Source organism: Chengkuizengella sediminis, from assembly GCF_010078385.1.
In the GTDB taxonomy this organism is placed as follows: Bacteria; Bacillota; Bacilli; order Paenibacillales; family KCTC-33759; genus Chengkuizengella; species Chengkuizengella sediminis.
In genome coordinates, this window is sequence record NZ_SIJC01000003.1 from 346,029 (window position 1) to 403,699 (window position 57,671).

Here is a 57,671-nt window from a genome sequence, read left to right on the forward strand (position 1 = left end):
CCCCTCTTTTTTTATTTATTTCAAATGATTGATAATCTCCATTCCATGAGAACATACCCATTAAAGCTGCTATGATAATCGCTATCGAAAGAGCATATATGATATGCAATATGTTTTTCTCAAAAAAAAGTATAAAAAGTAACAATATAAGTATAGTCCCCAGTCGTATACCAATAATTTCGTAGTAAATAGACTTTGTGATAGATTTAACCGCTCTGAAGGCTTTCGCGTATATTCTTGCAATGACCATAAAAGGTAACACAATAGATATAATTTTAATAGGAGTAATTAACAATTGTTCTTTAAATACCTTAATAGCAATTGGCTCTGCTAAAAAATAAAATCCAACACTAAATATACATGAGAGTGGCAATAGTAGTTTAATAATTTTAATAAATATTTTATTTGCTTCCTTCAAAGCATTCTGACTTCTATATTCACTAATAAATCTGACAACGGAGGTATCCGTACCAATTAAAACTAAAGTCAGTGCAATAGAAAGTAATGTGAAGGACAAGGTATAGATACCAAGTGCATCCGCTCCATATATTTTAGCAATCATAAAATTTAGTACATATAACAATACAAAAGATAAAAAACGAAGTAAAAATGTAATTCCAGAACCTTTAAGGAGTTCTCTATAATCCTTATCCTTCATATAACCATTCAATTTTGCTTGTAACATAACACGAAAAGTTTTCATTATTCTCCTTTATCATATCTATTTATATTTATAATGGTTCAAATAGACCACTACTATTACATACTATGTTTATATCAATCTTCTATTCCCATTGAATCCCCTTTTCGTAATCTATACTCAAACATCTACGATAAATATTTATTATTTCTATTTAAACAATATTTACTTATAAAATTTATAAAATAAGAATTTCTCCAATCCATCACAAGATCAGCTGCATAAGATATATAAAATCAAGAAAAAAGGTGATTTAAGATGAATGTGATTAACATATTAGATTATGGCGCTGATCCTTCTGGAAATAACGATTCTACAAATGCAATACAATCCGCTTTTGATGCTGCAGTCAACGGTGATGTGAAATCGGTTTACATGCCAAAAGGGAATTATTCTATTTATCAAACATTGTTAGTTGAGGATTCAATCAATCTTGTTGGAGATGGAAAAGAATATTCTAAATTGATTTGGAAGGAAACTACAAATACAGGGAATGAAGATTTAATTTATTTATCAAATGGGTCACGTACTGATAATTTTACTTGGTCTGATTTCCGTGTTCAATTCGCTCCAAGAGATGGTATTCATATGGTGGATGTACATCAATGGGTCCTTCAAAATATTATTACAGATACATGTGGAAGACATGGATTCTATCATGAAAATTCATGGAAAGGTTTATTTATTGCATGTATGTCTAATCAAAATGGAGAAAATGGATTCCATGCCGGTACGAATTCACAGACGACAAATGTGCTCAATTGCTGGGCTCTTGCCAATAGTAATACAGGTATCGTAGCCGCTAGAGAATCTTTTGTAAACGGCTGTACACTTGAAACGAATGAGTATTGTGGCGTATATGTAGGTAATGCAGGCGTAAATCTTGCAGGCAATTATTTTGAAGGAGAAGGAAACAATAGTAACCCATCAGAAGGGCATATCTATCACATTTTAATTGAAAATACAAATGGAGTTCACATTGGTGGTCAAGATTCTCTTAAAAATATTGACATTGGTTTAATGATTAAAAATTCAAGAAACGTACAACTCAGCGGATTAACTGGTAGGCAAGCAGGAGGGACATTGGGATCTTATGGTTGGGATAAATATGGCAATGTCGCTCTTTGGGTTACTGAGGACTGTGAAGATATTGTCATCGGAGCAATAGAATCTGTACCTATGGTCATTGAAGATTTATCCAAGGTATATTTTCTAAGAGATCGTAAACCTGACCAGGATATCCTAGATGGATATGGATTTTTTAATGAAGAAGGTAGCTATTCAGGCATTGCTGAAAATTGGATCCCTGATATTGACAAAGGAGTAGGGCTAGCCGAACTTATTGTATCAGATACTGAATCGATTGGTGAATTTGTTCAGAAAATTACAATGACATCAACCTACCAAGGGATCAATAACACTACAACTTTCAAAGCGAACACTACCTATACAATTGGTATTTTTGTAAAAAATGAAATTAAAGTTTATCTACAGGATCCAGATGGTACAAGAATAGCAGATCAAGATATTTACCCAAGTCCCTATATGCGATTTTTAGCCTTTCAATTTACAACTGGAAGCAACCCGACAGGTCCATTACGTATCCGTTCTAGAGAGGGTTCAGGTTCATTTTATATCGGGGGTGTAAAAGTTGTTGAGGGTGAATACGATATGAGTACTTTTCCTATGCCAAGTGAACATGATTTAGGAGAAACTGCATTTGTCCTCAAATCACCAAATGGATCAAGATATAGATTGAATGTTGATAATGCTGGGCAACTCATTACTAGTCCATTATAATTTCACTGCTTTAATGAACCTCCCCAATGTCTAACTTATAATATTTTGATGATATGTAATAAAGGTTACATTTCTATCATAATATATAAAATTATAGGGAAACATCTGAGGGGACGTTCATTTTTTTTGTGATAAGACTATTAAAATTAAAAAGAATCTATTCTATGATCTTACAAAGAATTGATTATGGTATAGATTCAGTTTAAAAATATGATGGAAGGAGTGGCAAGTATTATACATGAAGTAAAAAGTAAACCCATTCACTATAGAAAAAGTATAAAACTAAAAAATAGTAGTAAGAATTTAAGTGTTAATAATAAATTATTTCATTTATTCCATCAAGAGAATATAAAATATTGTCACTTTAAAAGTAATGAACATTTAGATGAAGGATTAATAGGAAAGACCGATTTAGACATTCTTGTGGATAGAAGTCAATATGTTAAAATACAAGAACTTTTAAAACTTGCTGGATTTAAACTATTCTATCCTACCGTTTTAATGAAATATCCTGCAGTAGATGACTACATTGCATTAGACAAAATTACAGGTGAATTATCTCACATACATTTACACTATAGATTAACATTAGGTGAAAAATACTTAAAAGGTTACAGTTTGAGATGGGAAAAAATCATTTTAAATACACGTATTCTTAATCTAAACCAAAATATATACATCATTGATCCAAACTTTGAAATGATACTTTTATTAGTAAGACATGCCTTAAAGTTAAGACTTAGGGATATTCGCTTTGCATTAAGTCGAAATGACTTACAAAAGGAATTTAATCAGGAATATATTTGGTTAAAACAAAGAATAATCCCATCAGAATGTTTGAATATCTATCAATCAATATTGGGTCAGGTAGGGGTCGAAACCTTTAAAGAACTTATCCATTCTAAACCTAACTTATTTAATCTATTTAAATTCAAGAAAAGCATACATCACGCATTACGTGGTTATAGATCATATGGCAATTTCTCAAGTCTATATTTAAGAACAGTCAGAGAGTGCAACTGGGTTTTAAGTGGAATAAATAAAAGATTCTTTCGATTTGCCTTCCCTTATAGAAGAACACTACCAGCAGGTGGATTGGTTATCTCGTTTATAGGTTGTGATGGATCTGGTAAATCAACTATGATAAAAGAATTAATTCCTTTATTTTCTTGGAAGATTGATACATATAAAGAGTATTTAGGTAGTGGAGGTGGTTCAAGCTCAATTTTAAGATATCCGCTAAAACTCATGAAAAAATGGTTTATTAACAAACTTTTTAATAAACAAACATCTCTGAAAGAAGATATGAGTAATGCAAAAAAACATCATACTCGTTTTAAGACCTTTGCTAAATTCGTATGGGCTTTAACACTTGCTTACGAAAAAAGAAATAAGTTAATTAAAATTTGGAAACTTAGAAATCTAGGCTTAATGGTTATCACAGATCGATATCCGCAACTCCAAGTTAAGGGTTCTAATGACGGACCGTTGTTACACGAATGGAAAAACCATAAAAACTGGATTATAAAATATTTTGCAAATTGGGAGAGCAGACCTTATGAATGGGCAAATAAAAACCCACCTGATATTGTAGTTCGATTAAATGTAACAGCAGAGAATGCATATCAAAGGAAAAAAGATATGAAATTTGAAGAATTTAAAAAAAGAGTAGGGGATATTAGCTCTCTAAAGTTTAATGAGAAGTCAACTGTTGTAGAAATAAATGCAGATCAACCGTTAAACCAAGTTCTTTCAGAGGTGAAATATAAGATATGGAGTCATATTTAAAAAACTTTGAAAACGATAATATTATGGTAGAGTTTCTAGGTGTTCCAGGCACTGGTAAAACAACCATCTCACATATGGTTTCAAAATCTCTATCCAAAAATGGTGTTCATGTTCATGAACCTACTTATGCCATGAATTCAATGGGAAAAACAAGGAGGCAATATACGAAGATATTATCCATAATCAAGGTTTTTCTTATTGCACCAAGAACATGTATATATGCTATTAAATTGATTATTCCATCCCAACAAAAAAGCCTCAAAGACTTCATTAAAACCGTTATTAACCTCTTATTTATTATATTTATCATAAAATCTTGTTCAAATAAAAAAGGTGTCCATATTTTAGACCAAGGTTTTTTCCAAGCGATATGGTCTATAGAATATAGTGCAAATCATCATATAGAAGGAATAAAGATAAATAAGCTTAGGAAAATGGTCTACTCTAAACCATTATTAGTCATTGATATTCATGCAGTTCACACAGAGGTACTTCAAAGGTTAAATTTAAGAGAAACAAACTACAGTAGAGTAGAAAAAGAATTTTTGAATAGTTTAACAGAACAGCATATCCAACTATCATATGAAATAATAAATCGATTGAAAGATGAGATTCAAGAAGGATGGAATAAAGAGAAGGATTTAGAGTTAATATCATTAAACAATGATACTGAAGAGTTACTATATGCAAACACTGATATTATTACAGAATATATTTTGAGCTTATTGAATAAGTCTACACTTTCTAATACCAATAAGATCCATTAATCATTAAAATAAATAGAGACTTGTCTTAGATGCTCGTAGATTATGAACATCTAAGACAAGTCTCTTTTACGCACTAATAAAATATTGAACTTAGTTGCTGATATATTATTTGTTAATTAGCTGCTGCCACAGGTTTTCTGACATTTAGAATATCCGTTAATAACTCAATTCTTAATAAATTACAATTAAATCTACAATACTCACCCTCATCAAATACCCATTCACCATCAACATATACATACCTTCCTGGAATACCATCTATATACATTTGACTGGGGGAAATGGTTCCAAAACATACTTGCATTTCATTGATTAAGTAATTACCCTCTTTATCTTCAAAAATATCAAAAGACATGATGGAAATATTTAGCTTGTCAGTCCATTCTTTAACCAAATTCAGCAAATCTTTTGGAGGGTCTGCCCAATCTCCAAGGGAACCAGAACCACTGCGGAGTCCATTTTTCCCTTTTGCTTTCCTTAAACCAAAATAAGATTTACCTATCCTTATCATTCTCCACTCCGTTTTCATATCTATCAGTTCTTGTATGTGAATATATCCCTGACTTCTTTCTGAATATGGATAATACGCTCTTCTTGTTTTTGAATACATCCATAAGGGTCTAACAAAGCTTTTTAAATATTCAGGAAAATCATGAAAAGAGTGATAACCTCTAAAAATATTACCCGTAAAAAAGGACTTATAAATTTGATAATTTAATTTCAATCTAGAATTTATTTTTTTCACACCAAGCCCCCCACTCCCTCCATCACTTTTGACCATTTTAGGAAAGCTTGTAGTCTCTTTTGCAAATTGTAGTGCTTCCTTTATATTTAAAAATGTATGGGATGGTACATGTGGAAGTTGATGTATCTTATAAAAATCCAACATCATTATTTTAGATTCATAGTATAAAATACTATCAAGATCTGGAACACATTTACCTTCAATTTTATCTTTAATAAGAAGTATTCTACTTAGGAATAAATTCATCCATAATCTTGTTTTCGTCGGAGGTCTTATAATGTACCCATCACAATTTGCCTGCTCAAATTGTTCAATCCAATCATGTGAGAATATATCAATTAATTCATATTGTACAGTCACCTCTTGACAAGCTTCAATAATAGGTCTCTCATATCCCTCAGGAGTTATAAATATTCCAATTTTCATATAAACTACCTCACTTCTACCATTTACTTATATAGGTAAACCATTCGTACTTTATATTGGTACTTTGTTTTTTTATTTTCTCTATATTGTATTTGCGATATCAGATAATATTGTGTGAACGCTTGGTCTCCCTATAGAATAATATTCAATCCCTGCTTGTTTAACTTCATCTAACTCAAAACAATTTCTACCATCGAAAAGAATCGGTGTTTTCATTAAAGAGTGCAACTGATTTAACGGAATTTGTTTAAACTCATCCCACTCTGTAACAATAAGCGCAGCATCAGCATTACTTAGTGCCTCTTCTTTTGTTAAGCTAACATTTACTTCTGATGGAAAGAGTTTTTTTGCACTTTTAGCGACTGGATCATATGCAGATACCAAAGCCCCTTCTCGAACCAATTCTTTGATTATAATAATAGAGGCTGCTTCTCTCATATCATCCGTATTTGGCTTAAATGTTAAACCTAAAACTGCAATCTTTTTATTTCGTAAGTTCCCAAATCTCTCTTTCGTTTTTTCTATCATTAATATTTGATGTTGGTCATTAACTTCTATAACAGACTTTAACAATTTAAAGTCATGATTATATTGTTCAGCTATTTGAACTAAAGCTTTTGTATCTTTTGGAAAACAAGAGCCACCGTATCCAATACCTGCATTTAAAAACTCACGTCCAATTCTATGATCTAATCCCATACCATCAGCTACATTTTCAACATTAGCTCCAACCTTATCACATAACATAGATATTTCATTAATAAAACTAATCTTCGTAGACAAAAAAGCATTGGATGCATATTTAATCAATTCTGCACTCTGAATATCTGTTTTATAAATTGGGATTTGAATTGGATTAAAAATACGTTCAAGAACATCAGCTGTTAGTTTATTCTCCGTACCAATTATGATACGATCCCCATTAAATGTATCTTCAATCGCAGAACCTTCTCTCAAAAATTCTGGATTGGAAGCTATATCAAAACGAATATTATGGTTCACTTTATTTTTAATGATTTTTTTTATTAAATTGTTGGTTCCTACAGGAACGGTACTTTTTGTTACAACAATCGTGTGTTTTTTTATATTTTTGGCAATATCCTCTGCAACCTGCTTGATGTATGTCAAATCTGCTGATCCATCATTATTTTGCGGGGTACCTACTGCAATAAAAATGACTTCACCAAAACCATACCCAAGTTTTTTATCTGAGGTAAAAGAAAGTCGATTTTCATGCATGTTTTTTTGGAGCAGTTCTTCTAATCCTGGCTCAAATATGGGTGAAACCCCTCTATTTAACTGTTTTATTTTATGTTCATTTACATCTATACATAAAACGTTATGTCCTATATTTGCTAGACAAACACCAGTAACTAATCCTACATACCCTGTTCCTACTATGGAAATCCTCATTAATAAAATCACACTCCGTAAATAAAATTAATCATAATATAGTACAAAGATTTTAAAGTACTCTTTCTTTAATTGTCCTTGACATTGAGTTTGAACTTGCCATATTAAGAATCTTTCCACGTAATTCTTCTTTGTTTATTGAATCAAATATATGTATAAAATAATTAATTTGATCAATATTATGTACGTTAGACTTCCCAACATAAATCTTGTTCGATACTTTTTTCTCCTGTACTTCAGATTTATCCAGTAATTCTTCGAATAATTTTTCTCCAGGACGTATGCCTGTGTATTTTATCTTGATCTCTTCTTCACTATAACCTGATAGTTTAATTAAATTCTTAGCTAAATCTTTTATTTTTATGGGATTACCCATATCTAGTATAAATACTTCACCACCTTTAGCTAGTGTCCCCGCTTGAACAACTAGTCTAGAGGCTTCTGGAATGGTCATGAAATAACGTTCCATTTCTGGATGAGTTACTGTAACAGGTCCTCCTGCTTGAATTTGCTTTTCAAAAACAGGAATGACACTACCTCTGCTCCCTAGTACATTACCAAATCGAACCGCTACAAACCGAGTTTTACTTATCTTATCCATATACTGCACGATCATTTCTGCTATTCTTTTGGTTGCTCCCATGACACTTGTTGGATTTACCGCTTTATCTGTAGAAATCATGACAAAAGTATCTACATTGGCTTCATCTGCTACTTCTACCACATTTTTAGTTCCAATAATGTTATTTTTGACGGCTTCCTCTGGATTACGTTCCATCAATGGAACATGTTTATGAGCTGCAGCATGATAAACAATATTTGGTTTGTGTTTCTGCATAATATATTTTATTTTTTCTTTATCTTGTATATCTGCGATCTCAGTAATATATTCAATGTTAGCGTGCTTATTTGTCAATTCTTGCTCAATTAAGTAAATACTATTTTCACCATGTCCTAGTAATATTACTTTCGTAGGTTCATAATTAGAAATTTGTCTACATAACTCAGACCCAATTGATCCTCCAGCCCCAGTAACTAGAATCGTTTGATTTTGGATAGATTGGAGTAAATTATGATCATCAAACTTAACTGGTGCTCTACCTAATAAATCTTCTATTTTTATATCTCGGAACTGATTTACTGCAACTTTACCCATCATTAAATCTTCTATTTTTGGAAGAATTTGTGTTTTGGCGTCTGTTTTACTACATTCTCGAAAAATATCATTTAATTTCTTTTTACTAATCGAAGGAATTGCAATTACAATATTTTCAATATTCATTTTGTTGACTGTTTGTTCGATTTTTTCTATACCCCCTACAACCGGAATACCCATTACATGTAGAAGGTGTTTTTGCATATCATCATCAATAAATGCCACTGGATTAAGTTTAGAATCATTCTTACCCACAAGTTGTCTTACAATCATCGTGCCGGTTGAACCCGCACCAATAATTAATGTCCGGTTCCCTTTCTTATTCACCCTTTCCTTTAAATCCATTCTATATAAACGCCAAACAAATCTAGTTCCCGCAATTAACATCATATGCAACATCCAAGTAACAAATAATATACGAAAATAGATATCTTGATAAAAAATAAATTGTATTAAACCTACAAACCCAATCGAAAAAGTAACAGAATTAATAATTGCCATTAATTCACTTATACTTGCATATGCCCAAACACGCTTATAGAGTTTGTGTATCCACGAAAATAGATGGTGAAATATTAGTAATGAGACCGACATCAATAATAGAAATGGGGAGTAAGAAGATTGAATATTTAAAATAAAGTGACTAGTATATATTGCCGTTAGAACAATTAGTGAATCAAAAACAATAAAGAACAGTGCTTTTTTTCTATAGGTCACAAATTGGCTCCTTTCAAAACAGTTTATAGTTGGGTTTCTATTAAGTTATATAAAAATATTTCTCTATGTTAATATAGTTTTTACATTCATTTAACGTTCGTTTTACAAATTATATATATTCAATTATTAAATGTTTATGTCTAAAACACTTCGAATTTTCTGTAATAAAAAGCTTTTAAACATATGATTTGAAAATCTTTCTTATTGTTTATGTTTTATGGTTTTTTCCAAAAAAAAGAAGCGAATAGATGTTATATAAACTTACAAATATTCTAACTCCATTTAATGTTTAATATGTAAAATTAACCTAGTTTTTTAGGTTGTGTTACGATTTCTTTTTAATCTGATTGATTAAAGCAAGCATCACTGGTCGCATACTAGGAAACATATATACTATTCCAAAATAGAAAATTACACATATGATAATAGAGATAAAACTCCAAACTAAACCACTAAACAATTGTTGTAGGAAAAAGCCTAAGAATCCCATAGTAATTGCTGCAACAATAGTTGGAAACACATTTCTAATAACTTTAATTATTGGAATTCCAATCGCAAACTTCATGATTAAAAAATGGACTAAAACTCCTTGTAATCGGATCCATGATCGTGCATATACAAGTGCCCAAAATCCATATTTTGAGCTTATTATACAGACAGGTATCAACACCATCAAATGAAGTACTTGACCTAAAAAAGATAACTTTGGCCTACCCTTCGCTCGATACACTTCACTACACAAATATCCAAATACAATAATTATGGCACTTGTCAGAGCCCAATTGCCAATTACTCCACTCGCTTCACTCCACTGATTCCCTAAGAGAATTTGGGTTGCTAGATCACTATATAAATAGACGCCGACACCTAAAGGAATAATGACTATAGAAACGGCTCTTTGTGTTTTGAAAAACATACGATTAAACTCTTCTTTATTATTCTGCAATCGAGACAATGCTGAAAATAAAACAGGAACAGTAGCAGATGTAATGATTGCCATAAGTGTGTTAACCATACTCAAGGAAATTTTATATACCCCTAAATAATATGAATTTAGTACACTGCCAATCAGCAAGACATCCACCCATACCGTAACCCATATAGAAATTGCCTCAATTAACGACCATATACTAAACGACAGCATTTCTTTTAAAATTCGCACTTTATAAAATAATTTGGGTTTCCACTTTGATTTAATCGTCAAAATAATAGCGTTAAGAAGTTCACCACAAAGATTTCCTATTATAAGTGCCCAGTAGCTAAAGCCCATAAAAGCCAAAGGTATCGTTACAAAAAATGGCATACAGACTGAAACTATTCGGACCAAAAACAATGTTTTAAAATCAAAATCACGTTTATACAAAGACATCTGTATACTTGAAAATGATGTAAGTGGTAATTGTGCACAAGCTATGACTATAACTATCCCTAAACCCGGATTTCCTACTAAAGCTGCTATTCTTTCATAAAACAAAGCAATAATGCCCCACAGAAATACGGATATTCCTAAATTTGTCCAAAAAGCAACGTTAGTATTCTGATACTTTTCCTCCTCATTATTAAATTCATGTTGTACTAAATATTTTTGAAATCCAGCATCAGTAAACATATCTGCAAAGCTGATTATCATCGTTATGGTTGCCACTATACCAAAAGCTTCTGGTACTAGTAATCTAGCTAAAATCATATTCGTGATGGGGATCACTAATTTTGCTGCTATTTCGGTTATTAATGCCCACTTTGTTGCTTTAACCATTTTTCCGTGTAGTTCTTTATGATTCAATATTTTTTACCAAATGGAATATTTTGATCAATAAACTCGTTCCTGAAATAAGTCAGCTCATGCATGTGAATATCCCCCCCTTTATTTTCTATGCATCTATCTCCTCACCATCACTTAGATCACAAGCAATTAATGCAATGAAAATCCACATTAAGGTATTTCTAATTCCATTGTGTGTTAATCCATAGACCATAATTCCTACAAATAAATAAAACTCTCTCCATCTATTGTATTTAAATGCATTTATGATAATAAAAGTAAATATCAAAAATCCAACTAGTCCATAACTTAAAAATATATTCCCCAAGGTAGAATGGAATTCTTTATAACTATTAAATCTCCAAAATCCACCTTCGCCAGCTCCAAAGATTAAATACTGGGGATGAATAAATATCCTATCATAACCTCTTGTACTTACTTCTTCTATTGAATTAATGTCTTTTCCAACCACTCTTTTATTTAATCCATAATAAATTTTAGAATCAGTAATCAAACTACTGTCATAGTAGATAAAAAAAGTAAGAATAAAGGAAATCAACAAAAATCCTCCTAAGATTACTCTCATTAATCTTCTTTTTAAAAGAAGGAATATACTTCTATTTTTTAATATATACAATCCAATGATAATAACCGAAGCTCCAATTGCTCCTCTTGATAAAGATATTAAGGAAAGAAAAAAACAAGTAGTTAAAGCTGTTATGAATAAATGTGCTTTATCTTCTAATTTTCGTTTAGAATATATTAGTAAACACAATGAAACTACACTAAAGTAACCCAGTTGGTTAGGATTATTAAAAAAACCTGTATCTCTACCTGTTGTTACTCCATTTAAAAGCATAATTAACAATGTTTGGAGTAAAATTGAAATTAAAACTCCCCAGTATACAGCTTTAAATAATTTATTTCCATGTCGAGAAAATAAAATAATTACTAAAAAGCAAGCTAAAAAATTAAAAATATAATAAAGTGTCATTTTATAAACTACTTCTCCTAAGATCACAGTCCATAAAATATTTATAATTGCGATATATGAAATAAATAAAAGGTTTAATATAATAAAACTACTATTCTTTTTTTTAATTTTGACTTTCAATTTATTGATAAAAATCATAAAAAATAGTAATAATAACATAATTAAATCTGCCATTTGGAGACTACCGCTTGGAAGAATATAAAAAGGTTTTACAATAAAATATAGTATAAATAATCCTAGAGTAAGTTTATAAAAAAGTGGATTGTTATGTTTATGAATAGGTTCCATTTTAAATTATCCACCTCCCAAAGCACGAATTAGTTATCCATTAGTTTGTCTACATATTTTTTATTAACATCCATAGAATATGTTTTGAACTCATTTAGAAAATCATTTCTTCTCATATCCAACTTTTCATGGTAGTAATCCCTTGACTTATTAAAATTACGAATTGCTTGATTTTTCATTTCTTCTTTGTCAGATAATAAACTGTTAATTTTAGTGGATAACTCGTTGCAATTCCCTTTCTTAAAAATGTGTTTTTCCTCTACTAACTCAGGTATACCACCTGCATTTGAAGCAATAATTGGACATGCTCTGCTCATTGATTCAATCACTGCCCTTGGTAACCCTTCTTGTTTACTAGGTTGTATGTATATATCAATGTTATCAATCCATTGAACTATTTTATTTTGTGGAACTGCGCCTAGAAATACGATTTTATCTATAACTCCAAATTTCTCAGCTATTGATTTTAAATAAGAATCATCACCATTGCCTGCAAGTTGATACTCAAAATCGTACCCTTCCTTTGCTAACTTTGATATCGCCTCTATAACATATTCCTGACCTTTAAATTTCACATCTATTGCCGCTGCTGTTCCAAGAATAATTTTATTTGATGTTTTTAACTTATGTATTTTATCTATTCTATTTATAAGTACCTGCTCATCTATAAATTCAATTTTCACATTAGAACAGCTTATATTTGTACCGTTTGTAGGGTATCTTTTTTGAAGAAATTTATTTGTAACATAAAGAACATAGGGTGCACTTTTAACTATTTTTTTTAATTTCAAACATGAAAGAGGGGCTAAAATTTTCCCTGCCAGATTACCATAATTCCATAAAGCATCCCAAGGGCATCCTACAACTTCTATTGCATATGGCTTATTTTTTTTAATAGCATATTCTATTGCAATTGAGCCAATTGAACTTGATCTAGCTATTACACAATCTGCATCTGCAACTTCTTTTTCAATTATTTTTCTGGCTTCAAGAATTTTATAAAATTTATTAATAGATTTAAAATTTGGAACTTTTATAAACTTCACATGTTCAGTCGTGGATAAAGACATTTTTTGTATTTGTTGATGAACAGACTCCTGTCTTGAAATAAATTTCACTTCATCAAAAACGTCTGTATATCTCAACAATACATGCTTTGGAAAACTCCCATTGCTATAATACTCATTATTATATTTATAGAATATGTGATCGTGAGCAAATAATAACTTCATAAATCGGACCTCTCTTATATACCAAATTTACCCTTTATATTTATATCCATTGCAGTCATAACCACTTTTATCAATACATCTTTAACTATGATTTATTCAGTATTTAATAGTGTTTGGTAATTTTGATGTATTCTTTGAGCTACAATGGTTTCAGTAAATTCTTGTTCGATTCTTGTTCGTGCATTGATCCCATATTCAATTAACTTATACTGATATTGTTCATCCATCCATTGACTCATCTTTTTACCCAGAGAAAGAGCATCAAGTAAATCCACTAATTCCCCAGTAACATGATCAATAACTAATTCCCTTGTCCCTAATACATTCGTAGCTAAGACTGGTTTTGAAAAAGCCATAGACTCCATTAATATTCTAGGTATTCCTTCTTTTTCAGACGTTAATAAAACCGCATCTGCGAGCTGGATGTAATCATGAATATTTTCTTTATATCCTAAAAAAATAAATTTATGACTTACCTTTAGTTCATCCGTTAGGTTTAATATCTCATCTTTAAGGATTCCATCCCCTGCAATCAGCACTTTAAAATCAAACTGTTGATCCATTTTGCTAACTGCATGGATTAATAATTTATGATTTTTTACAGATTCCAATCTAGCTGCCATCAAATATATAAATGTGTCTTCACATAATCCTAAGCTGTTCTTTAAATTTGTTATTTGTGTTGAATTTAGTTTCGGTATGAGATCTAACCTTTTTAAGTGAACACCGTTACCCTCATAACCGGTGAGCACTCTTTTGGGAACAAATTTTTTTATTTTTTCTAAATCTTCTTTATTTTGAGAGAAATAAGCACCACTAAACCAACTGGCGACTTTTTCCAACCACTTATAAGTACTATATAGTGGAAAAGACTGCCCTTCATAAAATGGGAGTCCATGACTTGTATGGGCTACGATTTTTTTTCTTGCCATATATGCAGCAATTCTACCTATGAAACCTGCTTTTGCCGTGTGGGTATGAATGATGTCATAATCACTATTTTTTAACACTTTATATACCTTGATTAGACTTATCATATCCTGAATAGGCCGAATACTACGAGATATATGAACTGGGATATGTTTAAACCCAGCTAACTTAATTGCTTTTGCTAGACCTGTGTCTGAAGACATAAAATCCACTTTATATCCACAGTTTTCTAATTCCTTCATTTTATCTACTAACATACTTTTGATCGTGATATCAACCGTTGTGATATGAAGCACTTTGCATGTCTTTTTCATAGGCACATGACAAGCTCCTTCTATTAAAATATGAAACTTCCACTCGAGTGAATAATCCTGTTTGTTTTCTTTTCATATGTATGAAGCTTGTTATTTTATTATTCCGATTTATTTGATTTAGAAAATGTTTATTTATATCTAATATTTCTGTCATAAATCTATGGAAACTGCATATTTTGGAAGAGGCAGATTACTAGAGAATGTAATATGATCCTGCTCATATAGTAAATTTCTTGTCAGTTCAAAGAGAGGAATAATATAAAATGAAAATTCCATTTTCAATTCCGTATGTTGGCGAAGAAGAAAAACTAGAAGTATTGGATGCCATTAATTCTAATTGGTTAAGTAAAGGTCCAAAAACTATACAATTTGAGAAAATGTTTTCTAAATATGTAGATAGTCCATTTAGCATTGGACTCAATTCTTGTACGGCTGGATTACACTTAGCTTGTTTAGCTCTAGGTATTGGTGAGGGAGATGAGGTCATTGTCACACCTTACACTTTTGTTTCTACTGTAAATACAATTATTCATTGTGGTGCCATTCCTGTATTTGTTGATATCGATTTTCAAACGATGAATATAGATGTCCCGCTCATAGAAAAAGCAATCACAAATAAAACAAAAGCGGTTATTCCAGTCCATTTTGCTGGATATCCTTGTGAAATGGATTTGTTATTGGATATTGCAGATCGACATGGTTTAAAAATTATAGAGGATGCTGCACATGCCGTATACACACAGTACAAAGGGAAAATGATTGGTAGTTTAGGGGATATTACCTGTTTTAGTTTCTATGCCACTAAAAATTTAGCTACGGGTGAAGGTGGAATGTTAACTACTCAAAATGAAGAAATTGCCGATCGAATTCGAGTAATGAGCTTACATGGAATGAGTCGTAATGCTTGGAATCGTTATGGGGATCAAGGTTCCTGGTTTTATGAAGTACATGAGGCTGGATTCAAATATAATATGACGGATATTCAAGCTGCTTTTGGAATAGCTCAGTTAAAAAAATTAGAACATATGCAAACATTAAGGAAGAAATGTGCTGATTTATACAACAAAGCCTTTACTGAATGTGAAGAACTGATTTTACCACATGACTCCCTCGAACATCGTCATGCTTGGCACTTATACGTCATTCGACTTAGAGAAGAGATGTTAACCATAGATCGAAATGAATTTATCCAAAAATTAACGGAAGTTGGGATAGGTACAAGTGTTCACTTTATTCCTGTACCACAACATCCTTATTATCAAAAACTTGGATATGATCTTAGCGATTATCCTCAAACTCAAAAAGCTTTTGAATCTACCATTTCCCTTCCCTTCTATCCTGGGTTATCAGAATCTCAAATTCATTATGTGACTGATCATGTCATCGATATTATTTCGAAATATAAAATATGAAGGTGATTCTATGGCCAAAAAGTTATTTGATTATAGTTTTTCAATCCTTGGACTCCTTTTATTAAGCCCAATGTTAATTATCGTTTCTATTTATATCAAATTAGATTCTAAAGGACCTGTGTTTTTTAAACAAACTCGAATAGGAAAAAATGAAAACCCTTTTCAAATTTATAAATTCCGAACGATGATCCAAGAGGCTGAGCGTGTTGGAAAACAAATTACAGTAGAGAACGATCCTCGTATTACACGTCTTGGCCTGTTCTTACGCAAATACAAAATAGATGAATTTCCGCAGCTTATTAATGTACTAAAAGGAGAAATGAGTTTGGTTGGGCCCAGACCTGAAGTACCAGAATACGTTCAACATTATACACAAGCTCAAATAAAAGTATTTACTGTTCTCCCTGGTATTACGGATGAAGCTTCCATAAAATATAAACATGAAAATCACCTCTTAAGTGAAGGAATAAATAGTGAAGAGATTTATATTCAACACATTATGCAAGATAAGCTTAAAATCAATCTAAAATATATAGATCATGTTTCGTTATGGCTAGATTTAAAGATTATATTGAGGACGTTATTGGTAGTGTTTATAAGAAAAGAAAAAGGATATAATGAGACATACATCAACCAGTCTGAAGATTCTAATGAATCAAAATTCTTAAAAGAATGATGAAAAACAGTGGTAATTAACTACCACTGTTTTCGATTTGAGACTTTAGATCATTTAGTATTTTATTACTTGTTTCATCTTTTACATTCTGATAGGTTTGCCTCCATTGATCAATTATCTCTGGATTAAAACTTTCTGTTGCAAATTCTTGTTCTGCTTGTGTCATTAAATCTTCAAACTGTGTATCACATTCACCTTCAGCTTGCACAAACTTTTGTAGGAATGCATTTTGCAAATATTGAACAGTAACCTGCTCCCCATTTGCAGTTTTTTTGTCGATATCCGCTCTGATTTCGTCAGCTAAATCATTAACTTTTGCTTCACAGGTGTTTTGTAGAGGTTCTATTTGAGTTAGATATTTTTGTTCTACTTCTTGGGTTACTGGTGTTAAATTTTCATGTTGATTTTCTTCGGTTTGGTCTTCAGTGGTTTGTGAATCTGTTACCACAGGTTCATTTTTTTGAGTTGCAACATTATCTTCAATTTGAGATGATTCTGAGGTTTCATCTTTCAAGCCTGGAATTGGAAAATTAGGATCTAGTATGTTTAGAGTTCTACCATAGTACCTAGCTATTTGTCGTAAAGCATCAATTTCTTCTTGTGATAACTTAGCTAAAAGTGTGTCTCTTATGTGTTTCAACTCTTCTGGTGTTAGATCTTCTCTAACCTGACCCGTTAAGTATTGCATTTCTTTAATACTTAATCCAGAGTTTAATAAAATGGAGGTAACATCTAATGCATCTTCCATTTCAATAGGTTTGTCTGCAAATTCTTCAGCCTTTTCCAAATGACCTTCAACACTTGAAGGTAATGAATCAGGGTTTATTTCTTCAGAACTAGAAGTATTTTCTTGTTCTCTAACATCTAATCTTTCTTGTATTTCTGTCATATCTTTGGATTTAAGATCAATATAAATCCAAGTGATTGTAGTTAATAGAACCATTAAAAGAAAAGAAAAAGTAATAATAATCCGACGTTTCCATGGTTTTAGGTTTTTCCAACGTTTTTTCATGAATGATCACACCTATAGTTATGGGATTTGATAATATTATTCTTGATGTATAGAAAGTTTTGTTAACCGCTCTAATACTATTTTACCATTTTAACATAGTGCTTTTTCTTTATTCTACTGCTTTATATTTATTCTCAATTAAATTAATATCTATGTTAGCAAATTTATCCCACTCAAAAATTACTTAATTCACTTTATAATACTCCACATACCAATCTGCAAATTTCTGTAATCCATCTTCTATCGAAGTCGCTGGTTTAAATCCCACAGCTTCATGTAACAAATCAGTCGATGCATAAGTTGCAGGTACATCACCTGACTTGATTGGTTCGAATACCTTATCAAACTCTACCAACCTTCCAGTAGCTTTACTTAAAGCTCTTTCCAACGTTTTAATAAAATACATCAATCTCTCAGGGTTGTTATTTCCAATGTTAAATACTTTATGGAGAGGTGCCTCAGTAGGTGGATTATTAAGAAGTCGTTCAATCCCTTCTACTATATCATCTATGAATGTAAAGTCACGGTAGAGATCATTCTCGAAATCACCGTTATTAAATATCTTAATTGGCTCTCCAGCAAAATATTTATCTGTAAATCCAAAGTAAGCCATGTCCGGTCGTCCCATAGGACCATAAACGGTAAAGAACCGAAGCCCTGTTGCAGGAATGTCATATAAGTGGCTATAAGTGTGAGCCATCAATTCATTGGATTTTTTAGTAGATGCATAAAGAGAAACTGGATTGTCTACAGAATCTGATTCTTCAAATGGCACCTTTTTATTGGCTCCATAGACAGAACTGGATGATGCGTAAACTAGATGTTCTACTGGATTGTGTCTGCAAGCTTCCAGAATGTTGTAAAAACCTATGATATTACTTTGAATGTATACATCAGGATTCTCTATTGAATATCTAACTCCTGCTTGAGCAGCCAGATTAATCACAACGTTTGGTTTGTACTGTTCAAAGAGATTTGTGATCATGGACTTATCAGAAATATCACCTTTAATAAAAATAAACTTCTCATAGGCTTTAAGTTGCTCCAAACGAGTATGTTTAAGATTTACATCGTAGTAATCATTTAAATTATCTACACCAATCACTTGACATCCCTGTTCTAACAGTTTTCTAGATAAGTAATATCCGATGAAACCTGCTGCTCCAGTGATTAGATATATTTTACTAGGATCAAGGGTTTTGTAATTCAAGATTCTTCAACTCCTTTATTCCTTCTCTACTTGCAGATTGCCTTCCAATGGAATGATACTCCACTCCTACTTCTTTCATCTGTTCAACTTCATAAATATTCCTACCATCATATACTAGAGGTGTTCTCATCAACTTCTTATATGTTTCAGGCGTTACGGATTTCACTTCTCCCCATTCAGTAAAGATAAAGCAAACATTTGCACCTTCTAAAGCATCCTCTATATTCGCAACATATGTGATAGTACCTGTTCCATTTACACCTTCTGGGTGCACTTTGGCAAAGTTAGTTGTTCCAACAGGATCATAAGCATAAATATCTGCACCTTGCTCTAACAATAAAGGAACATTTTCAAGAGATGCCGCTTCTCTTAAATCATCTGTCCCAGGTTTAAATGTCAATCCTAACGCAGCTACCTTAAGACCGTTAAACGTAATGAGTCTTTTGCTCGCTTTTTTATATAACATTGTCTTTTGATCTTTGTTCACATCAATAGCAGCCTTCACGGTTCTTAATTCATAACCATTCTGCCTTGCCAAATTTTCCAAAGATTTTGTGTCCTTAGGGAAACATGAACCACCATAACCAATTCCTGCATTTAAAAATTTACTACCTATTCGTTCATCATAACTCATTCCTTTTGCAACATCCTGAATATCCGCACCAACAAGTTCACAAAGATTTGCAATATCATTCATATAGGAGATTTTAAGAGCAAGGAAGTCATTAGATGCGTACTTAATCATCTCTGCGGACCTTCTATTTACTGAAACTATAGGTAAATGAAATGGTTCATAAATCTTCATTAACCTTTCTTCAGCCCATTTACTTTCTGTTCCAATAATGATTCTTTCTGCATGTAGCGTATCATGTACAGCAGAACCTTGTGCTAAAAATTCAGGATTTGATGCAACTTCTACTTTTACATCATTAACTAAAAAGTCCTGAATAAACTGCTCCACTTTATCATTCGTTCCAACGGGTACGGTAGATTTTACAACAACCAAACAGTCCTTTTCTATCGTTTCCGCTATTTGCCTTGCGACGGTTGCAATGTATGAAAGATTTGCAGAACCATCCGATTGTTCTGGAGTACCTACTCCTATAAATATCGCATCTGAATCCTTATAAGCTGATTTGTAATCTGTAGTATAATCAATTCTTCCCTCAGCATAATTACTTTGCATTAATTCTTGTAAGCCTGTTTCGTAAATTGGAGAGACTCCTGATTTCATTAAATCTACTTTTTCTTCATCAATGTCTACACAGGTTACTTGATGACCAATTTCAGCAAAACACACACCTGCTACTAAACCTACATAGCCTGTTCCTGCTACTGCTATTTTGTACATATCCACGTCTTCCTTTACTATGAAATTCTAAATCAAATCAGTAGACTAACTACTATCCGAACTACCGAGCTATTAGTGCTCACCTCTTCATAGCACTTATTATCCTGATTTTTATTTCTGCGTATATTTCCTATTTATTTAACGCATCAGTTAATAGTTGCAAAGATTCTTTTCGTAAAGAATCTCTTAGTTCATTAACCCTATCATAATCTATTTTTGTATCCATTATCGATTCTAACTCTGTGTTAGAAGCAGGTATTCTTGAATTTAAATCTAATGCTTTTAATAGTTCAATAACTTTAACATTGTCACCTGCAAAAGACACAAACTGCTTTGAAAAAAGTATAGAGAATATAGTTCCATGAAATGTATCTGTAACTATATATTTAGCATTTTTTACTAATGATATAAATTCAAATGGTGTAGCTCCAATATTTATGTCACACCAGTTAAACCAACTATTAGATGATACCAGCTTTAGTTGTTTTGAAGCTGCAAAGTTCTTAATCTTTTTTATCTGATCATTATTTAGGTGATTTCCATAGGTATATAGTAATACATATTTATCATTACACGCTTTTGTTTTCACAGTTTGATACTCTTCAGAATTTAATAACATAGTTGGATCTAGAACTATATTTATATCTTTTTTTGTTAGATGGGATAACACATCTTTTGTATGCTCATCTCTTACCATAATACTCTTAAACTTTTTTAAATTTCTCTCTGGATACTCAAGTGTTTCTATCTGTTCTAAAGTTGACCTATTTATTGAAGGTGCATAAGCAATCAAATTCTCCGAGTCAATTCCTTCTCCCCATAATATTGGGTTTTTAGCAAATTCTTTCCTACCAGAGTTCCATATTTCATCACTTCCAAAAATAATTAAATCAAATTCTATAATATGACTATTATCATTTTTTATTGTTCTAAACACTTTTTGTTCCTTTTTAAAACCCACCCACTTACTAAAGAAAAAGTTTGCTCGATTAATTTTAAATGTTAATAGTGATTTTATAATAGCTTTAGAAATTGCTATACCTGGCTTGTTTATACCCGTTTCCAAAAATGTTACATTATGCCCTTTTTGTCTCAAAGTTTCCATCAATGCATAAGATTGCAAATAACTACCACAGTTCATACTATGGTATACTGTTACTATACATATATTCATTTTAATTACTCCAATTTTAGTATTATTTAATCTTCTCAGTTACACATGAATTCAATCTCTTTTCAAAAAACGTGAAATTACTTTGGAAATAAATTCGTTCATTTCCTCACTTACTTTTATCCGTAAATTTTTTGGCCATAGATATCGATATACAACAAAAACCATAAATCCTTCAATTATTAATATTAATGTCAACTTCAACAAACCTATTACTATTATGTTTCCTAAATTATAATCCACAACATGAGTAAGTATTATATTAATAATTGAAAAACAAATAAATTGAGCTATAAAGATTGGAAAAACACAACGTACATAATACATTATATTAAACTTTATTAATTTTTGGACAAACACTGTCATAATTATATAGTTACCAACTAATGCACAGCCAACGCCTATGGACACACCATAAAGCCCGTATTTTGAACCTATAATTGCAAAAATTATCATCATACTGGCAAAGATCATCTGTATAACAGCTCTTCCATATACTGCCCCTTTTGCCCTACATAGTGGATCACTCATCTTATAAACTACTCGAAAAAATATGAATAATGCTAGAACTTTTAGTGGAATAGAAGCTTCTGCCCATGTTTCTCCCAGCAAAAGAACTATAATTTCATCTGAAAAGAAATAAATAAGAGTTCCAATTGGAAAATAGAGAAGTGCTAAAGATGCAACTCCAATGGTATGAATCTCAGAAAGCTTTTCATTATCATCTTGTATCGTAGACATAGCTGGAAAAAACACTTGATCAATTACTTGTCCTATTAAATTTGCAGGAATAGCTATAAGTTGATACGCTCTATTATATAGTCCCAGATCATGTAGCCCCACCGTACGAGTGATAACAAAGTGATCACCTTGGTTTGCTATGACATTAAATAAGCGTGAAAGAGTGGTTCCACCACCAAAATGCATCATTTTAATAAATGATTCTTTTTTAAACCCAAATGATAATTTTGTTGGACATGAAAACAATGGTATTAAAGTGCTAACTATATACTTTGTTAAAAGTGCAACCACCAGTGCCCACACTCCGTAACCATAAACACCCAAAAGAATTGCTACCCCCGCATAAGATAGGCTACTATAAATGTCTTTTTTTACAATTATTGAGAAATGCATTTCTCGTTGCAGAATTGAAATAGGTACTACTCCAAAGCTATTTATAATAAAAGATATTGAAAGGACAGTTAAAACCATTGATTCCTCAATGTTTATAACTTGTGCAATCAAAGGTGAAACAGCAATTACTAATAGACTTACAAAAACACCAAAAGCTATCATGGTAGTAAAACCAGTTTTTACATCATCTTGGCTAAGGTTTTTCTTTTGAACAATTGCTGGTCCTATCCCGGCTTGCCAAAATACATCAGTAAAACTAATTATAATCATAATGGCCGTTAATACACCAAATTCCTCTGGCGAAAATATCCTCGCCAGAATTAAAGTGGTAATAAACTGTAGGATAAAGACACCACCTGAAGAAACAGTTAACGTCAATAATCCTTTTCTAGTCTTTTTATATAGATTATCATTACTCATTTGATTTCCTCATTTATATTAATACCTCTATTTTTGTACCCCTTGAGACCGGCTTTTTACTAACCATATAATTAATAATGGTAATAAATAAACAATCATTGCAGGACGAAATATTTCAAAGAAAGCAGCTCTAACTAAATTTATAAGTATAAAAAATAACGAATAATATTTAGCTATCCATAGTCTTTTGTTTATATTATTATTAAATCTAAATATTTTTGCCACTAGTATCCCTACAAGTGTTCCAAATAATATAGCAAGCCATCCAAAGTTAATATATAGGTCACCGATCAAACTTGCTCCTACACCTGTTCCTTCAATAACATTAATTACATTAGACATACTAGCCTTTTGGAAGAAATCTCTAAACAACCAACCGATTGGTAAAATAGACGGAACAGAAGCAATAAAACTAAACCCATCCTGAAATGGTATATCCGATGGAACATACTTAAAAATTAAGACAACCGAGAAAAATGTTATACCAAATTCAGCTAGAGTTTCATACATCGTTGACATATCAAATATTATATCTACAAAATAAGTTGATATAAAATCACTGAGGTTTGTTAATTTTTCAGCCCGAATTTCTCTAATAACAGTTAATGTATTTAGCAATATCATAGAAGCTAATCCCCAGAAAAATAATCTAATTAATTTAGGTCTTATATCATAAAATTTAATGTAGAATAAAATAAGACTGAGAATTGCTGTAACAGGATACCTTCTATCTCCCGTAAGTATCATTAATACCAAAAAATAAGATACTGTAACAAGTAATATTGTAATTGCAACTTTACGGTTAAACTTACCACTTGCAATAATAAATATAACTCCTGGTATCAATAACAAGGCGAAATGTTCTACTAACCCTATACTTGAAGTTATGTTTGAATAGCTGCTATTCATTTGCGCCTGAATTACCCATCTTATATCAATGAATAGTCGAAAAGGTAGGGAAAATAATAATAAAATCAAACCTGTTATATAAATAGAGTAATCTTTGGATTCTTTCCAAAATCCACCTAGATTTTTACGAATTTCCTTTCGATTATCAAAGAAGACAAATCCAAGAAAAATACTTTGAATACAACATATAATAAATAGACTTGAGTGATATAAAAGATCTTGTGGATGTCTAATCATTAAATTCCAAAAAATTTCACTATCTAAGTTAAAGGCATTTAAAAATACCCTTCCAAACATAAAAAGGTATGACAAAAAAATAAACCATAATCTGAAGTCCGTAGGTCCAATCTTTTTATAAGCAAATGAAATTAACTGAATACACATAAGCAATATTGCCAATCTACTTATTACTAGAGACCAATTCGATATTATTGTCTCGTTTGTCCAATTTAAATAACTAAACAACAATAGAAAGCTTAATACCATAAAATGAAAAAGACAAAAAAACAAATGCCTGACAGAAATACCACGACTATTCTTCAATTTATTTCTTCCTTTTCTATAACTTATCATTTTTAACTTATGAGTACCTTCTTAAAATAGTCAGTCCACTTCTTCGAAATTACCTCAGGTCTTAATTCATCCCTTACTTCTAAACCAGATTGACTTAGTTTAGTGGATAAATTATTATCTTCTATTAAATGGCATATTGACTCTGCAAGAGCCTTATGATCATCGACAGGGACTATTAACCCACGATTTCCCCTATTGGTTAAAAATTTTGGTCCACCAGGTGGACAATCACATGAAATTGTTGGAACACCAGCACCCATTACCTCTAAGAGTGTATTTGGTATTCCTTCAAATCTTGAAGGCAGAACAAAAACTGAAGATGAATAAACAGTTCCTGCTATATCCTTAACTAGACCGGGAAATTCAATTAAACCATTTAAGCCTAACTCATCAACTAACCTTCCATACATTACCTTTGAATTACCTGCCCCATATATTATTAACCTATATTCTGGTTGTCTTTTATTGACATAATAAAATGCTTTTATTAATATGTCGAACCCCTTTTCATATTCAAGTCTTGCAGCACCAGCTGTAATTAACTTTTGTCTATTATTTGTATCAAATGGAATATATTGCTTATTGGATAAGTAAGGATTGGGTATAACCGTCGCTTTGTGAGCAATTTTGGGGTTATAATAGTTTTTTGCATCTTCCAATTGAAAAACCATACCATTACATTTCTCATAGACTTTTCTACTAATTGTTTTCCACATAATAGGAAGGTCAGCAGGTGAGCGTCTTTCAGAACCAACATTCTTTATGCCTAAACCTAATGCAGCCAGTACATGAAGGAATATAGTATTTACACCAAAAGAACAAATTAAATCCGGTCTAATTCGTTTAAGTTCTTTCCTCAATTCTATAACTTGTTTTATAGTATCCAAAACCTTAGTATGGATATTTCTCTTTTTTGTAGGAAATTTATTTAGCCCTGGTAAATAAATCACCTCAATTCTGCTATCTAAATCGTATTCTACATCCTCGTGGTATAAAGATAGCATTATTACTTTATCAAAATCCCCTGCACAGCTATCTGCAACAAAAGATAACATTCTTTGAGCCCCTCCACGATCTAACCTATGAGCAATAAACAAGATAGTCTTATTCATACATCAATCCCCCTCCTTTACAACAAATTTCTTGAATAAAAATTCAAATTTTACGTTATCTCGCTTAACCTTGTCTAGGAAAGCATTACAACCTTGGTTAATTTTTAACCAATCAATATTTACGTAATAATCGTATAAATCATCAGCAACATTTGAATTATCCATATTAAATGTATAACCAAACCCATATTCTTTTGATTCTTTTTCCATATAAGTTCCCGAACACACTAAGATTGGCATCCTAAACTCAGCAGCAAAATATAGCTTATTTGATAAGGCGTAGTCCAAAACAGGAGTATTATTTCCATATAGATTATGGATAATGTCAACATCCTCATAATAATTTAATATATTTTCAGGAGGAAATTGCCCTTCAATTTTAACATTGTCAATATTATTTTCCCTACAAAAAGGTATTAATCTTTCGGCCTGTTTACCAATAAAGTGGAGTTCAAAGCGATTATCATTTTTTAATAAATTTAGCAATTTTTTATGTTGATCTTGATAGTTTACATATCCAATAAAGGCTATTACAATTTTGCGCTTATTGTTTTTTCGACTTCTGATTTTTAGAACATGATTTACATCTAATAACCTATTATTGTGTAAAACAACATATTCAGAAGTTGGTAAAAAGTTCTTATATCCTTCGGAGGAAATTACAGTCATATTTGAGGCTTTAATAACTTTCTCTTCTATAGTATAGAACAGTTTATACTTCTCCAAAGTATAATCTCTAATATCTAATACATATTTTTTAAAATACTTCCTTCTTAACAAACTCTGCAATAATACTCCTGCTGCTGTTTGAAGTAAAATAACTCCATCATAATCTTTTTCTCTTAAAATTCTCTCAGCAAATTTTTTAAAAATCCAATATCCCTTTAGCTTTCTAAACTTACTATCTTCAGGGCTCAATGAATAATTAAGGCTATAAATATTTTGAGCATTTGATTTTTCATTAATATCATCACGATTCCAGTAAATAATATCGTAATCAAATTCATTGCCTTTTAGATATCTTGAAATATAAGGACACAAGTATAGGTTACCCATGAATACAAAGCAAAATTTTCTTTTACCCATCTTTTAGTCACCAATCTTCTTTATTTAAAATAGTGAGGATACAATTCTTTATGAGTAATAATCCACTCTTTCATTTCAATTATCATTTCCTCATAACTAGGTACCTGGAAGGAAAAATCATTCCTAGTGTTAATAAGTGATTTGTCAATTACAACTCCATTAAAATCATTAATTGAAATTTCCTCACTTCTTATGTGCTTATTAAATAGGTTAAGTAAATCAAACTTACTTATCTTTTCATTGTTAACAAGATTATAAAGACCTGTTAAATTCTCGATTGCGGCCATTTCTATTGCCTTCGCTAAAGTTAATGTAGTAACACCAGTCCAAATTGCTTTAGAATAGCCTTTTATACTACCATTTTGTTTCATAAGCCAATTAAAAAGACCAATTCCATCTTTTTTCATATCAGGGCCAATAATGGAATTGCGCAAAGTGAGGTTCCTATTATCCTCAATTTCTCCTAAAGCCTTTGTCCTATCGTAAAATGTATTACCGTCACGAGCGCTTTGTTCACTATAATTACCTGTTAATCCTGAGAAAACACAGTCGGTGCTCATATGAATCAACTTTGTATTATTGTTTTTTATAAGATCCACTATCATGTGTGGTAAATAACTGTTTATATAAACTGCTAGAGATGGATTTCTATCACAGTCTGTATTTAGAATTCCGATACAGTTGATAACAAAATCAAATTTTCCATCTATTAAGATCAACTTTAAGATTCCTTCATCCATTACATCTCCTTTTATGTTATTACAATAAGGGAAGGTCTCTCTTGAAAATGCAGTTACTTCATGGCCTTGTTCTTTCAAGTATAATGCGATTGTATGTCCTGCCATTCCAGTTGCTCCTAGGACTAAGAAATTAAATTTACTTCTTTCCATGCTTTTAACTCCTCTTGTATATAGTTAAGTGAAAGTAACTTATCCTTTATTTCTTCTACACTCAAACGATAGGTATTGTGCGAATTGTATTCTTCTGATGACGATAATTTTTCGTTACCATTAACCAAGTACTTATTATAATTTAAATCCCGATTATCAGCGTTAACTCTATAATAGAGTCCCATATCTTCTGCTTTAAAGTATTCCTCTTTAGTTAATAAAGTTTCATATAGCTTTTCACCATGCCTAGTACCAATAATCTTAATTTCATGATTTCTGTTAAAAATTTGTCTAATAGCGTCTGCTAAATCTCCTACTGTACTTGCTGGAGACTTCTGAACAACTATGTCACCAGATTGCCCATGCTGAAAAGCATATACTACTAGTTCTACTGCTTCTTCTAGACTCATCAGATATCTTGTCATGTTAGGATCAGTTATAGTTATTGGTTCTCCCGCTTTTATTTGTTGAACAAATATAGGGATTACAGAACCACGGGACGCCATTACATTTCCGTAACGAGTAACGCACATAGAGGTCTTTTCTTGGTGAATAGTTCTTGATTTAGCAACTACGATCTTCTCCATCATAGCTTTGGAAATTCCCATAGCATTAATAGGATAAGCTGCTTTGTCAGTAGAAAGACATATACATTTTTTAACACCCATCTCTATAGCAGCAGACACTACATTTTCAGTACCTAAGACATTAGTCTTAACTGCCTCCACAGGATAAAATTCACAGCTCGGTACCTGCTTTAATGCTGCCGCATGAAAAACATAATCCACATCATACATAGCATTTTTTACACTCTCTTTATCCCGCACATCGCCTATAAAAAATTTAATTTTATTATTTTGATATACATGCCTCATATCATCTTGCTTTTTTTCATCTCTAGAGAAAATTCTAATTTCACCAATATCTGTATTTAGAAACCTATCTAGTACAACTTGACCAAACGAACCTGTCCCACCAGTTATTAATAGCTTTTTTCCTCCAAACATTCTATGACCTTCCTTCTCTATGATATATCTCATTAAATAATGAAATAAACTTTTGTGTATTTACTTTTCTAGTGTAATGTTTTTCACCAAACCTTTTAGCATTTTCAGCCATTATTAGTAGTTTTTCTTGGTTATTATATAAATACTGAATTTTCTCTGCTACTTTAACAGGATCACTATTGGGAACAGAAACTCCGATGTTATTATCATTAAACATTTTATAATAATCCGAATCTTCTTCTACTGAATTAAGAACGACCCTTCTACAAGCCATCAATAGATAGGCTTTACTAGGAACTCCATTCCCTATCACACCTTTTTTTAATGGAATAAAACATAAAGAACATGCACTATAAACATCTGGTACAATCTCAAGAGGTTGTAATGGATAAAATACTATATTTGAAAGCCCTCTTTCTTCTGTTTCATTCATAAACTGTTTTTTTATATTTCCATCACCAATCATTTGAAAGACAATGTTTGTCTCACCCTTAAGTCGTTCTGCGACATCAAGAACCATTTTATAATCAAATACATACCCTAGTGTTCCTGCAAATTGAACATAAAATTTATTAGTATCTATATTATATTTTTGAATAAACTTATTTTTACTAGAATCAATTTCGATTACAGAATTTTCATCATACCAATTTGGAATAACACGTATCTTTTCCTCGTCTACTTTCTCTTCAGTAACCTTTTTTTTCATATCTGAAGATATAACTACAACCTTATCACTAAATTTGTATACAAATTTTTGTAAAATAGCTAGAATATTATATACATTTTTATTGCGTATTACACCGATGTCATTGGCACTGCCAGGAAATACATCAAAAATACTATATATAATCGGTTTTCTTAATAAAAACTTAAGCAAAAACATGGGAGACAGTACAGTAGGACATGATTGAACTAAAACCATATCTATATTTTTCCTAATTTTCAACCACTTCGACATTGCTTTAAATGAATATAACGTTTCTTCAAGATATCTTGTTACAAAATGAGATTTATCAACAACTGGTCTATCTATTATGTCAACCGTGAATCCATTTCTATCTTTTAATATATCTGGTATGTCAGGGTTAATGGCTTTTCTTCTACTTGATATCATGTGAACTTCTATGCCCGCATTTAAAAAATCGTCAATCATAGTCATAGCTAGTTGATTATTTGGATTCGGAGTATCAAATCCTTCAGCGGTTAAATAAATTACTTTCATATTTTGATTGACTCCTTTATATTAGTTATTTCCTTTTTAAACTTAAATATTGATCTACTTCTACTTTTATCCCCTCTTCAAAAGAGACTGGAGTGTACCCAATATCTTGTGTAGCATCATTATACGAGAAGCTTCTATCTTCTCCCATACGTTGTGGTTTTTCGACATAATCAACTCTACCTAATGAAATCAATTTTAAGCTAGAAGAACTCCAAATGAAATCGGAAAACTAATAAATTTTATACGTTTATTTACTTATCGTTTTTAAAGCATAAATCAATTCAATTGGGCACTCCCTGACAATTCATATTCATTCTTTCTTTTATCAATAGGTATGACTAGAATCTGATAAAATGCTTTACCTAGATCTCTAGCATCTAGCATTTACAGGTTGAATTTCACCTTTTCCATGATTAACAACTGGAAAAACTCTAACACTATCAACCATCTTTATAAATTTGCTCACGTTATGATCACATAAGTCCCCTTAAATCATGGTAGACCTTAATATAGTTAATTTCATTCCAAAATGTTCATTTTTATTTTGTATATTTTTTATTTCGTATTCTATATCTTTATACTCAGAAGAAGCACTCTTAAATTTTGAATAAATTCTAAAAAATCTTGATCGATTAAATTTCCTTTCTTCTTTTCTATTTGTAACCCACGTTATCAATTACACTTGTATCTGATGATTCTCTAACAACACATCGAATAGGACCTTCATAACAGTTTTCTATTAATTGTTTTAAAAAATAAGTTCTAGAATGTCCTGTGATTCCAGTAATTAGTGGCATTATAATTCACCTGTTCTACACAAAGATAGTTTAATTCAAGATTTATAAATTTTTTTTCGAACTTTAACCTCATCATTCCTCATACCGGTCCCACCTTCAACAACCCCATCACTTTTGACAACACTTACGATTGTCCCAAAGAAGCACCTAACATCCATCCAGAAGCTGATCTTCTCAACATATTCGCCGTCCAACTTCGCTTTTATTTCAATAGGAAGTTCATCTCTACCATTAATCTGAGCCCAACCAGTCAGGCCCGATGGAACATCATTGGCACCATATTTGTCTCGTTCAACAATTAGCTCAAATTGATTCCAAAGCGCTGGCCTAGGCCCAATAATACTCATTTGTCCAATAAAGATATTCCAAATCTGAGGTAGTTCATCAAGAGAAGTTTTCCTTAAGAGCTTCCCCATCTTGGTAATATACTGTTCTGGATCATCTAATAAATGTGTTGGGGTATCCTTTGGCGTATCTATTCTCATAGTACGAAACTTTAAAATATTAAAATGGGTTTTATTAATTCCAATCCGCTTTTGCTTAAAAAGCACTGGACCTTTTGAATCCAATTTAATTCCTATAATCAAAATTAAAAATATCGGTGATAAGACAATAAGTCCAACTAAAGAGAGAATTACATCTATCAATCTTTTAATTTTCATATACATTTTAATTTCAGTCCTTAATCATAAAGTTGTTGTCAATAACGCATTACAAAAGAGAAGATATTCTAAACATCATGAATCTAATTTATCCATCTACTGATTTACAACCAACTTCTCTTCTTTCACCCGACCACCAGCAATATCTAACAATGTAACCCTCAACTCATCCACTGACAAATTCCCAAACTCATTGAACAAAACTTGCAAGAATTTTCCTTCAATAAATGTAGCTTTACCAATATGAATCTTAGGAAAAACTTGTTTATGATGTACTTCATTTTCATTCAACAACTCTTCAAACAATTTCTCACCTGGACGAATCCCTGAGTACACAATTCCTATATCCTCCAAAGAATAACCAGATAATTTAATTAAGTTTTTGGCTAGATCTACTATTTTTACTGGATCTCCCATATCAAGCACAAAGATTTCTCCACCTCTTGCCAATGTACCTGCTTGAATAACAAGTCTTGAGGCTTCTGGAATTGTCATAAAATACCGTTCCATATCAGGATGAGTAACCGTAACAGGACCACCTGCTTGAATTTGTTTTTTAAATAAAGGAATAACACTGCCACGACTACCGAGCACATTCCCAAATCTTACGGCTACAAAACGAGTATCACTGATTTTATCCATATGCTGCACAACCATCTCTGCTATCCGTTTTGTTGCTCCCATCACACTTGTCGGATTTACTGCCTTATCTGTTGAAACCATGACGAATGTTTTTACTCTCGCATTACTAGCCGCTTCTGCAACATTTTTAGTTCCTATCACATTATTTTTCACAGCTTCTTCAGGATTTCGCTCCATTAATGGTACGTGTTTATGAGCAGCTGCGTGGTAAACAATACTTGATCTGTGTTTTAATAAAACAGCAAACATTTTATCTTTATCTTGAACATCTGCAATTTCAGTCACGAAATTGATTTCAGTATATGTATTAAGTAGTTCTTGTTCAATTGTGTAAATGCTGTTCTCACCATGACCAAGTAATACTACTTTACTAGGTTTGTATTTTGATATTTGCCTACAAATCTCTGAACCTATCGATCCACCAGCACCCGTTACTAGTATCGTTTGATTTTGAATCGTTTCTAGTAAATTTCTATCATCCAGTTTCACTGGCTCTCTTCCTAATAAATCTTCTATTCTTACATCTCTAAAGTCATTAACCGAAACTTTTCCTAAGACCAAATCTTCAATCATCGGAAGGATTTGGGTTCTAACATTTGTTTTACTACATTCTTGTACTATTTTATTTAATTCTTTTTTGTTAAGAGAAGGTATAGCTATCACAATGTTTTTAATATCAAAATCAATCACTGACTTCTCTATGTCTTTCACTCCACCAATTACGGGTATGCCCATAATTTCCATCTGTTGTTTTTGACATTCATCATCGATAAAGGCTACAGGGTAAAGTTTTGAGCTTGGATTATTTTTTAATTGCCGAGCAATCATTGTTCCTGCAGAACCTGCACCAATAATTAGTGTTCGTTCTCCTCGATTTTTCACCTTTAAATACGAATCTCGATATAATCTCCATACAAACCTCGATCCACCTATAAACATCATATGTAACATCCAAGTAATCACAAGTGCTCTTATGTATACATCTTGATAAAAAACCAATTGCACTAGTGCAGTGATCAAAATCGAATAGGTGACAGATTTGCAAATTGTAACTAATTCCCCGATACTTGCATATTCCCATACTCTTTTGTAAAGCTTGTAATACGCTGCGAACATATGGTGAACGATTAACAAGGTTAGTGAACTAATAAGTAGAAAAGGTGTAAGATAATATTTCGTGCTTAATATAAAATGACTAAAATAAATAGCCGTGAACACACACAATGAATCTAATAAAATCAGGAGTAATAGTCGTTTTCGGTACGTCACAAACGAACCTCCCTTATCTATATATTTTTTTAAATGTTAACTTCATTTTTATTTTGGATTTCTTTCATAAAAGAGATAAGTTTGGATTTTAATTCATCATCCTGCATTGCAAACTCAATTGTCGTTTGAATAAACCCTAACTTCTCCCCAACGTCGTATCGTTTTCCTTCAAAATCATAAGCAAAAACTCGTTGAATTTCATTTAATTTAGAAATAGCATCTGTTAATTGAATCTCTCCACCAGCTCCAATATTTTGTTCTTCTAAAAACATAAAAATCTCAGGCGTAAGTATATATCGTCCCATAATGGCCAAATTAGAAGGTGCTGAACCTTGTTCAGGTTTTTCTATAAAACTACTAACTTGATAACGTCTACCTACTTGTTCCATTGGATCAACTATTCCATATCGATGTGTTTCTTCATCTGGTACTTGTTGAACACCAATCATCGGAGCAAGTGTTTTTTCATACTCATGAATTAACTGGCCAAGACAAGGTACATCTGATTGAACAATATCATCCCCTAATAACACAGCAAAAGGTTCGTCTCCAATAAATGTTCGTGCGCACCAAATGGCATGTCCTAATCCTTTAGGTTCTTTTTGTCTTATGTAATGGATGTTTGCTAAATTAGAAGATTGCTGAACTTTTTCAAGTAAATCGTCTTTTCCTTTTTCTTTTAAATTCTGTTCTAATTCAAAAGCATGATCAAAATGATCTTCTATCGCTCTTTTCCCTTTTCCCGTAACAATCATGATATCTTCAATACCTGAAGCTACTGCTTCTTCAACGATGTACTGAATTGTAGGTTTATCTACTATCGGCAGCATCTCTTTTGGCATCGCTTTCGTTGCAGGTAAAAAACGAGTACCCAATCCTGCAGCAGGAATGATTGCTTTTTTTACTTTTTTTATACTCATTAATCCCATCTCCAAACTCTATGTATCTTTCGAATAATTACGTGGAAACCTATTGTAGGTTTCATACTTTGGATTTTTCATCACGGAAATCATTATTTTTCCCCCTTAAGATTTAATGTATTATGTATCTTACACCTACATATTAAACATCTATTATGTCAGCAAAAAGTCCAACTAAGTCATTTTCAAAAATTTTAAAAAATTAAAAAATTAAAAATACTTTATACAAAAACCAAAAGAAAAGAGCAAGTGAATAATAAAACTCCTAACTCTAGATTCTCTCCCATAAAAAATCTATAGTCAGAAATTTTATTCAGTTGATAGTAAGTATTAACTTTGTAATAATAACTTATATTATTTTTTATTAATTGAATACCAGTAAAATATTCCAGATGTAAAAAAAGACACGGTGGATATAGATTATGTGGAATAAACCTTAATTGGTTTAGACATGCGATAATGTCACCATAAGCAACAATCTCTTTAAACTAAAAAAGAATAGAGTTTCGTCTATTCCATTCCTATTAAAAAATGCCAAATATTTTTTTTCTTTTTATTCGTTGCGGTTCTTCATAATGGATCATCTTACCTTCTATTAATCTTTGAGGGTTTTCCTGAAGCAAATCTCGCCAGTTGGCTCCAAACTCTTGGTCTATGTATTCGTAAGCTTCTTTTAAATAAAATCCTCTTCGTGTCACATGATGTACATCAGATGCAACAAAGTGAGTTTGATGATGTTCAATTAGTTGATTTGTAAATTTCTGAATTTTTTTTCCGAACTTTCCTACCACACTTGCAGCTGTGACTTGTGTTAATGCTCCATTTTTCACTAGCTGATATAACGTTTCTGGGTGTTCAATTAATTCTTGATTTCTTTCAGGATGGACAATAATTGGCTTTAAACCAATTAACTGCAGGTCAAATAATAACTGATTTGTGTAACGTGGAACGTGGTTCGAGGGAAGCTCCACAAATAGGTATTTATGATCATTATTTAAGGCTAACAGCTCACCTTGCTCAATATCTTGAACCATATCACCATAAATTCGCGTTTCTTGTCCTGGGCATATTTCTAGTTGTATATTTTCTAAAAATAACTCTTCATTTAAACGCTCTACTGCTTCTAATATCTCGTCTTTGGAATTGTAATAAGAACCATTACGATGATGTGGAGTAGCAATGATTTTGGTAATTCCTTGTTTTACCGCTTCTCTAGCAAGCTGCATACTTTCTTCTAGGTCTTTTGCCCCATCATCTACTCCAGGTAAGATATGACTATGTAAATCTATCATTTTTTCACCACCCTAAATCTAGGAACTTATAATTATGGAAATAATATGCAATTACAATCAGGAATTTGTCGAAAAAGATAATATACTGTCCTATTTTAGCATGTTTTTCTTAAAATGAGAATAGAAAATAGTGCTTTTTTCCTATAAAACATTAAAAATTTACATTTCTAAGAAATTAGCACTATTCATAAAGTAATGGTTTATATTTAATTAACTTCCATAATAAGAGTAATAATCTTGTTTTTTCGATGTTTTCTTCTGGTTTAATACCGTACCCAAAATTTTCGTGTTCGCTTGTAATAATAGTTCTTTTGATTTCAATGCTGCCTCGACTTCTGTTTCTCCACTCTGTACGACTAATATGACGCCATCACTTAAATCACCTAATATTTGTGCATCCGTTACAGCTAAAACAGGAGGACTATCAAACAGTACAATGTCAAAATTTTGTTTTGCTTCTTCTACAAATTGTTTCATTGCATTAGACCCTAACATTTCGGCAGGGTTAGGAGGGATTGGTCCGCTTGTAATGACAGACAAATGTTCAACATCTGTTTTACTGATCACCCCATTCATAGCAGCTTGACCTACTAAAACATTTGTCAAACCAAAAGTGTTTAATAATTGAAAGGTGTAATGCATCGTTGGTTTACGGAGATCCGCATCAATTAATAATACACGTTTACCTTGCTGTGCAAACACAATCGCTAAATTGGCTGTTGTAGTTGATTTTCCTTCTGCTGGTGTTGATGAAGTGACTACAATGGATTTCATGTTTTGATCGACAGCCGCAAATTGAATGTTTGTGCGAATTGTACGATATTGTTCTGAGATAGGAGATTTTGGATTTGTTAATGTTACTAAACTACGTTGACTGGTTTGTTTCTGCTTTTTACGACTCAATCGTAACACCCCCAACCGATCGGTTTTGCTGACTAACAGCTGAAGTTTTTTCTTCTTGTTCTCTAATTTGACTAATAGAACCTAATACAGGCAACTCTAGTAACTTCTCGATATCCTGCTCTGTTTTCACTGTATTGTCTAAATACTCTAGTAAAAATGCCAACCCGACACCTGCCATTAAACCAATGATAATCGCAATCGCTACGTTTAAGGTTGGATTCGGTTTAATTGGTGATGGATTCTCAGAAACTTTAGCTTCTGCTAATATACTTACATTGTCTACGTTCATTAATTCTACAATTCTTATTTTAAATACGTTGGCGATCGTATTTGCTATATCAGCTGCTAATACTGGATTTTCATCTTCAACAACGATAGAGACCACTTGTGAGTTATTTTCAGGTTTAACGTTAATTTGATTTTTCAAAGTTCCAGAAGAGCGATCTAATTCAAGTTCTTCAATTACAATATCTAAAATTGCTGGACTTTTTATAATAACACTATATGTACTAATTAATTCTGTATTCGTACGAATATCGTTAATATCAAATGCATTATTCTCTGACTTAGGATTATTCACTAAGATCTGAGTAGATGATTGATAGATCGGAGTTAATACAAATAAACTAACTACTGCACTTATAAGTGTCGCTATCACAGTAATCGTTAAAATTAACCATAATCTTTTTTTAACAATCTCGTATATTTCCTTTAAACTAATCGATTCTTCCATTACTTACTTTCCTCCTGATAATAACCCTACAGCGGTTTGAATAAATGTATTATAGCATAATTCGTCAAAATATTAATAAATATTCACTTAAGATAATATGGTGAATGTTGTTAAAGTAAAAAAACAGATACAGCTATTATTCAATAGTGTAAGCGTCATTGATTGTCTCGATTAGTTTGCTAGCTGCTTCTCTAGGGTGATTGAAAGAGCTAATGGCTGAGATTAGCGCAACACCGTCTGCCCCTGCATTTATCACGAGTTTTAAGTTGTTTTGATTGATTCCCCCTATGCCAACAATAGGGATTTTTATATTATTTTGTCTTAGGTGTCGAATCATATCCGGACCGGCGACTTCATTTGTGTCCAGTTTTGTATTTGTTTCATACATAGGACCAACGCCTATATAATTTGCACCAAGTTTCACTGCTTCTGTTGCTTCGGATAAATTATGGGTAGAAATTCCTAACATTTTAGTCCCTACTAATTTTCTAATCTTGGATATGTCTCCATCCTCTTGACCGATATGAACTCCATCTGCATCTAACTCTAATGCAAGATTTATATCATCATTTACAATAAAGGGAATATCATTTTGTTTGCATAAAAATTGCAGTTTTTTTCCTAATTGCAGCTTTTCCTCTCCCTGTAAAGCACCTTTTCCCTTTTCACGGTACTGAAAGATGGTGATGCCACCTTCTATGGCTTCGGACAAAACTTCTACAGGATGTTTTAAGCAATTCACACTACCCATAACAAAATATAGTTTTAAATGCTTTTTCATTAATTCTAATGAGATATTTTGAAAGCTTTTAGCCATTATTATATTCACCTACTGTGCGATGTGCAGCATGATTTAACGGTCCGTGACCACTTCCTATTTGCATAGCATTTACGATAGATACATGTACAAATTTCTTAGCGTTTCCTACAGCCTCTTTTATTGATCTTTCTTTAGCTAGTTCACTAGCGACTGCCGCAGCAAAGGTACAACCCGTTCCGTGTGTATTTTTTGTATTAATTCTTTTGCTCTGATAGGTTGTAAACTCAGTGCCGTCAAATAAAAGATCTATCACTTCATCTGAATTTGTATCATGTCCACCTTTAATCACTACATTTTGTGCACCTAAGTCGTACAACATCTTCGCCGCTTCTTTTCGATCTTCTAAGGACTGAATCTTTCTTCCTGTTAAAGCTTCCGCTTCTGGCATGTTTGGTGTAATGACCTTACTTAAAGGTATCAATTGCTCTCGCATCGTTTTTACTGCTTCTTCTTGTAATAAAGGAGCGCCACCTTTAGCAATCATGACTGGATCAACAACCACATTTTCCCATCCATATTGTTTGATCTTCTCACAAACAAGCCCAATCATTTCACTGTTGAATAACATCCCTGTTTTTATCGCATCGGCTCCCATGTCCGTACCAATAGAGTCAATTTGATTGGCTACCGCTTCAAGTGATGAAGGATACACACCTTGTACTCCTAATGTATTTTGAGCTGTGATAGCAGTAATAGCTGACATGCCAAAGACCTCAAGCTCTTGAAAAGTTTTTAAATCGGCTTGGATGCCTGCTCCTCCACCGCTGTCCGAACCAGCTATCGTTAAAACTTTAATAGGTTTCATTTTTTCTTCTCCTTTCAAACTTTTAAAAATGTAAAACAATTAAAATGTGCAGCATATTCATATAAAGTGATTTGCTCTTATTCCTTCCACTTCATATTAATGTATCTCGATTAATCCCAACCACTTCCTTGTGACTAACATCGACATCAGAACATCCTGTTCTGTAAAGTCAGTCACAAGAGCAAATCACTTTTTGGAAGTTTGTTAATTTAATTCAAAGATGAGCTAAAATTTATAAATAAGACTCTCACTATAATATAGTGAATAGTCTGATCCATTGGTTGTCCACAAGAATTTGGTTGTTGTTATTAATCGACCACTTGTGACTAACTTTACTGTACAGGAAGTGCTGTACAGACGTTAACCTTATAGAGGTGGATGTCACTAGTCAAGATTCATTAAATTACAGTGGAAGTAAAAAAATATTTATATTTTGAATTTCTCCATGACTCATCCATTTACTAATTATAAATTCTATATATTAATCAAAAAAACTTCTCTGATATGAAATTCAATATACTCTTGTGACTGACTTTTGCGCACTTTGCAAGTGGAAAGAATAAGAGTATATTGAATTGGTTCAGCATACATATTCTTTTCTCTTTGAAAATATCTCCCAAAAAAAGACTCCAAAGCAGGAGCCCTCATAATTTATTCAACTTGTTTATCCCAAATACCGATGATACAAATTCTTAGCCTCAGTAATATCCTTCGTCCCATGAACAAGCACACGTCCATCCTGAAATATCACCATTCGATGTTCATCGATTTTAAAGTTTAACAGAAAAGGATTTAAATCTATCTCTCCACCCTGCTTTTCCAACGTTTCGGCTAGATGTGGTAAATTAAGTTTTTTCGGTTCTGGTGGACGGATTTGCACTGTGTTTCTACCACATAAAACAGCTGTTTTTGTATGACTTCCAGCAGACAAGTATGGATACGTCGGATGTGATCCACACGATTTACAAGATTCTTTTTTCGCTCTATTTACATTAATCGCTGTATGTTGGTTTTTCCAAAGATCAAAGGATACAAGTTTGTTCCGTAAAGCTTCTTCGTCCTCAACTAATATTTTTAACGCTTCTGTCACCTGATAAGCCACTACCATTTGAACCGCAGGACTAATGATCCCCACCGTGTCACAAGTTGCTCCGCCAAGGGGTACTGTCTCTAACAAACAGTTCAAACAAGGTGTTTTCCCGGGAAATATTGTATAGGACAACCCATAGCTGCCAACACAAGCTCCATAAATCCAAGGGATTTGGTGTTTTTGAGAAATATCGTTCACAAGTAAACGTGTATCAAAATTATCTGTTGCATCTAAGATGAGATCAACACCTTCTACAAGTTGTTCGATTTCTTCTGTTGTCACATCCATTACATGAGCGTCCACATTCACTTCTGAATTTATTTCTTTCAACCGTTTTTCCGCAGCAATCGCTTTTGGCATCCGGTTTGTTGCATCTGCTTCATCGTATAACTGCTGCCTTTGTAAGTTGCTCCACTCCACATAATCTCTATCTACAATTGTAAGTTTACCAATACCTGCTCTCACTAAAGCTTCGGCATTACCTGTACCTAATGCACCCGCTCCGATTAACAACACATGTTTTTGGGATATCAGTTCCTGTCCTTTTTCACCAATGGGTGTAAATAAGGTTTGTCTTGAATATCGATCACTCAAACGGTACTCAATCCTTCCGTTGGACTACTGGCTGTTGCATAACGTTTTTTCGGGATACGTCCTGCTTCGTATCCTAAACGACCCGCTTCGATGCCTAACTTCATCGCTTGTGCCATCTTCACTGGATCTTTTGCTCCAGATACTGCTGTGTTTAATAAAACACCATCTGCTCCCATCTCCATTGCAATGGCTGCATCCGAAGGTGCTCCAATTCCTGCATCTACAATGACTGGTACTGTCGCTTGCTCAATAATAAAACTTAAATTCAATGGGTTAATAATCCCTTGACCAGAACCAATCGGTGATGCACCTGGCATAATGGCATGTACACCTAAATCCTGTAACCTTTTTGCAAGTAACACATCATCAGATGTATAAGGTAATACGATAAATCCTTCAGCTAATAACTCTTCCGTTGCTTTTAGTGTTTCCACTGGATCTGGTAATAATGTTTTTGGATCACCAATCACTTCTACTTTAATCATGTCACATAAACCAGAAGCTTTAGCAAGTTTTGCAATACGTACAGCCTCTTCCGCAGTAGATGCACCTGCTGTGTTTGGTAGAAGCTTAAATTTCTCCACTTCAATTTTCTCTAAAAAGTTAGGCTGGCTTGGTTCAAAGATGTTCATTCTTCGTACAGAAAACGTTAAAATTTCAGTTTCAGAAACGTCCACCGCTTTTTTTTGAATATCAAAGTCAGGGTATTTCCCTGTACCTAACATCAGTCTAGAATGGAATGAATAAGGTCCTATGTTTAACAAATTAACCGCCTCCTACAAAATGTACAATCTCAATACGGTCCCCGTCTGAAATGTTGGTTCGCGCATGGTTCTCTTTTTCTAAAATATCATGATTTAATTCTACAATCACAACTTTTTCTTCTAGTTGAAAATGTGCTAATAGTTCGGTAACGAAACTAATTGAACTTGGCACTTCAACATTTTCTCCATTAATATGAAGTTTCAAATATATCACCTCTTTAAGGTACCCCAGAAAGTGAAGCTAATCTCTGTAGTTTAATATTATACAGGGCGCTGAATACGAAACGGTGTTAAATCCACATCATCATATGGTTTCTTTTCGACTAGGTCCGCGATGATTTCTCCAGTGATAGGACTAAGGAGAATACCATTACGGTAGTGACCTGTCGCAATAAATAATCCTTGCCATTCTGGATGTTCGCTTAAGTAAGGTACACTATCTGCTGTTTGGGGACGAATCCCTGCCCACGTTTTCTCCCATTCCGCGTGCACGATGTCTGGCAGTAATCTTTTGGCTTTTCCTAATAAAGTAGAAATGCCATCCACCGTAACCTTTCGATCAAAGGTATTTTCCTTCATGGTAGCCCCAACGATAAGTCTGCCACCTTTTTTAGGTACAAGGTAACACCCATGTGAAAAGATCGTGGATTCAAGTATCGGTTTTTGAAATACAACCGAAAAGCACTCCCCTTTTACAGGATAATCAGACGATTCAATTCCAGTCTCTCGCAACAATCGATGGCTCCATGCTCCTGTGGTCACAATTACATTTTCACTTTGCAGTGCACCTTGATCTGTTTTTACACCTTTGACTCTACCATTTTCTAAGATAAACGAAAATACTTCTGTATATTCTTGTATCATTACCCCAAGTTTTGCAGCTGATTTTGCAAACGCAAGAGATAACTCTGGTGCTAACACATGACCATCGTTTGGAAGATATAATCCACCTAACACTGCCTTAGATAAAGCAGGTTCCTTTTCACGTAATTCATCTCTAGTGAACCATTCTACCTGTTCCCCTGCTTTTCGTTGGAATGAGATCATTTGCTTGTATTCGTTCACTTGCTCCTCTGTCACTGCGATCTTAAACATGCCTTTATTTGTTAATGCGATATCGATTCCACTCTGATCCTTGAGCTCGTCTGCTAACTTTGGGAACATATTTCGGCTTTTTCTAGATAGTTCGAATAAAGGTCCGGCTTCCGTCATTTCAGCTTGTGCAGCTAACATGCCTGCGGCGGCTTGTGAAGCTTGTGACGCTAGTCGTTCTTTTTCTAAAATGACGACTTTCAACCCTCGTTTTGCTAAGCTGTAGGCAACAGAGCTCCCAATGACCCCTCCCCCTACAACAATAACATCGTAATGATTCACCATGATCTTCCCCTCCATTCGGATCACTTTAGTAGTTGTCGATATTTTATTACTTTCTTAAGAGGATCTTCCGCTTCCAACAACCCTGACATCACCGCAATACCTGAAGCTCCTGCTGTTAAAACTTCTTGAATGTTAGAAGGTTTTAAACCCCCTATTGCTATAACAGGAATTTGTAACTTTTGTGTAAGGGTTTCAAGTTCATTTAAACCTCTTCCAGGTAAACCTGGTTTTGAAGCCGTCTCATATACATGACCGTAAAAGACATAATCCACTTGTTTTTGTTCCATGGACAATGCCTCTTCTAAGGAATGTACAGAGCATCCTACTTTAAGATTCGGAAAGGTTTGTTTTACTAATTCAGCATCCAGACTATGATAAGCCAGATGAACCCCTGATACACGACTAATAGCGGCTACATCCACTCGGTCATTGATCACGATTTTTGAAAGCGGGACACCTTTCTTTTTTAAAAAAGATACACCTAACATAAGCTCTTTTGCACTTTTTTGTTTTTCTCGAATATGAAAAGCTGTTACATAGGGATGAATCTGTCCCGCAATATCAGCGAAATGTTGTAAAGAATCCTTCCCATTCGAGATCACATGCAATTCTCGCCCAGACATAAAAAAATCCACTCCTTCATTCGTAAAGAGTGGATTGATGTTTTTTCGTTTAAAATATGACATCTCATCTTCACTTCCCTACGCTGGAATAACCCAGATCAGGTACAAAGGGTCCAGAATTTCATTCTATCTCAGCCGATCGGCTCCCCTAGTGTATCTTTCAATATCTTAACATGAATACTTGCGTTGAGGCAATGAACGATTATTGACGATTATGTATCCAAATCTTGTGTTAAAGGCAAAATAATATCCACACTGGTTCCTACATCTTTGATACTATGAATATGCATGCTTCCCTTATGATTATGTATCATCTTTTCACTTAACATGAATCCTAAACCTGTTCCTTCTTCCTTACTCGTAAAGAAAGGTTCGCCTAACTTACATACTTCTTCCTCATTCATCCCACACCCATCATCCTGAATGCTGATCAATACTTTTTCATCTTCATTCATTTTAACGAAAATAAAGATATTTCCTCCAGAAGGCATGGCTTCAATTGCATTTTTCAATAAATTAATGAACACTTGTTTCAATTGGTTTTCATCACAATCAATGAACGGTACTTTTTCTTCTATGTCCAACTGTATTTTCACATTGTTTTGTGTGGCTTGTATTTCAATTAACGTCAGTACATCCTTAAGTATGTTATGTATGTTTTTATGTTTATATGTAATTTCTTGCGGTTTAGCAAGTACCAACAGCTCACTTAAAATCAATTCGATCCTGTGAAGCTCTGAAGTCATCACCTCCAAAACTTCCTTGTTCATTTCCTTGCCATGTTTAATTAAGTTTAAAAATCCAATTAAAGAAGTTAGTGGATTTCGAATTTCATGAGCTACCCCAGCAGCTAACTGGCCTACTACAGATAGTTTTTCCGATTTGATTAACATCTCTTCGGATTGCTGATACTTTTTTAAATTCAAAGATAATAGATTTACCCTTTCACTCAATATACCTAATTCATCTTTTCGATTTACCTCTACTTGAACTCCGAACTTCCCGTTACTAATATCATGTAAATTAAGTAGAATTTTCTGAAGAGGTTCCACGATAAATCCAGCGAAAATATAACTAGAGAAAATAATGATTCCAATGGCTGACATTAAAATTATGAAATTAAAACACAGTTGTTTGTTTAACACTTTCTGTATATCACTATAGTCAAATACAATGCTCATGACATACGGTTTATCCATGGCAATCGGGGTGAAGATTTTCATTACTTTTTGATCCTGATAATTTGAAATATAACTCATGTACTGACCTGTATCTAGTACCTGTGTTATGAAATCCACATCTGTTTCTGTATGATAGTCATGTTTTTCTACCTGAATAAAATCATTAATCGATCGAGGTTGATCTGTATTGTTTTGACTGTTCTGAGCTAACACAGGCATTTCTTTATTGGTATGCGGATCAAATCCAGCAATTTCTAATACACTTTCATTGTTTGAAAAATTCATCTCTAGCAAATGATCAGGTACGTCAATATAAAAAGAGTTTTCTGAAAATTGAAGGAAAGCAGCTAATCGATTCGCCAACAAGACCATTTCCTGTTCTTTATCCTCACGTAAAATCTCTCGGGTTGAAAAATAATTAAACGTGTTATTTAACAACAAAATAAAAATAACAATCGTAGAAAAAATAAAGGATAGTTTTATTTTCAGCTGCAAATATCATCACCCCTCCTTTCAAATTCATAATTCAAGGAAGAAATAACCAATATTTATAATTATAGCTTGAAATTATACAATTTGAAACACTAATCGACAAAATTATTGTTGTTACTTAGAATAATAGATTTAATTAGGACATTGAATAAACAATGATGTTGTGAGAATTATGTAGGACTTTCTAGAATAGTTATGATTATAAAATTTCTTGGAATTATAGGGAGTGGATGGTTTTGAATATTCTTATATTGGGTACAAATGAGGCATTAATAGGAGGAACGATTACATGTTTGGTACAAAAAAAGGGATTAGATTTTATTTTTATAGGGACAGATAATATGAAAAAAAAGATTAAATCCACAAGGTGTATAAAAATTGTTGAAGTTTCTAATAAAGCTTTTCAAATAGATTCTCCTTCTACTACAGAAATTATTAAATCAATAACAAAAGAATTTAATTGTAAAATAGTTATTCCTACTTGTATTGTTACTACACTTTTTATGGCTAAATTCAAGAATTCGCTTGAACAATTCATTACCTGCTTTCAAATTTCAGACGTAGAAACTTTAACGACTCAAAATGATAAATGGAAGTTCAATCGTTTTTTAGAGAATTATCACATCCCTACGCCTAAGACAATTTTATTTGAGAAAAATAATGGTAAATTACCACCAATGAATTATCCATTTGTATTAAAGCCAACAACCGGTGAGGGGGGAAATGGAGTAATGTTAATACAAGAGCTTAAGACATTTGAAAAAAAAAAGAAAGATATTATGAAATCTAATTATGAACAATATATTGTACAAGAATATATACCAGGTAATGATATTGACTTAAGCGTATTTTGTATGGAGGGGAAAGTGATTGCTTGGTCCATATCACGTAGGGTTAAAGGTGGTTTTGAATTTCTTGATAATAGAGAGGTCTTGAAAATAGGAAAGGATATATTAAAATATGCAAATTTTAATGGTCTTGCTCATTTTGATATGAGGGTGGATGATAGAGATCAGTCAGTAAAAGTAATTGAGTGTAATCCCAGAGTGTGGGCTAGCATTTCAGCTTCGCTTTGTGACTCTTTGAATTTTATAATACTAGGAATCAACTTAGCTCTTAAAAATAATGGTAACTATTCATAGTAGTTACCATTTTTCTATTGAGAAAATTTAATAATTAAAATTTATTTTCTACAATCCCAATTTCTAAGGATAGGAGTCCAAGCAAATACATTCGATTATTCATAAGATAGGATGAACGGATAATTTATGAAGTTGGGAGGTTATTTTATGGGACTAAATAAAGGACCTTTTGTTGTTGCACAAAGTTTTTCAGTAGAGGACCCATATGATGTTGATGCTGGTGCAATTGATCTTAATGTCATGCCTCAAACAGTTGTAGCTACTGTCGATGTATGTGTCAATAAACCAACTAAAACACAAGTATCGCTGGATTCAATGGTTCAAATTGCTGTAATGTCATCTGTTCGTATTTCCTCACTTCCTAGTCAAACTTTTGAAGTGCTAATTGAGATACTTCGTAATGGTAAAGTCCTTGCAACGATCAATGATGAAATGGATTATGAGATAGCCGGTGAAGGAAGACATACAAACTTTCCAAACTTTCCTTTAGTGGATAATAATCCAAGTGCTGGAATCAATACGTATGATCTAAGATGTACACTTGTATCCGGAATGTCCGCTAGTGTTTTTGCTGCATCCCGAAGTCTTAAAGCGACTGTATTCACATTATAGATTACAGTTTGAAAATGATGGAGTAGACACAGCAATGCATAACATTTTAATAAATATCAAAAGATACACATGTAGTACAATTTTAATAAGGGAAGTGAGTTCATTTGTCTAGAAATACAAACAATAGAGCCAAACAAAAACAACAAGGCAATGACCAAGATGATGATACAGCAAAGTCAAAGCATAGAAATTCAACAAATGGTGAACCTGCTGAGAGAAAAACCGTAACAAATACTCCATAATATAACAAATTATGATCTGATAAAAAAACAAAGACTAATGAAATAGATACTATTCTCATTAGTCTTGTCTTATCATTCATTCTATCCAGCTTTAAATAATTTCAAAAAATTACCTTCCATAATGAGTTTGATTTTCAACTTCTTTTAGGTTTTTAATTTGTTGATTTAATCGTTCCTCTATCCTATCGGCTGGCTCTTGATTTTCACTACCTTTAGCTTGATCGAGTGCATGTTCTGCTCTGTTGATGGCATGCTCAGCTTGTTGGAATGTAGTTTGATTAGGATGTGTCTGTGCTTGTTCAACAGCATTTTCTGCTCTTTGCGCTGAGTTTTGAGCTTGGGAGATTGGATTTTGCCTTTGTTTACTCGTGTTTTCACTTGGCATGGAAAAACCTCCAATACTTTTTAGGTTAGTACTTTCACTCCTTATAGTGAGGAGTTAGAGGTTTTTTTATTCATGCGCTCATCTTTTCTTTATTACATATCTCATCAATCCATGAGGATTTTATTTGATTTCCTTCAATTAATTGATGCTCCGTTAAACATTTAACAAGATCTAACCCAGATATTAACTTAATGGAGGAACGACTGCGTTTTATTTCTTGTTGTGCGGATCCTGTAAAATAGGATGTGGTAATATATAGACCCATTTGACCTCTATTTAATTTGTTTAAAATTCGATTAATGTGTTTCATTTCTACAGGTGTTGAAGCTTCCGATTTTCTAACTTCTCCAATGTAATCCATTTGTAGTGGAATTAAACCTTCAATATTCATAACGCCAGAGAATAAAAAAGATGTTTTTATAGGAGACATGTATTCTTTAAAGGAACTTTTCATATTTAAAACCTTTTCACATAAAGCAAGAATGACTTCCTGAAAAACCTCATTTGATAAAGAGTTTAAATGTTCTAATACGGCAGCTTCCTGTGATAACTTCTGTGGTTTTAAGGGATTATGATTTTTGATGTTTATGACTACATTTTCTTTGTGAGGTGTGAGTTTTGTCCATTCATGTCTTGGTGCAGTTGAACTTAATGCAGGTTTAATTCTCACCACAGATGGTGTAATCGGAGCTTGTTCTTTGTTCACTCGTTCGTATTCCTTTTGTATATCAAAGGGTTTATAGAATTCATTTGCGGTGTAACTTCCTTCGTTTTCAGTTAAAGTATGTATCTTATATAAAAAACAGATAATAAACATCCCTACTATAGCCAAAAAGAAAAACATAAATTCCAATTCCATAAAAAACCCTCCTTATATTTTCAATAGCTTGTACTATTTCTGTTGATTTAGTTAATTATATGAACCTAGAAGGAGATTTATGACGTTTTTTTAGTCTCTTTTACTGAAAAGAAAAAGGTGTTAAGCTGAATCTGTGGAAAACACGAACTTATCCACATGTTATCCACAAACTGTTAACAACAAATATATGTTCTATATTTTTTATTCCAATCATATACTATTTTGATGTTCTCATTTATTGATAGGAAGGAAGTAGATATCATTGTCTTCACAAAAACAAATATTAGTCACAGGATGTGCTGGATTCATTGGTTACCATCTTACAAAACGTTTATTACATCAAGGTTACTCCGTTATAGGGATTGATAATTTAACACCATACTATGATGTTTTATTAAAGAAAGGTCGTTTAAAACAACTTCTTCCTCATGAAAACTTCACTTATCAACAGATCTCTATTGAAGATGGGGGTAAAATAAATAAAATATTTTCTGAAAGTGAATTTTCGTCTGTCGTTCATTTAGCAGCTCAGCCTGGGGTTCGATATAGCTTTGAAAATCCACAAGCTTATATAGATACGAATATTACTGGATTTCTAAATATATTAGAGGCTTGCCGTAATCATCAACCTGAACAGCTGATTTATGCTTCTTCAAGCTCGGTATATGGAGCAAACACGGAAATGCCATTTTCAGAAGAACATCGAGTTGACCACCCCCTTAGTTTATATGGCATGACTAAAAAAAGTAATGAGCTAATGGCTTATACATATACTTCTCAATTTGGGACGCCTACGATTGGATTACGTTTTTTCACGGTGTATGGTCCTTGGGGACGCCCTGATATGGCTTTATTTTTATTTACGAAGTCCATTTTAAGTGGGAAAACAATAAAAGTTTATAATCATGGGAATATGAAAAGAGATTTCACTTATGTTGATGATATTATAGAGGGCATCGTTCGATTGATTGAGAAGGACAACAACAGTCGCCAGGATAAGTCATTAACAGAACAACAATCAAATACAAAGGTTTTACCTTATAAGATCTATAACATCGGTAACCAGAATCCAGTAGATTTAATGGAGTTTATTGAGGTATTAGAAAAGAAATTAGGCATCCAAGCCAAAAAGGAACTTCTCCCAATGCAAGCAGGGGATTTATCTGAAACGTATGCAGATGTAGATAGGTTAATCAAGGATGTAGGTTACAAACCCAATACTACAATTGAGGAAGGTATCAGTCGTTTTGTAGATTGGTATTTAGAGTATTATGAAGTGAAAAAATAAGAAATAGACCGCCCCTCTATTTTATTAGGGAGTTGCGGTCTATTTCGATTGGATTTACAAGCCATGTTAGGATATTACGCTCATTGAGTCATTGTTTTATTTCACTTTAAAAACAACTTCACCAATACCTAAATCTGCTTCAATTTTAATATGATGACTATCAGAGGCGTCGTATGCTTCATTCACATAAAACCCATCACCTAGTGATATTAAATTTATAAAATCAGCTGCAACAATTCCCTTATCAGATTCAATGATAACTCCAATATCAGATGGCAATATAATGGTGGAACTACCTATACCCGTAGTAAGCACTGCATTGAAACTCTCTTCCCATTGACCACTGATATCAATTGTAATTTCATCCACACCTGCATCAACCTCTAAATTTTTTAATTGAAGTCCACGCAAATCTAGCTCTGTTTCTGAAACACCTGCATCGATTTTTAAATCTATTGGGATTTCATTGGTTAGTTTTAAATCCCAGCTATTTTCAACGTCACCAACATTGTTGAATCCAAAATTACCTTCATTTTGTTTAATCACAGCCTGACCTTTATTTTCTATAAGTTCATAGGTAACTTCTGGATCTAAATTTTCTACATTATATTCGATAATTCCTTCCATCCATTCGTCTGCTCCTTCAGAGATGTGGTAATATATAGACCCATTTGACCTCTATTTAATTTGTTTAAAATTCGATTAATGTGTTTCATTTCTACAGGTGTTGAAGCTTCCGATTTTCTAACTTCTCCAATGTAATCCATTTGTAGTGGGATTAAACCTTCAATATTCATACGCCAGAGAATAAAAAAGATGTTTTTATAAGAGACATGTATTCTTTAAAGGAACTTTTCATATTTAAAACCTTTTCACATAAAGCAAGAATGACTCCCTGAAAAACCTCAGTCGATAAAGAGTTTAATTGTTCTATACGGCAGCTTCCTGTGATAACTTCTGTGGTTTTAGATAGAATTATATTTTCAATAGCTTGTACTATTTCTGTTGATTTAGTTAACTATATGAACCTGGAGATTTATGACGTTTTTTTAGTCTCTTTTACTGAAAAGAAAAAGGTCTTAAGCTGAACCTGTGGAAAACACGAATTTATCCACAAACTGTTAACAACAAATATATGTTCTATATTTTTTTATTCCAATCATATACTATTTTGATGTTCTCATTTATCGATAGGAAGGGAGTAGATATCATTGTCCTCACAAAACCAAATATTAGTCACAGGCTGTGCTGGATTCATTGGTTACCATCTTACAAAACGTTTATTACATCAAGGTTACTCCGTTATAGGGATTGATAATTTAACACCATACTATGATGTTTTATTAAAGAAAGGTCGTTTAAAACAACTTCTTCCTCATGAAAACTTCACTTATCAACAAATCTCCATTGAGGATGGGGGTAAAATAAATAAAATTTTTTCAGAAAGTAAATTTATGTCTGTCGTTCATTTAGCTGCTCAACCTGGGGTTTTATATAGCTTTGAAAATCCTCAAGCTTATATTGATACGAATATAACTGGATTTCTAAATATATTAGAGGCTTGTCGTAATCATCAATCTGAACAGCTGATTTATGCTTCTTCAAGCTTTGTTTATGGGGCAAACACAGAAATGCCATTTTCAGAAAAACATCAGGTTGATCACCCCCTTAACTTATATGGCATGACTAAAAAAAGTAATGAATTAATGGCATACACATATACTTCTCAATTTGGCACGCCTACAATTGGATTAAGGTTTTTTACAGTCTATGGCCCTTGGGGACGCCCTGATATGGTTTTATTTTTATTTACGAAGTCCATTTTAAGTGGCAAAACGATTAAAGTTTATAATCATGGGAATATGAAAAGAGATTTCATATATGTTGATGATATTATAGAGGGCATCGTTCGATTGATTGAGAAAAACAACATGAAGACCCAGGATAAGATATCCACAAAACTACATTCAAATGCAAAGGTTTTACCTTATAAAATCTATAACATTGGAAATCAGAATCCAATAGATTTAATGGAGTTTATTGAGGTATTGGAAAAGAAACTAGGTATTCAAGCCAATAAAGAACTTCTCCCTATGCGATCAGGGGATTTATCTGAAACATATGCGGATGTAGATAGGTTAATTAAGGATGTGGGCTATAAACCAAAAACTACAATTGAGGAAGGAATCAGTCGTTTTGTAGATTGGTATTTGGAGTATTATGAAGTGAAAAGATAAGGAATAGACCGCCCCTCTATTTTATTAGGGAGTTGCGGTCTATTTCGATTTGAATTTATAAGCCTTGTTAGGATGTTACGCTCATTGAGTCATTGTATTATTTCACTTTAAAAACAACTTCACCAATACCTAAATCTGCTTCAATTTTAATATGATGACTATCAGAGGCGTCGTATGCTTCATTCACATAAAATCCATCACCTAGTGATATTAAATTTATAAAATCAGCTGCAACAATTCCCTTATCAGATTCAATGATAACTCCAATATCAGATGGCAATATAATGGTGGAACTACCTATACCCGTAGTAAGCACTGCATTGAAACTCTCTTCCCATTGACCACTGATATCAATTGTAATTTCACCCACACCTGCATCAACCTCTAAATTTTTTAATTGAAGTCCACGCAAATCTAGCTCTGTTTCTGAAACACCTGCATCGATTTTTAAATCTATTGGGATTTCATTGGTTAGTTTTAAATCCCAGCTATTTTCAACGTCACCAACATTGTTGAATCCAAAATTACCTTCATTTTGTTTAATCACAGCCTGACCTTTATTTTCTATAAGTTCATAGGTAACTTCTGGATCTAAATTCTCTACATTATATTCAATAATTCCTTCCATCCATTCGTCTGCTCCTTCAGAAACTTGCAATTCACCTATACCAATATCTAAAGTTACCTCTAATTCTGTGGAATTATCTTTTTTAATCTCAATTGTTTCCGTCTCTAAACTTCCAACCACCACATCGCTACATCCAGTTAAAACTAGTAAAAAAACCAGCATCATTCCTAAAAACGTTTTTTTCATTATGTTCCTCCCCTTTTAATCATTTCCAATTTCTTAATATATTTGATTTTGTTACAGCAAATAATATGGAACCATCAAATGTTCTTAACATCTGATGGTTTTCACACATACCCATATTATGTTATTTTAACCATTTTCATTACAATTAAGAGTTAATCATTTGTACTCCATAATTATGCTGTTAAAAATGACCGCCCTTCATATGTCTTATTAATAGCATTGTAGGACATTTCAGGGTTTACCAAAACATACTTCCGACTAGTTCTAACCTGGACTTTGGTCTAGATCAAAAAGTATATAAAAAATAGACCGCCTTCTATTTCCCATTAGGTTGCGGTCTATCTCAAAATTGACTTTATGCCTACCGCATTTACTGCGGCTATTGTATGAGACCGTCAGGTGTTTGTACCCCAGTTTATCTCTTCTTTCCCCTTCCTCCTCAAAAATGCATTCACTTTTGAAAAAGGGGAACTGCCAAAAAAACCTCGATGTGCTGATAATGGACTAGGATGAGGTGCTTCAATAATATGATGTTGTGGTGCAGTAATTAACTTTCGTTTCATTTGAGCGGGTTTACCCCATAGTATAAACACAACGGGTTCAGAACGATCATTTAATGAGATCATCACTTGATCCGTAAATGTCTCCCACCCTTTCCCTTTATGAGAATGAGCTTGTCCTTCCCGGACTGTTAAAACTGTATTTAATAATAAAACACCTTGTGCAGCCCATTTTTCGAGACAGCCATGTTCAGGAATTGGGAAACTCAGGTCATCACGCAACTCTTTAAAAATGTTTTTTAAGGACGGTGGTGTCTGTACTCCTTGTTGTACCGAAAAACTTAAACCGTGTGCTTGATTCTGTCCATGATATGGATCTTGTCCAAGAATAACCACTTTTGTATTTTCGTATGAGGTATATTGTAAAGCATTAAAAATATGTTCTTTTGGTGGATAAATAATCTGAGTTTCATACTCCTCTCGTAAAAACTGCACCAATTGTTGATAGTATTCTTTTTCAATTTCTTCTTTTAAGACCATCACCCAGTCGTTTGTGAAGCTGGAGACATCTAGATTCATAGTAAGCAGCTACTTTCTTTAAATAACTTACACACCTTTTCAATCACTTTTTCAAATGTGAAATCACAGAACTAGTCCGAACTTTTTCTCTATGTTTGGAATCTTTTTTGTCATTATATCATACGAAAGTTGTAGATGATTTTAAAGCTTAGTGATGAGGCGAATCCATCCTCTGAAGCTTATAATTTACATATAAAGACATCAAAAACAGAGGAGAGGAGCCATCCATCATGACTTCCATTTTTCAAGATCAACGTTTTATCAAAATATTAACTGCTAATGTTTTTTCATCCATTGGTTCAGGAATTACGATGTTTGCTATACCATGGGTATTTGTCACTAGGGAGGGTGGAGCAAATGCTTTTGGGTATGTTTCATTGATTACAACCATCGCTTTATTTTTTGCAGCACCCCTCATTGGTAATTTGATAGATTATCATTCCAGAAAGAAATTACTATTATGGGGGCAAATGATTGGTTTTACAGTGGTCGGTTTATTTTCACTAATCGGTTTTTTGGGTGTTGAATATCAGACTTGGCATTTAGTGATTTTATTTTTAACAGGATCATTTTATTTTTCATTATTTTATCCAACGATGTTTGCAATGAATCAAGAAATCTTTGACCGCAGTTTATACAAAAGTTTAAACGGCATGATGGAAATTCAAGGGCAGTTATCTACTTTCATCGTTGCTGGAGGGATTGCGAGTATCTTACTTGGTAGACTAGACTTACACTGGATATTATTCATAGATGCTGTTACCTATACGATTGCGTTTATGATTTTATACACGATCCCATACATCCAATCCAACCGAACCCATACTGAAAGAAAATCATTTTGGGGAAAAATGCATGAAGGATATGTTTACCTCAAGGATCATCCGTTACTCTTTTTCTTTTTATTATCTGCGTTCATCCCATTCATTACTGTCATGGTTACAAATTATGTCTTTCCTATTTATATTGAATCAACACTACAAGCAAGTGGCAGTATTTATGGATTACAAGGAATGTTATTTGGGGTCGGCTCCCTTCTTGCAGGAATTTTAATCCCTGTGTTCATCAAACGATTTGGCAATACTCAGATTATTCTCATAGGTATTATTACCTTTACGATTTCTATGATACTTGTCTCCATTTTCCCATTTACCTTATTGTTTTTAATTCTTTCCATATTTCGAGGATTTGGTAATGCAAGTACCAGAGTAGCACGAAATACACTAATGATGGAAACGATCCCTAATGAAAAAATGGGAAGAGTAAACAGTTTATTTGAAACGATGGGTCTTATGCTCAGGATCACATTGATTGGTAGCTTTACAGTGATGATTCCTAATACTGGTACAATACCAGCTGTATCTATATTAAGTTTAATACTAATTATTTCTGTTTTTATAGCTATGATGAGCAAACGTTACTTTAATGAAACCTCAAACACAAAGGTTAAAGCTGGAATGATGGATATCCCATCAAAGTAAAATGCAACCGAAAGAAGGTTCCTTTATTTAAAATCCGAAAAGGAAGGTGTAGTTATGAAAAATATGAATGTAAATGAATATTTAAAAAGAATAAAGTTTCAATCTAGAACTGGTGATGCTTTTGAAGATTTAAAACAGTTACAAACACAAAATTTATATCATGTACCATTTGAAAATTTGGATGTGATAAATAAGGTCCCCATTCGATTAGATCTGTCTCATATTTATCATAAAATCGTACGTAATCATAGGGGTGGGTTCTGTTATGAAATCAATGGATTATTTCATTGGTTACTAAAACAACTTGGTTATGAAGTGAAAATGATCTCATCAACAATTGCTAGAGAAAAAAATCAGTGGTATATGGAAAACACACATTTAGCTAATATAGTAACTATGAATAATGTTGAATATTTGATAGAAGTTGGAGCTGGGGATACCGTTCGATCTCCAGTCCCTCTAACTGGAGATGTTGTTGAAGATATCAGTGGAAAATATAGAGTGCATCCTGTTGGGGAGTTTTTACACTTACAAAAACTCATAGATGATGAATGGACTGCAGAATATCGTTTCACAACTACACCCAGAATATTTTCTTTTTTTGAAGAGGTTTGCAAGTTGAATCAAACCAGCCCGGAATCTCACTTTACACAAAAAATAATTGTAACAAAAACAAATCAGACAGGAAGAATTACATTAACTAATCATGAGATCATCACAACGATAAATGGTGAAAAATCGAAAAAGGAATATCAACAACATGAACGTCCTGATTTGTTAAACAACTTGTTTGGTATTGATATGCATCAGAAACATGAATGGTGAACCTAACATAAATTCAACTTTAAATTTTTTACAAAAATGTTCTCAAAATGTCACAAAACGCCCTCGCTCCTCGTCGTGTAGTTACAATAGTGAGGAGAGTGATTCAAGATGACTACAAATAAAGACATGAATGTAAATGAATATTTAAAGAGGATAAAAGTTCAATCTAAAACAGGAGATGTTATTGAAGATTTAAAGTTGTTACAAACACAAAATCTATATCATGTACCCTTTGAAAATTTGGATGTGATAAATAAGGTGTCCATTCAACTAGATTTGCCCCAGATTTATCATAAAATCGTACAAAATCATAGGGGAGGTTTCTGTTACGAACTTAATGGAATATTTCATTGGTTACTAAAACAACTTGGTTATGAAGTGAAAATGATCTCATCAACGATTGCTAGAGAAAAAAATCTGTGGTACATGGAAAACACACATTTAGCTAATATAGTAACTATGAATGGTGTTGAATATTTGATTGATGTTGGGACTGGATATACAGCTCGTTCTCCAATACCCTTAACTGGAGAAATCATTGAAGATATCGGTGGAAAATATAGAATTTATCCTGTTGAGGAATCTTTACATTTACAACAACTCATACATGATGAATGGGCTGCAGTTTATCGTTTCACTACAACACCTAGAACATTTTCATTTTTCGAAGAGGTTTGTAGGTGGAATCAAACCAGTCCAGAATCTCCCTTTACTCAAAAAAAGGTTGTAACGAAAGCAACTGAGACTGGAAGAATTACATTAACCAATCATGAGATCATCACAACGATAAATGGTGAAAAATCAAAAAAGGAATATCAACAACATGAACTTCCTGATTTACTAGACAACTTATTTGGTATGGATATGTATCAGAAGCAATCTAAATAATATAACCTTTCATTTCATTGTCACAAAACATTCTCGCTCCTCGTTATGTAAGTAAAACATAGAGGAGAGTGATTTTAAATGACTGAAAATCAACAAAAATGGGATGTAATCATTATAGGCGGAGGCATTGCAGGGCTTACCGCTTCCGTTATTTTAGCCAAAGAAAACAAAAAAGTACTCATTCTTGAAAAAGCAAAACAAATCGGCGGTCGTGCTGCTACTATAGAAAAAGCAGGTGGTTTGTTAAATTTAGGACCGCATGCGATTTATCCAAATGGACCCGGTGTAAAAATCCTTGAGGAATTAAATATCACATTAAACGGGGGTTCTCCAGCTTCAAAAGGGACACTTTTGTATGAAAATAAAACCTATCCATTAACACTAAGTCCAGTCGCTTTATTAACCTCCAAACTATTAAAATGGAAGGAAAAAAGGGAATTCATCAAATTAGTCAGTGGATTAAACAAAATAAATACACAGTTCATACAAAATATCAGCTTATATGATTGGGTTGAAGCTCATCTAAAGGAAGAGAAAGTGAAAAAATTATTCTACATGTTATGTAGGCTTTCTTCGTATTGCAATGATCCAAAGCGATCAAGTGCTGGTATAATCATAGAACAGGTGAAATTAGG

Annotated in this window: 55 protein-coding genes and 1 riboswitch (2 of these 56 cut by a window edge); of the genes, 14 read left to right on the forward strand and 41 right to left on the reverse strand. The window is 32.8% G+C overall.

The features are described 5' to 3' along the window. Positions 1-703, reverse strand: partial view of a flippase gene (locus EPK97_RS08760; RefSeq protein WP_162036235.1) — the 5' portion only. Its footprint begins 692 nt before the window's first position; 703 of the gene's 1,395 nt are visible here — the first part of the coding sequence; it begins with the start codon at positions 701-703; its stop codon lies beyond the left edge, outside the window. A gap of 255 nt (positions 704-958) precedes the next feature. Here EPK97_RS08760 and EPK97_RS08765 point away from each other — a divergent pair, with 255 nt between their 5' ends. The 3 genes from EPK97_RS08765 to EPK97_RS08775 all read left to right on the forward strand — a co-directional run bounded on the left by EPK97_RS08765 (position 959) and on the right by EPK97_RS08775 (position 5,055). Next, a complete protein-coding gene (locus EPK97_RS08765) occupies positions 959-2,500 on the forward strand; it encodes a right-handed parallel beta-helix repeat-containing protein (protein WP_162036236.1) in 1,542 nt (513 codons plus the stop codon). A gap of 222 nt (positions 2,501-2,722) precedes the next feature. After that, the gene (locus EPK97_RS08770) at positions 2,723-4,288 is read left to right on the forward strand and encodes a nucleotidyltransferase family protein (RefSeq protein WP_162036237.1); all 1,566 of its coding nucleotides are present in this window, start codon (positions 2,723-2,725) and stop codon (positions 4,286-4,288) included. After that, entirely contained in the window at positions 4,273-5,055 is a 783-nt protein-coding gene (locus EPK97_RS08775; RefSeq protein WP_162036238.1) for an AAA family ATPase, read from the forward strand. The genes EPK97_RS08770 and EPK97_RS08775 overlap by 16 nt, the downstream gene beginning before the upstream one ends. 112 nt (positions 5,056-5,167) lie before the next feature. Here EPK97_RS08775 and EPK97_RS08780 read toward each other — a convergent pair whose 3' ends face one another. The 7 genes from EPK97_RS08780 to EPK97_RS08810 all read right to left on the reverse strand — a co-directional run bounded on the left by EPK97_RS08780 (position 5,168) and on the right by EPK97_RS08810 (position 15,032). Continuing rightward, on the reverse strand, positions 5,168-6,226 hold the full coding sequence (locus EPK97_RS08780; RefSeq protein WP_162036239.1) for an ATP-grasp domain-containing protein: 1,059 nt from the start codon (positions 6,224-6,226) through the stop codon (positions 5,168-5,170). A gap of 81 nt (positions 6,227-6,307) precedes the next feature. Next, on the reverse strand, positions 6,308-7,639 hold the full coding sequence (locus EPK97_RS08785; protein ID WP_162036240.1) for a UDP-glucose dehydrogenase family protein: 1,332 nt from the start codon (positions 7,637-7,639) through the stop codon (positions 6,308-6,310). A gap of 52 nt (positions 7,640-7,691) precedes the next feature. Further along, positions 7,692-9,512 carry a polysaccharide biosynthesis protein gene (locus EPK97_RS08790; RefSeq protein WP_162036241.1) on the reverse strand — a complete coding sequence of 607 codons (1,821 nt, stop codon included), beginning with the start codon at positions 9,510-9,512 and terminating at the stop codon, positions 7,692-7,694. 325 nt (positions 9,513-9,837) lie between these two features. Further along, entirely contained in the window at positions 9,838-11,295 is a 1,458-nt protein-coding gene (locus EPK97_RS08795; protein ID WP_205690242.1) for a lipopolysaccharide biosynthesis protein, read from the reverse strand. 88 nt (positions 11,296-11,383) lie between these two features. Continuing rightward, complete coding sequence (locus EPK97_RS08800; protein WP_162036242.1) at positions 11,384-12,556, reverse strand: O-antigen ligase family protein; 1,173 nt, start codon at positions 12,554-12,556, stop codon at positions 11,384-11,386. A gap of 29 nt (positions 12,557-12,585) precedes the next feature. Continuing rightward, positions 12,586-13,788, reverse strand: a complete 1,203-nt coding sequence (locus EPK97_RS08805; protein WP_162036243.1) for a glycosyltransferase family 4 protein — start codon at positions 13,786-13,788, stop codon at positions 12,586-12,588. A gap of 92 nt (positions 13,789-13,880) precedes the next feature. Continuing rightward, complete coding sequence (locus tag EPK97_RS08810) at positions 13,881-15,032, reverse strand: glycosyltransferase family 4 protein (RefSeq protein WP_240903759.1); 1,152 nt, start codon at positions 15,030-15,032, stop codon at positions 13,881-13,883. 263 nt (positions 15,033-15,295) lie between these two features. Between EPK97_RS08810 and EPK97_RS08815 the strand changes: the two genes are divergently transcribed. Together EPK97_RS08815 and EPK97_RS08820 are read left to right on the forward strand one after the other, a co-directional pair. Continuing rightward, the gene (locus EPK97_RS08815; protein ID WP_162036245.1) at positions 15,296-16,444 is read left to right on the forward strand and encodes a DegT/DnrJ/EryC1/StrS family aminotransferase; all 1,149 of its coding nucleotides are present in this window, start codon (positions 15,296-15,298) and stop codon (positions 16,442-16,444) included. Positions 16,445-16,454: 10 nt separating this feature from the next. Then, complete coding sequence (locus EPK97_RS08820; protein ID WP_162036246.1) at positions 16,455-17,120, forward strand: sugar transferase; 666 nt, start codon at positions 16,455-16,457, stop codon at positions 17,118-17,120. Positions 17,121-17,136: 16 nt separating this feature from the next. Here EPK97_RS08820 and EPK97_RS08825 read toward each other — a convergent pair whose 3' ends face one another. The 27 genes from EPK97_RS08825 to EPK97_RS08955 all read right to left on the reverse strand — a co-directional run bounded on the left by EPK97_RS08825 (position 17,137) and on the right by EPK97_RS08955 (position 45,187). Beyond that, on the reverse strand, positions 17,137-18,132 hold the full coding sequence (locus tag EPK97_RS08825) for a hypothetical protein (protein WP_162036247.1): 996 nt from the start codon (positions 18,130-18,132) through the stop codon (positions 17,137-17,139). Between the two features lie 184 nt (positions 18,133-18,316). Beyond that, positions 18,317-19,342: an SDR family NAD(P)-dependent oxidoreductase gene (locus EPK97_RS08830; protein ID WP_162036248.1), complete on the reverse strand. Its 1,026-nt coding sequence runs from the start codon at positions 19,340-19,342 to the stop codon at positions 18,317-18,319. Beyond that, entirely contained in the window at positions 19,323-20,693 is a 1,371-nt protein-coding gene (locus EPK97_RS08835; protein ID WP_162036249.1) for a UDP-glucose dehydrogenase family protein, read from the reverse strand. Before EPK97_RS08835 ends, EPK97_RS08830 begins: the two co-directional genes overlap by 20 nt. A 130-nt stretch (positions 20,694-20,823) precedes the next feature. Beyond that, positions 20,824-21,867, reverse strand: a complete 1,044-nt coding sequence (locus EPK97_RS08840; RefSeq protein WP_162036250.1) for a polysaccharide pyruvyl transferase family protein — start codon at positions 21,865-21,867, stop codon at positions 20,824-20,826. Between the two features lie 51 nt (positions 21,868-21,918). Beyond that, positions 21,919-23,418 carry a lipopolysaccharide biosynthesis protein gene (locus EPK97_RS08845; RefSeq protein WP_162036251.1) on the reverse strand — a complete coding sequence of 500 codons (1,500 nt, stop codon included), beginning with the start codon at positions 23,416-23,418 and terminating at the stop codon, positions 21,919-21,921. 27 nt (positions 23,419-23,445) lie between these two features. Next, positions 23,446-24,870 carry an O-antigen polysaccharide polymerase Wzy gene (gene wzy, locus EPK97_RS08850; protein WP_162036252.1) on the reverse strand — a complete coding sequence of 475 codons (1,425 nt, stop codon included), beginning with the start codon at positions 24,868-24,870 and terminating at the stop codon, positions 23,446-23,448. A gap of 32 nt (positions 24,871-24,902) precedes the next feature. Then, complete coding sequence (locus tag EPK97_RS08855; protein WP_162036253.1) at positions 24,903-26,012, reverse strand: glycosyltransferase; 1,110 nt, start codon at positions 26,010-26,012, stop codon at positions 24,903-24,905. Positions 26,013-26,015: 3 nt separating this feature from the next. After that, on the reverse strand, positions 26,016-27,098 hold the full coding sequence (locus tag EPK97_RS08860) for a glycosyltransferase family protein (protein WP_162036254.1): 1,083 nt from the start codon (positions 27,096-27,098) through the stop codon (positions 26,016-26,018). A 20-nt stretch (positions 27,099-27,118) separates the two neighbouring features. Further along, a complete protein-coding gene (locus EPK97_RS08865) occupies positions 27,119-27,988 on the reverse strand; it encodes an SDR family oxidoreductase (protein ID WP_162036255.1) in 870 nt (289 codons plus the stop codon). Continuing rightward, positions 27,961-28,995, reverse strand: a complete 1,035-nt coding sequence (locus EPK97_RS08870; protein WP_162036256.1) for a polysaccharide biosynthesis protein — start codon at positions 28,993-28,995, stop codon at positions 27,961-27,963. Before EPK97_RS08870 ends, EPK97_RS08865 begins: the two co-directional genes overlap by 28 nt. Position 28,996: 1 nt before the next feature. Continuing rightward, complete coding sequence (locus EPK97_RS08875; RefSeq protein ID WP_162036257.1) at positions 28,997-30,220, reverse strand: glycosyltransferase family 4 protein; 1,224 nt, start codon at positions 30,218-30,220, stop codon at positions 28,997-28,999. Between the two features lie 25 nt (positions 30,221-30,245). Then, positions 30,246-30,413 carry a hypothetical protein gene (locus EPK97_RS21490; protein ID WP_205690243.1) on the reverse strand — a complete coding sequence of 56 codons (168 nt, stop codon included), beginning with the start codon at positions 30,411-30,413 and terminating at the stop codon, positions 30,246-30,248. A 460-nt stretch (positions 30,414-30,873) separates the two neighbouring features. Next, positions 30,874-31,017, reverse strand: coding sequence for a hypothetical protein (locus EPK97_RS08885; RefSeq protein WP_162036258.1), 144 nt, complete (start codon positions 31,015-31,017; stop codon positions 30,874-30,876). Positions 31,018-31,052: 35 nt separating this feature from the next. After that, complete coding sequence (locus EPK97_RS08890; RefSeq protein ID WP_162036259.1) at positions 31,053-31,685, reverse strand: sugar transferase; 633 nt, start codon at positions 31,683-31,685, stop codon at positions 31,053-31,055. A 90-nt stretch (positions 31,686-31,775) separates the two neighbouring features. After that, positions 31,776-33,590 carry a polysaccharide biosynthesis protein gene (locus EPK97_RS08895; RefSeq protein ID WP_162036260.1) on the reverse strand — a complete coding sequence of 605 codons (1,815 nt, stop codon included), beginning with the start codon at positions 33,588-33,590 and terminating at the stop codon, positions 31,776-31,778. A gap of 29 nt (positions 33,591-33,619) precedes the next feature. Then, the gene (gene galU, locus EPK97_RS08900; protein ID WP_162036383.1) at positions 33,620-34,504 is read right to left on the reverse strand and encodes a UTP--glucose-1-phosphate uridylyltransferase GalU; all 885 of its coding nucleotides are present in this window, start codon (positions 34,502-34,504) and stop codon (positions 33,620-33,622) included. 530 nt (positions 34,505-35,034) lie between these two features. Then, on the reverse strand, positions 35,035-35,802 hold the full coding sequence (locus EPK97_RS08905) for a tyrosine-protein phosphatase (protein WP_162036261.1): 768 nt from the start codon (positions 35,800-35,802) through the stop codon (positions 35,035-35,037). Positions 35,803-36,012: 210 nt separating this feature from the next. Then, positions 36,013-36,705 (reverse strand): CpsD/CapB family tyrosine-protein kinase, encoded by a 693-nt coding sequence (locus tag EPK97_RS08910; protein ID WP_162036262.1) that lies wholly within the window; start codon positions 36,703-36,705, stop codon positions 36,013-36,015. After that, complete coding sequence (locus EPK97_RS08915) at positions 36,695-37,438, reverse strand: YveK family protein (protein ID WP_162036263.1); 744 nt, start codon at positions 37,436-37,438, stop codon at positions 36,695-36,697. The genes EPK97_RS08910 and EPK97_RS08915 overlap by 11 nt, the downstream gene beginning before the upstream one ends. Positions 37,439-37,574: 136 nt before the next feature. Beyond that, on the reverse strand, positions 37,575-38,255 hold the full coding sequence (gene thiE, locus EPK97_RS08920) for a thiamine phosphate synthase (RefSeq protein WP_162036264.1): 681 nt from the start codon (positions 38,253-38,255) through the stop codon (positions 37,575-37,577). Next, positions 38,248-39,063 (reverse strand): bifunctional hydroxymethylpyrimidine kinase/phosphomethylpyrimidine kinase, encoded by an 816-nt coding sequence (thiD, locus tag EPK97_RS08925; protein ID WP_162036265.1) that lies wholly within the window; start codon positions 39,061-39,063, stop codon positions 38,248-38,250. Before thiD ends, thiE begins: the two co-directional genes overlap by 8 nt. Positions 39,064-39,727: 664 nt before the next feature. Next, the gene (locus EPK97_RS08930; protein WP_162036266.1) at positions 39,728-40,747 is read right to left on the reverse strand and encodes a thiazole biosynthesis adenylyltransferase ThiF; all 1,020 of its coding nucleotides are present in this window, start codon (positions 40,745-40,747) and stop codon (positions 39,728-39,730) included. Beyond that, on the reverse strand, positions 40,744-41,511 hold the full coding sequence (locus tag EPK97_RS08935; RefSeq protein WP_162036267.1) for a thiazole synthase: 768 nt from the start codon (positions 41,509-41,511) through the stop codon (positions 40,744-40,746). The genes EPK97_RS08930 and EPK97_RS08935 overlap by 4 nt, the downstream gene beginning before the upstream one ends. A 1-nt stretch (position 41,512) precedes the next feature. Continuing rightward, positions 41,513-41,716 (reverse strand): sulfur carrier protein ThiS, encoded by a 204-nt coding sequence (gene thiS / locus EPK97_RS08940; RefSeq protein WP_162036268.1) that lies wholly within the window; start codon positions 41,714-41,716, stop codon positions 41,513-41,515. A gap of 56 nt (positions 41,717-41,772) precedes the next feature. Further along, positions 41,773-42,888: a glycine oxidase ThiO gene (gene thiO, locus EPK97_RS08945; RefSeq protein ID WP_162036269.1), complete on the reverse strand. Its 1,116-nt coding sequence runs from the start codon at positions 42,886-42,888 to the stop codon at positions 41,773-41,775. A 20-nt stretch (positions 42,889-42,908) separates the two neighbouring features. Next, complete coding sequence (gene tenI, locus EPK97_RS08950; protein WP_162036270.1) at positions 42,909-43,511, reverse strand: thiazole tautomerase TenI; 603 nt, start codon at positions 43,509-43,511, stop codon at positions 42,909-42,911. Between the two features lie 58 nt (positions 43,512-43,569). Beyond that, positions 43,570-43,671: riboswitch (TPP riboswitch) on the reverse strand. A 52-nt stretch (positions 43,672-43,723) separates the two neighbouring features. Then, a complete protein-coding gene (locus tag EPK97_RS08955) occupies positions 43,724-45,187 on the reverse strand; it encodes a sensor histidine kinase (protein ID WP_162036271.1) in 1,464 nt (487 codons plus the stop codon). A 233-nt stretch (positions 45,188-45,420) separates the two neighbouring features. Here EPK97_RS08955 and EPK97_RS08960 point away from each other — a divergent pair, with 233 nt between their 5' ends. The 3 genes from EPK97_RS08960 (at position 45,421) to EPK97_RS08970 (ending at position 47,180) form a co-directional block, all read left to right on the forward strand. Then, complete coding sequence (locus EPK97_RS08960; RefSeq protein ID WP_162036272.1) at positions 45,421-46,326, forward strand: ATP-grasp domain-containing protein; 906 nt, start codon at positions 45,421-45,423, stop codon at positions 46,324-46,326. A 147-nt stretch (positions 46,327-46,473) separates the two neighbouring features. Further along, positions 46,474-46,938, forward strand: a complete 465-nt coding sequence (locus tag EPK97_RS08965; protein ID WP_162036273.1) for a hypothetical protein — start codon at positions 46,474-46,476, stop codon at positions 46,936-46,938. Between the two features lie 104 nt (positions 46,939-47,042). After that, positions 47,043-47,180 (forward strand): hypothetical protein, encoded by a 138-nt coding sequence (locus tag EPK97_RS08970; RefSeq protein WP_162036274.1) that lies wholly within the window; start codon positions 47,043-47,045, stop codon positions 47,178-47,180. A 109-nt stretch (positions 47,181-47,289) separates the two neighbouring features. Here EPK97_RS08970 and EPK97_RS08975 read toward each other — a convergent pair whose 3' ends face one another. Together EPK97_RS08975 and EPK97_RS08980 are read right to left on the reverse strand one after the other, a co-directional pair. Next, complete coding sequence (locus EPK97_RS08975; RefSeq protein ID WP_160646103.1) at positions 47,290-47,565, reverse strand: hypothetical protein; 276 nt, start codon at positions 47,563-47,565, stop codon at positions 47,290-47,292. A gap of 70 nt (positions 47,566-47,635) precedes the next feature. After that, positions 47,636-48,424: a restriction endonuclease gene (locus tag EPK97_RS08980; protein ID WP_162036275.1), complete on the reverse strand. Its 789-nt coding sequence runs from the start codon at positions 48,422-48,424 to the stop codon at positions 47,636-47,638. 262 nt (positions 48,425-48,686) lie between these two features. Here EPK97_RS08980 and EPK97_RS08985 point away from each other — a divergent pair, with 262 nt between their 5' ends. Further along, on the forward strand, positions 48,687-49,712 hold the full coding sequence (locus EPK97_RS08985; protein ID WP_162036276.1) for an NAD-dependent epimerase: 1,026 nt from the start codon (positions 48,687-48,689) through the stop codon (positions 49,710-49,712). A 96-nt stretch (positions 49,713-49,808) separates the two neighbouring features. Here the strand turns inward: EPK97_RS08985 and EPK97_RS08990 are convergent, their stop codons facing one another. Both EPK97_RS08990 and EPK97_RS08995 read right to left on the reverse strand, forming a co-directional pair. Further along, positions 49,809-50,339, reverse strand: coding sequence for a toast rack family protein (locus tag EPK97_RS08990; protein WP_162036277.1), 531 nt, complete (start codon positions 50,337-50,339; stop codon positions 49,809-49,811). After that, positions 50,312-50,509, reverse strand: a complete 198-nt coding sequence (locus EPK97_RS08995; RefSeq protein ID WP_162036278.1) for a hypothetical protein — start codon at positions 50,507-50,509, stop codon at positions 50,312-50,314. The genes EPK97_RS08990 and EPK97_RS08995 overlap by 28 nt, the downstream gene beginning before the upstream one ends. A 414-nt stretch (positions 50,510-50,923) precedes the next feature. Between EPK97_RS08995 and EPK97_RS09000 the strand changes: the two genes are divergently transcribed. Then, positions 50,924-51,949, forward strand: coding sequence for a GDP-mannose 4,6-dehydratase (locus EPK97_RS09000; RefSeq protein WP_162036279.1), 1,026 nt, complete (start codon positions 50,924-50,926; stop codon positions 51,947-51,949). Positions 51,950-52,046: 97 nt separating this feature from the next. Here EPK97_RS09000 and EPK97_RS09005 read toward each other — a convergent pair whose 3' ends face one another. Further along, positions 52,047-52,763 carry a toast rack family protein gene (locus EPK97_RS09005; RefSeq protein WP_162036280.1) on the reverse strand — a complete coding sequence of 239 codons (717 nt, stop codon included), beginning with the start codon at positions 52,761-52,763 and terminating at the stop codon, positions 52,047-52,049. Between the two features lie 395 nt (positions 52,764-53,158). Beyond that, positions 53,159-53,842 carry a uracil-DNA glycosylase gene (locus EPK97_RS09010; protein WP_162036281.1) on the reverse strand — a complete coding sequence of 228 codons (684 nt, stop codon included), beginning with the start codon at positions 53,840-53,842 and terminating at the stop codon, positions 53,159-53,161. A gap of 230 nt (positions 53,843-54,072) precedes the next feature. On the opposite strand from EPK97_RS09010, the gene EPK97_RS09015 reads away from it, so the two are divergent. The 4 genes from EPK97_RS09015 to EPK97_RS09030 form a co-directional block, all read left to right on the forward strand. After that, on the forward strand, positions 54,073-55,323 hold the full coding sequence (locus EPK97_RS09015) for an MFS transporter (protein WP_162036282.1): 1,251 nt from the start codon (positions 54,073-54,075) through the stop codon (positions 55,321-55,323). Between the two features lie 54 nt (positions 55,324-55,377). Then, complete coding sequence (locus EPK97_RS09020) at positions 55,378-56,148, forward strand: arylamine N-acetyltransferase family protein (RefSeq protein ID WP_162036283.1); 771 nt, start codon at positions 55,378-55,380, stop codon at positions 56,146-56,148. A gap of 108 nt (positions 56,149-56,256) precedes the next feature. After that, on the forward strand, positions 56,257-57,036 hold the full coding sequence (locus EPK97_RS09025; protein ID WP_162036284.1) for an arylamine N-acetyltransferase family protein: 780 nt from the start codon (positions 56,257-56,259) through the stop codon (positions 57,034-57,036). Positions 57,037-57,114: 78 nt separating this feature from the next. Further along, positions 57,115-57,671, forward strand: the 5' portion of a protein-coding gene (locus tag EPK97_RS09030) for a phytoene desaturase family protein (protein WP_162036285.1). 733 nt of this gene lie beyond the right edge of the window; the window shows 557 of its 1,290 coding nt (coding positions 1-557); the start codon lies at positions 57,115-57,117; the stop codon falls past the right edge of the window.

Coding starts and splice junctions, on each gene's coding strand:
- EPK97_RS08905 (WP_162036261.1), bottom strand. CDS start 35,802: ATGATAGATTTACATAGTCATATCTTACCTGGAGTAGATGATGGGGCA.
- EPK97_RS08995 (WP_162036278.1), bottom strand. CDS start 50,509: ATGAATATTGAAGGTTTAATCCCACTACAAATGGATTACATTGGAGAA.
- thiD (WP_162036265.1), bottom strand. CDS start 39,063: ATGAAACCTATTAAAGTTTTAACGATAGCTGGTTCGGACAGCGGTGGA.
- EPK97_RS08860 (WP_162036254.1), bottom strand. CDS start 27,098: ATGGGTAAAAGAAAATTTTGCTTTGTATTCATGGGTAACCTATACTTG.
- thiE (WP_162036264.1), bottom strand. CDS start 38,255: ATGGCTAAAAGCTTTCAAAATATCTCATTAGAATTAATGAAAAAGCAT.
- thiO (WP_162036269.1), bottom strand. CDS start 42,888: ATGGTGAATCATTACGATGTTATTGTTGTAGGGGGAGGGGTCATTGGG.
- EPK97_RS08840 (WP_162036250.1), bottom strand. CDS start 21,867: ATGAATATATGTATAGTAACAGTATACCATAGTATGAACTGTGGTAGT.
- EPK97_RS08980 (WP_162036275.1), bottom strand. CDS start 48,424: ATGGAATTGGAATTTATGTTTTTCTTTTTGGCTATAGTAGGGATGTTT.
- EPK97_RS09015 (WP_162036282.1), top strand. CDS start 54,073: ATGACTTCCATTTTTCAAGATCAACGTTTTATCAAAATATTAACTGCT.
- EPK97_RS08835 (WP_162036249.1), bottom strand. CDS start 20,693: ATGTACAAAATAGCAGTAGCAGGAACAGGCTATGTAGGTTTAGTAGCA.
- EPK97_RS08820 (WP_162036246.1), top strand. CDS start 16,455: ATGGCCAAAAAGTTATTTGATTATAGTTTTTCAATCCTTGGACTCCTT.
- EPK97_RS08870 (WP_162036256.1), bottom strand. CDS start 28,995: ATGTTTGGAGGAAAAAAGCTATTAATAACTGGTGGGACAGGTTCGTTT.
- EPK97_RS08975 (WP_160646103.1), bottom strand. CDS start 47,565: ATGCCAAGTGAAAACACGAGTAAACAAAGGCAAAATCCAATCTCCCAA.
- EPK97_RS08845 (WP_162036251.1), bottom strand. CDS start 23,418: ATGAGTAATGATAATCTATATAAAAAGACTAGAAAAGGATTATTGACG.
- EPK97_RS08890 (WP_162036259.1), bottom strand. CDS start 31,685: ATGTATATGAAAATTAAAAGATTGATAGATGTAATTCTCTCTTTAGTT.
- EPK97_RS08785 (WP_162036240.1), bottom strand. CDS start 7,639: ATGAGGATTTCCATAGTAGGAACAGGGTATGTAGGATTAGTTACTGGT.
- EPK97_RS09010 (WP_162036281.1), bottom strand. CDS start 53,842: ATGAATCTAGATGTCTCCAGCTTCACAAACGACTGGGTGATGGTCTTA.
- EPK97_RS08915 (WP_162036263.1), bottom strand. CDS start 37,438: ATGGAAGAATCGATTAGTTTAAAGGAAATATACGAGATTGTTAAAAAA.
- EPK97_RS09005 (WP_162036280.1), bottom strand. CDS start 52,763: ATGAAAAAAACGTTTTTAGGAATGATGCTGGTTTTTTTACTAGTTTTA.
- EPK97_RS08865 (WP_162036255.1), bottom strand. CDS start 27,988: ATGGAAAGAAGTAAATTTAATTTCTTAGTCCTAGGAGCAACTGGAATG.
- tenI (WP_162036270.1), bottom strand. CDS start 43,511: ATGTCTGGGCGAGAATTGCATGTGATCTCGAATGGGAAGGATTCTTTA.
- EPK97_RS09025 (WP_162036284.1), top strand. CDS start 56,257: ATGACTACAAATAAAGACATGAATGTAAATGAATATTTAAAGAGGATA.
- EPK97_RS08885 (WP_162036258.1), bottom strand. CDS start 31,017: ATGCCACTAATTACTGGAATCACAGGACATTCTAGAACTTATTTTTTA.
- EPK97_RS08810 (WP_240903759.1), bottom strand. CDS start 15,032: ATGAAAAAGACATGCAAAGTGCTTCATATCACAACGGTTGATATCACG.
- EPK97_RS08775 (WP_162036238.1), top strand. CDS start 4,273: ATGGAGTCATATTTAAAAAACTTTGAAAACGATAATATTATGGTAGAG.
- EPK97_RS08780 (WP_162036239.1), bottom strand. CDS start 6,226: ATGAAAATTGGAATATTTATAACTCCTGAGGGATATGAGAGACCTATT.
- EPK97_RS08990 (WP_162036277.1), bottom strand. CDS start 50,339: ATGGAAGGAATTATCGAATATAATGTAGAAAATTTAGATCCAGAAGTT.
- EPK97_RS08800 (WP_162036242.1), bottom strand. CDS start 12,556: ATGGAACCTATTCATAAACATAACAATCCACTTTTTTATAAACTTACT.
- EPK97_RS09020 (WP_162036283.1), top strand. CDS start 55,378: ATGAAAAATATGAATGTAAATGAATATTTAAAAAGAATAAAGTTTCAA.
- EPK97_RS08855 (WP_162036253.1), bottom strand. CDS start 26,012: ATGAATAAGACTATCTTGTTTATTGCTCATAGGTTAGATCGTGGAGGG.
- EPK97_RS08805 (WP_162036243.1), bottom strand. CDS start 13,788: ATGAAGTTATTATTTGCTCACGATCACATATTCTATAAATATAATAAT.
- EPK97_RS08815 (WP_162036245.1), top strand. CDS start 15,296: ATGAAAATTCCATTTTCAATTCCGTATGTTGGCGAAGAAGAAAAACTA.
- EPK97_RS08765 (WP_162036236.1), top strand. CDS start 959: ATGAATGTGATTAACATATTAGATTATGGCGCTGATCCTTCTGGAAAT.
- EPK97_RS08965 (WP_162036273.1), top strand. CDS start 46,474: ATGGGACTAAATAAAGGACCTTTTGTTGTTGCACAAAGTTTTTCAGTA.
- EPK97_RS08875 (WP_162036257.1), bottom strand. CDS start 30,220: ATGAAAGTAATTTATTTAACCGCTGAAGGATTTGATACTCCGAATCCA.
- EPK97_RS08825 (WP_162036247.1), bottom strand. CDS start 18,132: ATGAAAAAACGTTGGAAAAACCTAAAACCATGGAAACGTCGGATTATT.